Below are 45906 nucleotides of genomic sequence, written 5' to 3'. Positions count from 1 at the left end.
AAAAGACAGCAAATAGCCCTGTCTATTTTTCCATTTACCGCATAATGGACAGGAAAAAGGCAGCAAAAACCCCTGTCTATTTTTCCATTTTCCGCATAATGGACAGGAAAATGCTACAAAAAAGCCCTGTCCATACTTGCATTTACTGCAAAATGGACAGGGTAAGCTGACTGTGATTCGACTAACAAGCATAAACATCCGAAATATCCAATACGCATCGGCTGCAGATTTCGTGAGAGCTTGATACAATAAACAAACAATTCCTTCGGCGAAACCGACTCAAATGGCCTGTTTGCAAACACCTTGAATCTATGATTCAAGGTGTCCTACAATCGCAACTCTTTTTATCGTACCTCCAACACCGCCTCTATCTTCTTCACCAATGATTCTGCTGCCTTTTTGTGAGCCGGATGGCCGGGATGCGATCTCGAGCCGAACTCTCCGGCAAGTGTAGGCGGAAGCTGATGATAATATACCTTGCTGTCGTTTTCCTGCTTGGAATACTCAGCAACTGCCGCTGACAGCAAGTTTGTCATCTGAGTGTTGATTATATCCGAATCCTGAAGCAGCATTCCGTAAGCCCATATTATTATGGCACCCGGGCGCTTCTCTCTGACCTTTTTCAAAAAAGCTTTTGCGCCGTTCTTAAGCGCTGCCACATCCTCCGGCGGAATCTCACCTTTTTCATTCAGAAAATGAACATCGTCAAATCCCATGCTTCTAGCAGCTTCGTGGCTGCTTGCGGAATATGCCCCCGCATCATTCGTACCCAGATTGATGATAACGATATCAGGTTCAAAAAGAGAGAAATCATATTTCTCATAAGTCCCAAGCTCACAAGCTTTTCCGTCCGGAACAAGCCCGCACACCTCATCATAGAATAACGGCATATTTTCTTTCGGATTGCCATCCCAGGACCATACAAAGCCATAACCGCTCTGGCTGAAAACCTCATAGTCAGCCCCCAGTTTTTGAGCAGTGATATATGTATAATTATCGACAGCATCAAAACATGCGCTGTTCCACTCCTGTTCACTTACAGGCCCCATGCAGCCTTCGCCTGATGTTATACTGTCTCCTATAAACTCAATCCTATGCCCGGGTTCATCCACATTTTCAAATGTACCATCGGTAAAAACAGCTTCAATCCGTATCAGGGTATCACCATCCGCCGCCATAGCGGGTGTATCTCGCATGATCTTGATATTTCTGAGCGGAATATCACTTTCGCAAGGTTCCGCATTTCCTTGCCAGATTGTGATCTCATTTATTCCCTTTTCAAGCGGTCTCTTCTGATATCTTACGCCTTCAACAAGGACATCGATCCACGGCTCAAAGGCTGAATAATCTGCGTAACAGCGAAGTTTCACCACAGTGGCACGTACATTCATTTCTATTCCCGAACCATTCCAGAACAGCGTTAAAGGATCAAGACATGCAGTTCTCCTGCCATGAATCTTCAATTTTTCTATTTCTGAAATTTTATACTCTCTAAGCATATTCTCATCCTTAAATATACGTGAAAAGTGCCTCACACTCTCCGCAAATCTCATAATTCCCATCACCGGCGGGGAGAAAGAAGCTGTCGCCCTTTTTAAATCTCACATCCTCGTTGTCATTCTTTATTTCCCCTTCTCCCGAAAGGAACAGAATATGTAAAAACGAGTTCTCGTCAACCGTACCGCTAAGCTTATTCATGATCTTACCGCTTAGATTGACTTTATCAACCGTAAAATATTTGCAATTTCCGATATGCGGTTCAGGTCTCGGGACCTTTTTGGCCGGAAAAAGATTGGTCACTTCAAGCGCTTTTTCTATATGAAGCTTTCGCAGATTCCCGTTTTTATCACGTCTTCCGTAGTCATACACCCTGTAAGTAACATCCGAATTTTCCTGAATTTCTGCAAGAAGAATCCCCTCACCGATTGCATGCAGAGTATCCGCCTCAATAAAAACCACATCCCCCTTGCTTACGGGATAAGCATTAAGAACTTCTGTAAGAGTCTGATTCTCTATGCGCTTTCGAAACTCTTCTTTGGAAATCTCGCGTTTAAAGCCATAATACAAAAACGCATTGTCTTTGGCATCAATTATATACCACATCTCCGTCTTTCCGTACTGCCCTTCTTTTTTCAGAGCGTAATCATCTGACGGATGAACCTGCAATGACAGATCTTTTCTTGCATCAATAAGCTTGATAAGTATCGGAAAGTCCCTGAATTTCTCGCAGTTTTTTCCAAGAACATCCTTACCTTTTTCATTTATATAATCTGTGAGCGTCTTTCCCGCAAACTCACCGTTTTCAATCACAGACTCGCAACCGGGATAACATGACAGCTCCCAGCTTTCCGCGGTCACATCGCCTGCCGGTCTTTTACCGAATTCATCGACAAGACGGTTTCCTCCCCACAGATAGTCTTTGGTCGGAGCCTGTAGTTTCAATACTGCCATATTTGCTCCTTAAATCTCATTTTTTAAAACTTCAAGATTTTTCTTTATAAGCTCGCATCTTTGCTGCACGCAAAGCACGCTTCTGCTGGGATCTTCGGGAGTTCCGAAGATATAATCACCAAGAAGTTCAATACTTGTTTTTGCAACATATACCCTTGTATCGCTGCCTGCATAATAAAGAAGAATATCGCCGTTTTCTTCTACAATCGCGCCGTTTGAGAATACAACGTTTGAAACGTCTCCTACTCTCTCCCATCCAAACGGTCCAAGAAGAAGTCCTCCGGGCTCCGCTATAACTTTTCCGGGATCATATAGATCTGTTGCATAGGCATAAAGGACGTATCTTAGTCCTGCTGCCGTATTTCTTACGCCGTGTGCGATATGAAGCCATCCCTTGTCTGTCTTTATAGGCACAACGCATTCACCGTTCTTGGCTTCCGTGATCTGATGATATCTTCTTCTGCTAAGAATCTTTTCCTCATCTATCACTGCATGTTCAATATCATCACACAGCCCAAAGCCTATACCACCGCCACTTCCGGTATCGATAAAGCTGTCCATTGGACGGGTGTAAAAAGCATATTTTCCGTCAACAAACTCAGGATGAAGAACAACATTTCTCTGCTGAGGCGAGCGTTTTGTAACAAGATTCGGAAGTCGCTCCCACTTTTTAAGATCTTTTGTCCTTACTATTCCTGCTGCCGCAACTGCCGCCGAGAGATCGTTTGTGGAATCATCGTGACTCTCGGAACAGAACACTCCGTATATCCAACCATCCTCATGCTGCGTAAGCCTCATGTCATAGACATTTGTCTCTTCCTTACAAGTGTCATCAAGCAAGATCGGATAATCCCAAAATCTGAAATTATCTATGCCGTTATCACTTTCAGCAACTCCGAAAAAAGACTTTCTGTCATTGCCTTCTATTCTGGCAACAAGATAATACTTCCCGTTAAGCTTAATGGCTCCTGAATTAAGAACTGCATTTATCCCCAGCCTCTCCTGAAAATTCGGATTACTGTTTATATCAAGATCGTATCTCCACGTAAGTGGAATATGCTGTCTTGTAAGAACCGGATATTTATATCTTGTATATACTCCGTTATAAAAATCTGCAGGTTCATTCTTCCGCGACATGAGCTTTTCCTGTCTGTCCTTTTCAATGTAATATCTCTCATGTAACATTTCTTGTTATTACCTCCAAACACATTCTTCCGTTATGATACGGACACTTCCACGGTTCAACTATAGGCTCGTCCTTCGCGGGTACGCCGTTTTTATCGACATACCAGAACCACTCAGATCCGGGTCTCTTATCGATGACAAATTCTTTTATGTAATCCCAAAGAGCCCGTGCCGCCTCAAGATATTCTTTTTTCTCGGGATGTCTTTCGTATGCATCAAGAAATCCATTGATTCCCTCAGCCTGCACCCACCAGACTCTGTCCTCTTTTACAACTGAATTCTGTCCCTCGACGGGAATTGATTTTCCGTCAAAAGCAACTTTATATACTTCACTCGCCATCTCCTCCGTCATTCTGCCGATCTTTGCCGAAAGGTCACCGTCGCCAAGAATATCGGTTGTCCTATTTATCAGCCATGCCGCTTCTATGTCATGTCCGTAGGAATAAAGATCGACCAGGCTGTTATAATCTTTGTCAAAAAAGACTTCCTGTCTGCGAAGCTTTGGATTATATATCTTGGTACTTACTATTTTCAGAATCTCATATAAAGATTTTCTGACTCTGCCATCACCCGATACCCTGTAAAGCTCCGTATATCCCTCCATAACATGCAAAAGAGTATTCATGCTCCTTACCGCGTCGGTACCGTTTTCCGACAGCTTTTCATTTGATACAGGCTTGAACTCTCTGTCGAACGCTTCAAGATATCCGCGCTCATCACGCATTTTCTTTTCTATAAGTTCGTAGAGCGAAATAGCCATCTTCAGTGCTTCCCAATCTCCCGATGCATCAAAATATGCAGACAGTCCGTAGATTGTAAAAGCCTGATTATATGTATGTTTTGTAGTATCAAGAGGCTTTCCGTCATAAGATACCGACCAGAATACCCCGCCATATTCATCATCAATGCAATATTTTTTTAAAAACTCATACGCATGCGTAGCCTCGCTTAAAAGCGTTTTATCTACGAGAACTTTGTATGCGCTTGAAAAAAACCATAATATCCTGCTGTTTAGTATGCAGCCCTTTTCATATTTTTTATCAACGGCAAGATCATAGCCCATATAGCCGTAATATCCGCCGTATTCATCGTCTCTTAAGCCTTTCCAAAAAGGTATGATCCCATTCAGAAGATGCTCCTTTATTTCACTGATCATTACTTATCACCCCTTTACCGCACCGGCTGCAACACCGTTATAAATCTGTTTCTGACAAAGCAAGAATATTATCAGAGCAGGAAGAAGTGACATGATCACGCCGGCACAGATAAGATGATACTGATTACCCATGGGGCCCGTGAATGTGTACAATGATGTGGCCACCGTACAGAGTTTTCTTTTATCCTGAAGATACAGGTTCGCGCAATAATACTCGTTGTAAACACCAACGCCCTTAAGAATCAGATTCGTAACAATCGCAGGTTTTAAGAGCGGAAGCAATATCTTTGCATAAATCTGGAAGTAATTCGCACCGTCCAAAAATGCACTTTCATCAAGCGAAACGGGAAGGTTTTCAAAAAACTGAATGTAGATGTAAATTGACATTACATCCGTTCCCATCATCATGATGATGTAGCCGTACAAAGTATTTACAAGTCCGAGATTTACCATTATTTCATATACCGAAACCTGCATGGCAATTCCCGGAAGAAGTGCCGCAAAAGTAAACAGATTCCTGATAAGCGCATTGCCGGGAAAGCTAAAGCGATTTAGAACATATGCAAGCTGAGAGCCTATCATGGTCGATCCCGCAAGTACAAATAAAAGAATTATTCCCGAGTTAATAAATGCCAGTCCCATATTTGCCTGAGCAAAAGCCTGAACATAATTGTTAAAATTAAAAAAGTTTTCCGGAAGTGTCATAACATTGGTGCTCTGATACTCAACCTCTGTTTTCAGCGAAGTTATGACACAGGATACTATTGGAAGTACCGCCAAAAAAGCACAAAGCGCAACAGAAGCATACTTTATGATTCCCCAAACAATATCACCAATACTCATCTTTTTCTTCGGAACAACACTTGCAATTACTGTATCTGATGACATTATCTACCTCCTCTATGCATCTGCATTCTTGCCTTCTCTTCCCTTTTACGTTGTTTCTTAAACTCTCTGTCATCTATATCCGTTCCCGCATTTCTAAACAGGAACCTAAATATTGCGTCCTGAATAAATTTGGCAATGAAAATGATCACAAGAAGGAATACCGCCATCGCACTGGCAAGTCCGACCTTCTGACTTGTATGAGCAATATCATTCATTACTACAAAGAATGTTCCCGTGCCGTTTGCACCGCTTGTTATAACAAAAGGCGGCTCAAATGCCGAAAGAGATCCTGTAATAGCCAAGATTACATTCAGTGTTACTATTGTCTTTATGCTCGGTAAAATGATGTGCCAGAATGTCTGCCACTTATTTGCGCCATCTATCGACGCTGCTTCATAAAGCGTACTGTCCACCGACATCATTGCCCCAAGAAAAAGAACCATTGTCGAACCCAGGTATCTCCACACCGACGAATATACGAGCGACCAGTTGTTTATCGATTGGTCTTTTAACCAATAGGGAAGATCATTCGGATTGAAACCTATCGCTTGGAGAACCGTGTCCAGAACAAATCCTCTTGTGTAAAAAAACTTGAAAATGAATCCGATAGCTATACCATTTATCAGATAAGGGAAAAAGATAAATCCTTTCCAGAAGTTTTCAGCTTTTACCTTAAAGCAGAATATTGTTGCAAGATATAATGCAAGAAAAACCTGAATAACCGCTCCGGCCATATAATACAGTGACAAAAGCAGCGTTCTCAGAATATCTTCACGCTTAAAAATCTGTATATAGTTTTTGAATCCCACGAATTTCCTAGGTCCAATGTATTTCATGTTATAAAAGCTGAATTGGACCATTTTGCCAAAAGGATAATATGTGAACAAAATCAGTAATCCTACCGGAATAATGAGAAATGTTAATATTACCTGTGCCTGTTTCCACTTTCTTTTGTTCATAGGGTTATCTCACTTTCTTTCTATAAGTTGAGGCGGAATCATACAATTCCGCCCCTCCCCCGCAGCTCATAAAAAAATTTATAAATCAGTTGTCTGTATCAACTCCGTTAAGTTCCTGTGCTTCTGTCCACGCTTTATTCCAACTGTCCATGATCTGGTCAAAAGTCATATCACCGTTGGATGCATGCTCTATGATTGCCTGAACTTTCTTGTCACCACCGCTGTTAATGCTAAGTTCCGAATCGGAATTGAGTGTATCTTTAAGATCTTCTTCTCCCGCAAGTGCCGGTTCATCTGAAACATATTCAACTCCGTCAAATGCCGCATAAAGATCGGGATATTTGTCATCTTCGGCATTGATAGGAATACCGCCTTCGTTGTATGAGTATCCCGACTCATTTGTCATCCACTTTACAAAAAGAAGTGACGCCATACGATTTTCATCGCTTGCATCCTTATTGATTCCGAATGCGTAATCAGGACCTGCTGTAGCATACTGCTTGCCGTTAACCGTGATAGGGAAGCTCATATATCCGATGTCCTCAGGCTTATCTCCTGCTGCCTGCATCTGAGAATATGCCCATGAGCCAAGTACCATAGTTCCGATCTCGCCTCTGTTAAGCATGCCCTTGCTGCCTTCCCAGTCTGTAGTTGAATAGTCATCCTCGATAAGACCTTTTGCAACCGCATCATAAAGGACTTTGTACACATTGTATGCATGTGATCCGTCACCCGGATCGGCGAAAGGATTTGCCGTATGAGCAAGCTTCTGATTCATGTATGTTGCATCACCTGTAGCAGTTCCCGCAATATATGCATCCCATGCTCCCATTGTCCAGCCTGCGGCATAGTTTGTATAAAGAGGGATCGCATCCGTCTTTTCTTTTATCAGAGTTAAGTCATTTATAAATTCCTCCGGTGTCTTGGGTAAAGTTGTGATTCCTGCCTTCTCAAATACTGCCTTGTTATAAAGAACACCCTGAGCATTTCCCGTAGACGGAACCCCGTAACATATTCCGTCATACTGCTTGTCCGTAGCAAAACGGATAGCACTTTTCATCTGATCTACTGTTCCATACGGCATGAAATAATTCGAGAGCTCAGATGCATCGATCGCCGGGATCATCATAATATCGCCCCAGTCACCACCCTGAAGACGAAGAAGCGAATCTTCCGCATAATCTGTAATAGCTTCAAATTCCACTGTAATTTCGGGATAAATCTTATTAAATTCCGCAACATAGTCTTTCCAACTTTTTCCCGAATAATCATCACCAACCATGTCCGTTCTATGTGTCAGAATCTTGATCTTAGTTTTGATATCCTTCCCAGTCTCACCCAGAACAACAGATGTATAGTTGTTATCCGCAGTATCTGCAGTGCCACCGTTACCGGCATTACCGGAATTTCCGGAAGCCTCGGAACCTGCCGTTCCCGGTTCCGTACCTGCACTCGGTGAAGAGCCACATGCGACGAGAGATGCAGCCACAGCTGCAGCAGCCAATAGAGCAATAGTCCTTTTTAAATTCATTTCATTCACCCCTTTTAATTAATTTAAGTAAAACCATGGTTCCAATACATTGTTCTTAAGTTAATTAATATTATATTTGTTCATCACCATTTTTCAATAGCACTTTTACAAAATTCAGTAAAAAAGAGCCGTTTCGTTAATCCTCAACAAAACGACTCCTTAAATATTGTTAATTATTTATAGGCAAACCTTCTTAAATTAACTTAAATTAATTAAAGTAAAAAAAGACCAATCACTCGCGAAATGCCCACGCGCGAACGATTGGCCTTTCCACTATCAGACAGCTCTCACAGAGTCCCCGACGATCAGCTTTCCGCGTATCATCGCGGAGCTGAAAGGCATATCGGGATTACGAAGTCTCTGCGTCAGCAGCTCCATTGCCTTACTTATCATTACACTAAGATCTATTTCATAACTTGAAAGTTCAATGCTCTTGTTCATATCGGGAACATAATTATCAAATCCGATGACAGAAATATCCTTGGGAACTTTGTATCCTTTTTCTTTCAAATGCTCGATAAGCAAAAGCGCAGATACATCACAATTGCAGAAAAATGCTGTCGGCATCTCTTTTGCCGAAGGAAGCGCAAATGTCCCCTCTGCGTCAAGATTACCATATTTATCCCTGTCATTGATCACCAATGGATTATCCCTAAACTCAACATCCAGACCTGCCGATGACAGGAACTTACACATTCCTATATACCGCTCGTCAATACTCGGTGTCACCTTCAAAGTACCGACAAATCCGATCTTCCTGTGTCCTTTATCAAACAGATATCTGGTAATCTCATACCCTCCGAGGATATTATCGGTTATCACCGCATCACCTTCTATCTCCTCATATAAAGAATCCAGCGAAAGCATCGGTATCTTGGCTTTGTTTCTAAGCATACGAAGATATCCGACATTGAAAGCTCCAAGAATTATCAGTCCATCCACACTCTCCTGTGCAATGAGATTGGGAACACTTTCGGACTCTTCCGCCTCTCTGTTTATAACCTCCAAAAGAGTAAGAATTCTTTTATCATTTGACTGCACCGATAATTCTTTATAAATGTGCCAGTAGAATGACCTACTGTGATTCAGATATCTTTCCGCAACTATCACTCCAATTACGGTATTCTTTTTGGGATGATGGTTCTTTTCTTTTCGCACATATCCCATTTTGTCGGCAAGACTTAGTATCTCCTCACGCAGTTCATCACTGACGCCCTTTTTCCCCGCAAGAGCCTTCGACACGGTAACACTGCTTACGCCAAGCTTTTCTGCAATATCAGACAATGTAACATCACTCTGCATTATTATCCCTCAACTCTTTTATCGATGTTCTTTTCACAACGTTGGAATCCACCTCAAATATCGTTCCTGCAAGCGACGGATCCTCTATCTCGTTAATGACCTGCTCCACTGTGAGTCTGGCCATCTTGACAAGATCGACGTTGTAAGTTGTAAGCTTTCCTTCAAGATCGCTGTTAAGCAGGTAATTGTCATAACCGACAATCGATATATCTTCCGGAACACGTTTTCCCTGCTTTTTAAGCGCCTCATATAACAATCCGGCAGAAAAATCACTGCTGCACGCAAATGCTGTGGGCAGTTTCTTGGGTAGCTCTATCATAGGAGTTTCGTCATTTCCGCTCCTGTCCGGCAAAAGCCACTCGCGATTCACCTTAAGGCCGTTCTCACGCATGCACTTTTTATATCCATAGTATCTGTCGATTATATTTCTGGAATAATCAAGTGCTCCGACAAATCCTATCTCTTTATGGCCTGCTTTAACCAGCTCCTTTGTGGCTCTGTACATTCCGTAATAATTTCCCGACAAGACGGAAGTGTAATTACCTGTCTCAATCTGCTGATCCATGAAAACTACCGGCACTTTAACTGCCGCCAGCAGCCTGTTAAGAAACTTTTCTTTTATAGGTCCTATTATTATCACTCCGTCGGCATCCGTTACAGGCGGAAGTATTTCGTCATCGTCGTAATCCTTGACCATACTCAGCGACGTAAAGCATTCATTTTCCGAAACCGCATAAGCGACCTTCTGATACATCTCCCAGTAAAAAGAAGCGCCTATATAAATATATCTGTCTGAAACAATGACGCTGATGGTCTTTCCGATAAGTTCCGGATTTTCAACCTTTTTAGGCGTAGTCTTCCCGTATTTACTGTAATCAAGCCCCATCTTTGCCGCACATTCTTTTATCTTCGTGCGCATTTCGGCGCTCACTCCGGGTCTGCCCGCCAGTGAATTAGATACTGTAACAACAGATACTCCCAGGCTGTCAGCAATATCTTTTAGTTTTACCTTCTGTTTTGGTCTCATCTGTTATCCTCCGGCTCTTATTATGAATTAAATTAACTTAATAATCAATCCATAACAGTTTATACTGCTGTAATTTTAATGAATTGTGCTTCAAAGTCCTTGCTTCCGGGAATCAAAAGTCCCGCATTCATCAACACATCTCCGTCATAAACTTTTCCGTTTACATCATATTTCATATCAGAGTCAAGTCCTTCAAGTCTAAGCAATCTGCTTCTTGAAAATGCCTTTGACAATACCTGCATATATATCATAAAAGCTTCCTTTTTGTCTTCGGAAACTATCATATATGCATCATATTCTTTATTTTCCCTGTATGACGCTATCCTGTAATACTCTCCGTCAAGGATCAGCCTTCTTATGCTTTTGTATCCGGCAATCTGCTTTGGAATCTGCTTTAGTTCATCTTCTGAAAGTTTGGTTACATCAAGCTCGTATCCGAAAGTTCCAAACATAGCCGCCACAGCTCTCGACTCAAAAGAAACTTCTCTTCCCGAAATATCATTGGGGCTTTTTGCAACATGAGATCCTATCGCAGATACCGGATAAAGCATTGCAGTTCCTTCCTGAATCGAAAGACGCTCAACAGGATCCATATCATCCGAGCACCATATCTGAGGACTGTAATACAGCATTCCCGCATCAAACCTGGCTCCACCCGAAGAACAGTTCTCAATCAGAACATATGGAAATTCCTTGGTTATCTTTTCCTGAATCTCATATACGCCAAGGACGTGTCTGTGCCATATCTCCCCCTGCCTGTCGGAAGGAAGATACTCAGAACCGACGTCGGAAAGGGACCTGTTCATATCCCACTTAATATATACAACAGGGACTTCACGCAGTATTTTGGCCATACTTTCATAGATATAATTTCTCACTTCAGGATTGGAATAATCCAAAACCCACTGATCACGTGCTCGCGCAGGTATTCTTCCCACTTGATGTAATATCCAGCCCGGATGTTTTTTATAAAGGTCCGTATCTTCACAGACCATTTCAGGCTCGAACCAAAGTCCGAACTTCATATCTATCTTTTTTAGCTCATCGGTCAGCCCCTTTAGGCCGCCTTCCAGCTTATCTTCATTGACATACCAGTCTCCGAGCCCTCCACTTGGCTGATTTCTGTTATATCCAAACCATCCGTCGTCAAGAACCTGAAGTTCTATTCCGCACTGCCTTGCCGTCTTTGCAATATCAAGAAGCTTGTCCTTATCAAAATCAAAATATGTTGCTTCCCAGTTATTGATAAGTATAGGTCTTTCCTTGCTCACCCAGTCTTGCCTTATCAGATGTTTCCTAAAAAGCTTATGATAATCTCTTGTCATCTCTCCAAGACCGCAGGATGAATAAACGAGAGCCGCCTCCGGAGTTTGAAAAGAGTCTCCCGGTTCAAGCTTCCATGAGAATGTCTCGGGATTTATTCCCATTACCATCCTTATCTGGTCGTGAGCATTTTTCTTTACCTTTGCCATAAAATTGCCGGAGTAAATGAGCTGAGAAGCGTAGACTTCTCCGCTTTTCCGGTCGGTGTTTTTGGAAACGACAGCCATAAAAGGCATGGAATCATGGCCTTCTTCGCCTCTTGTCGACTCCGCTATTACAGCCGCATGATTAAGAGCCGTCCTTTCAATTATGTGCTCTCTCGCCCACGCGCCGCACTGCGTTATAACTTCGCAGTCCCTCATCTCAAAGTCAAGGCAGGAAGACATAGCTCTTTCTATACATAATATTTTCGAGCCTCTGTTCTCGATAAGCGCAGAACGTATTACGGCATCACAATCATCAAACACGGTAAAAGACAAAGATACAACCAGACCGTAAATCTCATCCTCAAGCCTTATCACAAGCGTATCTGCATTGTCTCCAAAGCACGTGGGAAATCCCGCAACCTTTGCTTTCCCTTTTACAATCTCATACCCCTTGTATGACAGGTCACATCCTATCTGTCCCGCATCGCTCTTTACAGAAATGCAGCACTCCCTGAAATCACCGATCCCTCCGCAAGGATACTCAAGCTGTATCGCATCCATGAAGCCAAGCTGCTCCGCAGGCCTGATTGACGGAGGAACAATCTCATCAGGTCTTAGCAGATACGAAAGCTCGCTGCTTCTTATCTTTTTGCCGTAATAGATATGTGAAAGATACTTCCCATCCACTACTCCAAGAACATATGATGTATTTTCCGTATCAAGTTTCCATATTTGCTCACTGTCGTTATATACTATCGCCATCTTTCCTCCAATCTCCTTAACCCGCTGTTGCTCACGCTTTGCTTTAAGATACTATTAATGATAACAGATAAAAGCTGTTTTTATCAGCTTCCGAGGCACTTACTATTTCTATATCCAATATGTGATCTTTTCTTTCGTTTTCGCTCAGCACAGGTTGCAAATAAAGACAATCGCCCCAGTCTTCATCAAAATTTGAATCAAGAACAACAGCTTTTTCCCTGCATTCGTCCAAAACCGCCAGCGCAACGGGAGCAGGTCTGTTTATTGTCTTTCTGTACTGAATGGCAATCGTCCTTGCACCGCTAAGTTCAAAGTGAATTGAATCACCTGCTTTTGTAGCTATCCAGCCATTTTTAAAGAAGTCAAGATGTCCTTCTTTTTCTCTCGCATCGGCTCTAAATCCCGATAATATCGGACTGCTGTTTTCAATGGTATATCTTAAAGAAGCTTCAAAGCGATTTGCTGTTACAGGTTCTTTTTCCTGCTCTTCTTGGCAATCAGATACGTCCATACCGCATATTTCATTTATCCTATCCGTTATCTCTTTTGCCAGAAGTTCGTGTCCGAGATCATTGGGATGTAGTCCATCCGGTGTAATGTCATCTCTTCTATATATCCCTTCAATCATCCTCTTGTATATTGTATCCTTGATACTCACATTGGGAATCCCGTAGTGCTTTCCTATCTCTACATGTATATCCTCCGCAGTTCTGCCATCGTCATAGTACACATTGTTAAGAAGCAGCATTGCAGGCTTTGTATCCGAGTACCATATCCGCCTGATCATTCCCTCGTATGTCTCTTTGAAAAGCTCTGCCTCTTCATCATTCACTGAAAAGTCTACTATCACAAAGTCAGGTCTGTACATAAGCAGATCCTTATAAACTCTGGACACTCCAAAATATGAAGAGGTTCCGCCTATTCCGGCATTCACATAATGAAACTTTGCATTCGGAAACTCTTTTTCAAACCAATCAAAAACTCTATGTGCATAGCACAGCTTAGGCTCAGAAGACAAAGATCCTTGAGTTATCGAACCTCCAAAGAAGCCAAGTACAAGTTCTTCACCCGCTTTGGCTCTATCAATCAGTTTTTTTATCCGCTTTATTCCTTCTACTTCATTCATATCTTTTTAACCTCATATAGTTTAGGGAGATTATCTTTTGTTACAACATTCAGGCTGTTATATACATCTTTCAAAAATTCAAATGTGTTATATTCTTCTGTTCTGCAAAAATCCAGAGACCATGTCATAAAGCTCGCCCATCCTATATGCTCACCGTGGACAGCCTCGGGATCCGGAAGCACACCGACTTCCGCCAGAATCATAGGCTTTTTCATCTCGGTTATTTCTTTAAGCGCATTATACTGCTCGGAATATGCCGTATGAACATGTTTATCGGTATAAAGGTCGACCGATATCACATCTACAACGTCGTCTCCCGGATATAACTCCTTAATATGCGAATTCCACACCCAGATAAGATTGTTAAGATGATGCACGCCCACAAAGCGCTCATACATTATTCTGTACAACTTTTTGACAGGCTCGGCGCCTTTTGCTCCCCACCAGAACCATGTTCCGTCACTTTCATGGAACGGTCTCCACAAAATAGGGATCTCTTTTTCGCAGAACGGCCTCAGTATCCCGGCCATTACGTCAAGATCCGAGATCATCGCATTATATTCAGCAGTGCCCTCGTTTGCAGCTTTTTCAGGGTCAAAAGAAGTATTCTCTGTATAAAATGCCTTAGATCTGCCGTAAAGAGGTGAGAACCAGTGCCATGTGAATGTGATAAGCCCTTGTTCCTCAGCCCATTCCCAGGCTTTCTTAAGCGTTCCGTTGTTATGAACGATTTCATCCATACATTCATCATCTGTGTCGAGATAGTTTATATTCGGTGAATAAGACAAAAGTTCAAAGCCCAAAAGCGCCGGCCTCTTTCCCGTCTTTTCCTCTATCAGCTTAAGCTCTTCCTGCTCCATCGTCTGCGTATGCTGTCCTGTGATCATCTTTTCATATGTGATCTCGGCCAGATATTTAAGCACATTTCTTGCTCCCTGCTGCATATTCGCGTTACTCGGTTCATAAATCTTGTCACTCATACAATTCCTCCGGTAAAAATTCATTTTAGGTCATTCCGTGATAAGTCTATTTTTCACTCAGTGAATATCAGCAACACTTCTGACCGTAAGATTATTGGCATCTCCCCTGATAATACGGACAACTTTTACTCCTGGATTCATGTCAAAAAAGTTGTCAGAGAGTACCAGATCGTCATTCTCATTTCTAATTTCTATATTTTTGGCAAAAGCCTTTGCGCTTATTTCTATCTCATTTTCCGAGAGCATTCTTACTGCGAGCCCCGGATCTTCAAAGCGGAAATATTTCGCCGGCACAAAAAGAGCCGTGCCTTCCGACACCACCTCGCCCTCTTCTATGGCCTTAAAGGACACATAACAGGAATATATGTCGATTCCGGGGAAGCTTTGCTCAGTCACCCACTTTGAAGAAAGCGGAGAAACAGTTATATCGACGGTACCCGAAGTTTCGATTTCAAGTCCTTTTCCATCAATCTCTTTTCCGAAAGCATCTCTGAGTTTCCACTCTGCCGTAAGCTTTCTCTCCGTCATGGTCTCATTGGAGATATTAAGCTTTATCGCAGGTATGAAGCTGCTATTTTCGGAATTTATCTCAATGCCTTCGGATACAGTGCTTGTCTCCTCACAGCTAAGAAGCACGGGCGCAAAAAATCTCCTGGCATAATAGTGCAGTGCCTTCCATCTTCCGTAATAGTCAACAGAAGCCCAGCTTATAACAGGCCAGCAGTCATTTAGCTGCCAATACAGAGTTCCCATGCACCTCCCCCTATTTCTCCTAAAGTGCTCAACACCGTATCTTATCGCTTCTCCCGACAGAAGCTGAGAAGCATATATTAAAATATCAAAATCCGTAGGATACTTGAAAGTTGCCTGCATATACTGCATTATCTTGGAATTGGCAGATTTGTTTCTCTGGTGCTTTTCCATGTTATAGGAAAAAAGATTGTAGTCTTCTTCGCTTGTCATTACCGTTTCCAGTGTCTTTTTTGACGGAAGAGCCTGGAAACCAAACTCCGACAGATATCTGAAGAAGTACTTTCTGTACTCGGTAAAAGGTTTTCCGTCATGCCATACCTGCCAGAAGTGAACATCTCCGCGGTCAAAGTCGTTGGGATCGTCAAAAGATCCTCCCGATGACGGACTTGATGGCCAGTATACCGCATCAGGTGCATATTCTTTTACCCACTTAGGAAAAAGATATTCATACATCTTGATATAATCTGCTTTTTGCTTATGAGTCTTAACCCATACTCCGTTTTTTACAAACATCTCCATTTCATTATTGCCGCAAATAAGAGCAAGGCACGCATGATCCGCAATCCTTTTTAAATTATCTTTAATCTCAAGTCTGATATTTTCTTCAAATTCCTCGGTAAGGTCATAGACGCCGCAGGCAAACATCATATCCTGCCATACCATGATCCCAAGTTCATCGCAGATATCATAGAAAGCATCATCCGGAAAAAAGCCTCCGCCCCATACCCTGATGGAATTGAAGTTGGCCAATTTACAATCTTCAAGTAGTTTCCTTGTTCTTTCGGGCGTCATTCTTGTCAGATAGTTATCTTCCGGTATATAGTCCGCGCCAAAAGCAAATACATCAAAGCCGTTTATGCAATGCGAAAAACTCTCTCCCCACTCATCTTTCTTTTTGGTTATGGTAAGGGTTCTCAGGCCGATTCTTTTTGTCAGAGAATCAAGCTCCGTATTTCCAAGTTTTAATTTTATATCCAGGTTATAAAGATTTTGTTCTCCGAATCCGGACGGCCACCAGAGCAAAGAATCTTCGACCACGATTTCATCGCCTGATCTGTAATCTTTATACGCAAGTTCTTTTCCCTGCGGATCTGTAAGAATCACATCACAGGAAATGCCTTTATCATCACCGTAAACTTCTCTGTCAATAAAAATACGTAGCCCGACTTTACCGCCCGAGTGTCTCTGATGAACCCTGACATTCTCTATACGTGCAGTATTTATTCCAAGAATATATACAGGTCTGAAAAGTCCCGCATCAGGAATTCTCGGCCCCCAATCCCAGCCGAACATGTAATGAGCTTTTCTTATATGGACAAAGCCCTCCATGGCATCTTCCGTTCCGTCGCACTCACTTTTTCCGTATGCATCCTTTATATATTTAAGAGGTGAGTGGATGCAGACCTTTAATTCATTGTCTTTTTCCTTTAATAAATCTGTGATATCAATCCTGTATGTCCTGTGCATGTTGCAGGCACATAGGATTTTGCTTCCGTTTAGATACACCTCCCCAACGGTATCGATTCCTTCGAATACAAGCTCTTTTTTCAAAGATGACATGAGAGCATGACCGGCATCGAACTTAGCTTCGTATTCAAAATCCTCTTCCATCATTTTCAGGGCAAATTTCTCATTGTCTGCCACAAAAGGATTCGGAATTACTCCGTTATTCTGAAGTGTATAGAGAACGCTCCCCGGAACCTCTGTCCTGTACTTACTGCCATCGGATACCCTTTTCAGTATCCAGTTATTTATTGCAAATTTTTCCATCTATTGTCTCCGTATTTACTGCATCTCTCATCTAATCTTATTTAAGTGATGCCAAAAATAATGCGCCTTTTATTCCCTGCTGCCCCATAAGTCCCGCAGGTGTTATATAACTTTCAATATCCTGCATCTCTTTTGTATCAACATATCCGTTCATATAGGAAAGAGTTTTCTCACGGATCATTGGAAAGAGCTTTTCTATATGCATAACACCGCCGCCGAGAATGATCCTCTCAGGGCAGTAGCAACATATATATTGCATCAATGCCTTTCCGATGTAGTCTGCTTCCTGCTCCCAAACGCTCATATCATCGAGCAAAAGCTGCGGCTTCTTGCCATAGTGAGCCTCTATTGCAGGTCCCGATGCCAGTCCTTCAAAACAGTTCTTATGATACGGACAGATTCCTTCAAAACCGTCTCTGCCGCTCACAGGCAAAAGAATATGTCCCGCCTCAGGATGAAGCGCTCCATGGAGGAGATTGCCTTCAGCATAAACTCCAACTCCGATCCCGGTGCCTATTGTTATGTAGATTACGTTATTCAGCCCTTTTCCATTCCCATATTTGACTTCTCCCAAACATGCCGCGTTGACATCGGTATCTATTGTCACAGGGTAATCTGCCTTGCCAAAAGCTTCCATCCAGGAAAAGCCCACCCATTCCAGCTTCGGGCTTTTTCCTATCTTTCCGTAACTTTCCGAGTTCCTATCAAGGCACACAGGGCCGAACGCGCCTATTCCCATGCCTTCAATGTCATACTTTCCAAAAAAATCCATAATCTCAGGGATTGTTTCCCTCGGACTTCTCGTTTTTATCTCTGTAATATCTACAATATTTGACTTGTCGTCCCCAACAGCCAATACCATCTTTGTTCCGCCTGCTTCTATCGCGCCAAACATCTGCATTCCCCTCCGTTATCACTAAAAAGTAAATATGCTACCAAAAACTCCAATCCGGAATTTAATTAAATTAACTTAACTCAATCACAATGCATTTATATTTTACTTAAATATTGCACATATCAATCTATTTTTCAATAGTATTTCCATCTTTTTCTTTATCTTTAAAAAAAACCGCTCTAACAAGCTGTTAAAGGCCTGTCAGAACGGTATCTTTTAAATATTCTATTTTTCAAATCAGTTACTTGGTACTCTCCCTTTCTATGTAAGAAACAGGAAGTATCGTGCGTTTTGGTACAACCTTGCCCTCAGAAGATGAAATGACTAGATCCACTGCCATTTCCGCCATTTCTTTAATGGGCTGGTGTATTGTCGAGATCGGCGGAGTCGTAAGCCTCGAAAGCAGAACATCATCAAAGCCAATAAGTTTTATATCTTCGGGTACTCTTTTGCCCATTTTCCTGCAAACCTGAAGAACCTGCGCCGCGATAAGATCGGAGCTTGCAAAAATTCCGTCTATCTCATTGTCGAGTTTAAGTTCTCCCGTCAAAAGAGCGTGATACTCAAGGTTGTTATACTGATTCATGCTGGTAGAAACCGCCTTATAGACAACACCGCGCTCTTCGCAGACTTTGGCAAAGCCTTTCAAACGGTCATCCGCAGGCATGACGCTTTTTGAAACACCGCTTATGATAAGCAGGTGCTTGCAACCGCTTTTGATAAGCGCCTCGGCTGCGAGCATACCGCCCTGCTCATTGTCACACTCAACTGCTGCCGTTCCGTTCTCAACAAAACGCTCAACGGTAATAAGCGGAATATTGCTGTTGGCAAATTCGAGCCCCTTAACTGTGGAGGAAAAAACTATAACACCGGCAACACGATTACTTGTGCACATATCAAGGTACTCTTTTTCCTTGTGATCTGCGCCCTTGGAATTGGCGAGCAAGATCTTATACCCTTTCTTGCTTGCCGCATTCTCAATGTTACTTATCATCTCGGAAAAATAAGGATGCCTTATGTGCGGCATAATAACGCCAATCGTATTCGTCGATTTCTTGGATAGGGATCTGGCTACTTCGTTGGGCTGATAATTGAGTTCTTCCATTGCAGCATATACCTTGGACCTAGTTTTGTCCGAGATATACCCTCTGTTGTTCAGAACCCTTGATACAGTTGTAACCGTCAGCCCACATCTGGCTGCGACATCCTTTAATGTAGCCATATTCCCTCCGATGCCTCTTCCTACCACGCACTTCTTACGAATGCTCGATAGTAAACTTCTTAGTCTTTAAATTTGCTTTAAGCCGTGCAAAATCGTCGCCGTTTTTCCTAAGAATAACAAGTTCCTCATCGCCGCAATCTTCAAGAATAAACTCTCCGTCAAATGCAGGATGCTCATTTCTGAACTTCATAAGCTTAAGAAGCTCTTTTACGACAGGTCTTTCGACTTCTTTTTCTATCTCGTCAAGCTTGTAATAATGACGATTTATATTTCTTCCGACTTTGGTCTCTTCAAGAAGTTTAAGGTCGTTCTTTCCCGCAAGGAGTCCCACATAATATACCTGCGGAATACCGGGAGCAAAAAACTGAACCGCTCTTGCCAGAAGGTAAGCATCGTCGTCATCGCCAAGTGCCGAGTAATAGCTGCAGTTGACCTGATAAATATCAAGATTGTTATATGCAGCCGTATTGTAAATCTTCTTTACATTGGCTCCGTATTTAAAGATGTCCTCTTTTGTCCTCTCAATCTCATCATCGGGAAGAAGGTCTTTTACATCGACAACACCGATTCCGTCGTGAGTATCAAGCGTTGTGAACTGCTTTCTCGGACAAATGTTAAGCCAATTCTTTAAATACGTAGACTGTCCATAGTATAACGCATTTATTAGTAGCATTGGAAGCGCAAAATCATAAACATAGTAGTCATGACTTTCAATTTTCTGCTGCATCGTGTAGTGCTCGTGTATCTCAGGAAGGAGCTTAACACCGTACGGCTCTACTATTTTCTGGCATCCGTCCATAAGTTCCCAAACTTCCGGCTCTATGAAAAAGCATGAACTTCCTGCTTTTTTTGTCGCATAAGCAAACGCATCAAGTCGAATGATCGAGAGCCCGTGCTTACAGAGATTTACAAGATTATCCTTGATAAACTCTTTTGCCGTATCCGATTTGCAGTTGATATCGATTTGCTGCTCATCAAAGGTGCACCATACTTTCTCAGTGCTTCCGTCAGCGAATACCGCATCCACATAGGGAGCTCTGGGCTTTCTCTTGTAGATAACATCCACTTCTTCTTGTGTAGGCTCTCCGTTCTCCCAAAAATCCTTATAGCGAATGAAAAGATCTCTGTATTTCGAATCATCTTTTTTCTGAAGAAAATCTTTGTAATACTCACTCTGCGCCGAAATGTGATTGATCATGTAATCGGCCATGAGATAATACTGTTCCGACAACTTTTCTATATCGTCCCAGTCTCCAAACGTCTTGTCTACAACGTGGTAATCCATCGGAGCAAATCCTCTGTCTCCCGAAGATGGAAAAAAAGGAAGTATATGTATACCGCCTACTGCATCCTTAAAGTACTTGTCCATTACAAACGCTAGATCTTTGAGATTATTACCCATGCTGTCTGCGTATGTGATCAACATACATTTGTTTTCTAGCTTTTTCATAACATAAAACCTTTCGTATAATTATTTAACAGCTCCTGCTGTGATTCCCTCAACAATGTATCTTTGAAGGAAAAGATATAACAACAATATCGGAAGCATCGCAAGCAAAAGTGCAGCCATGATCAGACCCGTGTCTGTCGAATATGTGCCGTAGAAAACTTTTGTCGCGATAGGAATCGTATACAGCTCTTTTCTTCCAAGTACAAGACTGGGCAAAAGATAATCATTCCAAAATGCCATTGCATCGATAATAGCCACCGTTGCTATAGTTGGCTTAAGTATAGGAAATACGATTCTTGAAAAGATCTGCCATTTATTACATCCGTCTATTGTAGCCGCCTCTTCAAGCGAACACGGAACATTTGTATTAATACTTCCATGGAACATGAATGTAGCCATTGAAAGTGAGAATCCGATGTGCATGAATATCAATGTGATCCTGTGATTCAGGATGCCGAGTATTCCGCCGTAAAGTGAAACAAGCGGGATCATGAGTACCTGAAAAGGAATTACCATTGATGCGATCATAAGAACGAACAATATCTTATTTGCTTTCCAGTTATTTCTTACGATAAGGTAAGCGGTCATGGATGAAAGCGCGATTGTTCCTACAGTTGAGCACACCGTCACTATGAGCGAGTTGACGAATGAATTAAAGAATTTCATTTTTTCAATCGCTTTGGGGAAATTCTCAATCGTAAATCCGTGCTTTCCTACCAGTGCAAGCGGATTGCCCGTAATATCTGATTTTACCTTAAAAACATTTATTATTACCATTATGAAAGGGAAAATAAATACTACAAACATAACCGCAAGGATAGCAATCATAATGGCATGCTTTATTATTTTATTGCGTCTTGCTTTTTCATTTTCCATTATGCCTGTACCTCCCCTTTCTTACCTACGTATACTTGAATTCCACCGATCACCGCGCAGATCACAAACAAGATAAGTGCCTCTGCCTGGCCGGTTCCGTAGTTCTTGTTTACGAAAGCCTGATTGTAAACGTGCATTGCTGCAAGCGCTGAACTTCCATAAGGATCACCGTTAGTCAACGAAAGGTTGACGTCATATACCATGAAACATCTTGTGATCGTAAGGAAAAGACACTGTACAAATGATGCCGTCATAAGTGGAATTGATATATGAATGATAGACTGTCTGCCTGTACAGCCATCAATTTTAGCCGCTTCAATAACATCTTCCGATACGCTCATAAAACCTGCGACATAGATAAGCATCATGTAGCCGGCATACTGCCATACCGAAACAATAATAAGTGCTGCGATTGCTCCGCTCTCCGTAGCAAGGAGTGACTTAGCTCTTCCGTCTGATATATAGCCCATAAGCTCTACCAGCGCTTTATTAAATACAAATTTCCAAACATAACCAAGTACGATACCACCGATAAGATTCGGTACAAAGAATCCGGCTCTGAAAAAATTCTGGCCTTTGATTCCGCTCGTAACCATATATGCAATGATAAATGCAACAGCATTTACAAGTACAACAGCTATTGCCGAATAGATAAACGTACGTCCGAGAGATGTCCAATATCCCCCATCCGAAAATGCATTCGCATAATTTTCCATGCCTACAAAAGGCTTATTTCTGGATACTCCGTTCCAGCTCGTAAATGTAAGATACAGTCCATAAATAAAAGGTATTATCACAACACTGCAAAATATTACCGTTGTTAATCCGGCAAAGATCAAATACTGTTTTAATTTATAGCCCAGTGTATTAGTTTTCATATGCCTCACCTTTCAAAATACCCGTGCACTAAACACTTAAATCTCTTTTCTTTTTTATCAGGGCTTCTTGATGATCGAAGCCCTGATATAATGTCTTTTTACAATCAGATTGATTATTGAGTAAATTATCAGTGCTCAATAGGTGTTGCAGACTTGAAATACTCAGTTACCGCATCAGCAAGTGCTGCTCTGTCCATTGACTCATCAAGGTATTTCTGCATGATCTCCTGTCCTACTACCGTCATATGATCGTCGGGAAGGTAATTGTATGTAGGAATCATATTTCCTGCATCTGCATATGTCTTTACAGAAAGAGAAAATGGATCGAGCTTATCGGCTTTGATATTTTCAAAAGCAGGAACAAGCGCACACTTTTCTGTAAGGAAAGCATTTCCGTCAGCATCGTTTACAAGCCAGTTAAGAAAGTCAAGCGCAGCCTGTCTCTGCTCATCTGAAGTATCTGATGAACTGTCAACAAAGAAATACTTGGTTGCACCGCCGACAATCTTAAAGTTGCTTGTATCTGTAGTATTCTGCGGAACAGGCATCATTCCGAGGTGCTCTGTGTAATCATACTGGTTGATAACCGACCAGTCCCAGTTTCCGCCGAACATAAAAGCAATCTGTCCTTCTGCAAGCATCATGGATGTCTCTTCACGATCTGCGTTAGAAGCAGAACCTTTTGCATAGTTATATTTAATAAGCGTATCAAATGAATCCATTAAGGAATTGAATTTCTCATTATCCGAAAGCTTACCCGATCCATCAAGAAGGCTCTTTACAAATGCATCCGGATCCTGCTGCTCTTCATATACCATAGGGAACCAGTGTGCACCGAGTGACCAATACTCTGAAAGAATTCCTACAGGCTTCTCCATTCCGCCCTGTACAAGCTTATCAAGTAACTTCTGGAAATCTTCAAGCTTAGCAACCGATGTAGGATCGAACGTTTCTCCCGTGATCTTTTCAATCGCATCTGCGTTATAAAGAATACCTCTTGCCTCTACACAGAAAGGAAATCCTACAACTTTTCCGTTAACCGTGATTCCAAGCTTTGTTTTCTTTGCCCAGTCCTCATTTGAAAGATCGTAAGCATACTCATTTGCTACTGCATATATATCTTTCGGATCCACCATTGAAAGTGTATAAGGATCGTGTGATGCATACTTTGTTGCAATCTGTGAAGCAACTGTTGTATCCGTATCGGCATTGTATACTTCAACATGCACACCTGTCTTCTCTTCATACTCTTTTGCCATATCCTCGAACTGTGTCTGAATCTCTGTTTTAGAATTTAAAATTGAGATAGCCGATCCCCCTCCATTGCTGCTATCTGCAACCTGCTCTCCGGCAGTCTGAGCAACAGGCTCTTCCGGATTCTGTGTACTGCATGCAACCATTGATAATGCCAATGCTGCACCAACTACTAATGAAACTATTTTCCTTCTCATCTTAAATAACCCCTCCTTTTAAAGGTCTTTGTTTATTGTAAACAGATATTACCACGTGACGTTTATTTATGTCAATCGGTTGACATACGTTTTTATCAAAAAATTATCCATTTCGTGAATTAATTACGATATATCAATATGGTTTTTGTATATCTTGCACAAGTAATTGTCTTTTACACAAGACTGGCTATGTTATACGTTTGACATATAATTGCGGCAATAAAGAGCTTTTGCCTTAGGTTAACCAAGCCAAAAGCTCTTTTCTTCAAGGATTCCAGATAATCTCATTTACTCTCTGCTGTACAGCATTGTAATCATATCCCGCTTCGGTAAGACGCATCTTCCTTTCTTCGCCGTTGCCCCATTTTCCATTCACTACTTCTCTTGCAATCTCATCAATGGATTTCCTTTCATAGCTTTCCGAGATCAAACGGTCAAGGACTGTGCAATATGCCTTCTCTTCAAGATAGATCCATCCTGTTCCGTTTCTAAGCTTTCCCCATCCGTTCTGTACCTCAACAACCGTAAATACACCTCTGCCTGTCTGTCCTTTGATCGCACCTCCAAAATTCGGATTTGCACGGATGTTCAGATTATCTATAAGAACTTTTACAGAAAAAGGTACGGTCGGATAAGTGCCCGCCGGTCCGGCGTAAGGATATGCCTCTTCTGTGCTTCCCTTTGGAAAGTCCGCAACACCTTTGTCCAAAAGTTCTTTTACCGCTTTTCTGAATCCGTCCATCGTATAGCCGGTTTCAAGCTGATTCCATAAGTGCTCGGGGTCACTGTGGTTGGAAGCTATTCCTCTGATATGTCCCTCATTGTGAGAAACAATCACTCCGTCTCCAAGAGGATCGAGGTTAAATAATTTGCAGAGCATCGCGAACAGTTCGACTGCCGCTTCATATGTTCTTTTTACCGATTTGCGTGCCTCAGGTATGTTTGAGCAGGTAAAAGTCGCTCCACTTGTATAATTAAGGCTTGCAGGCTCACACATCTCAACTCCGATATGTGTATTGTTTGCCGCTCCGCCTGCGTGCCATCCTCTGTGGTTCCAAGGAAGCGTCTGATACACTGTTCCGTCGTTTCCGTCTATGAAGCCATGAACGCATGAGCTGTCATGTGAAGGTGTGTTCCAGCTATTGATAAATGCCATTGCTCGGGGCTGTGCGCATCCGACAGAATGGAGCATAAGGCCTTTCACGGTTATTTTTCTTCCCTCTGTGTAGCAGGGGTTCTGAGTCATTATACTTTCTACAAAATTCATAATTTTTCTCCTTTTCTTTTTGTACTTTGTTTTTTGGTTTCTGTGTTTTATTTTTTGTGTTCTGTTTTCATTGTTGAAGGAAGCGCCAAGCCGGCGCCTTTCCTTATTTCTTCAGTTCCGGAATCCCGGAAATACTCATCAGCAGGGAAAGTATTCCTGCCAATGATGCCGCACTTGCAACCATCACCCAATTAACGTCTCCCAGAAACTCCGAAGTTCCTATCGTGGCAATGGCTGTCTGTGCCACCGTCTTCACAGCTCTTATTCCTGCTGCTTCAAGCCAGTTCTTCATAAGCATTCTCCTTTCCTGTGCGTAGATTTTATAGAACAAAAGTTAATTTGTTTTATCCATACTTATACATTCGGTAAGTCAATGGATAAAAAAATTTACGCACATGGTGCACGTGCCAGTCCTAATAACAGCATATTTGCGTGTTCTGACATTCTCATCTCACCTCCGTTCGTTTTAGCTTGATTTAATCATATATCACGTTTGGAAAGTTGTCAATACATTAATTTACCGTTTGTTTATGCCGTGATTCTGATAAAATAATCAAACACTGCTATTTTACTGCGTTTTACGGATTTTATACTTACCGAAAATTATTTTAATTTGACGTTTTGGATGAATTGAATTATACTTTTGGTAAGTTTCTGAAATTATTCCATATATGAATAAAGAGAATGTATATTAGCCGGTTAAGATGTTTTATCTTAAAAAAGCGGCATTACACTTTCATTTATCCAAGATAATATATCAAATTAGAAATGAGGATATCCTATGAACAACACATTAGGAGGAAGAATAGCTGAATTACTTACTCAGCTTAATATGACTCAGCGCGAACTCGCTGAAAAAGTCGACGTCACCGAAGTCTCAATGTCTCGATATATAAAGGGCGACCGTGTTCCGAAAGGGCCCGTTATAGCCAATATCGCTACTGCCCTTCACACTACTACCGACTATCTGTTAAACGGAAACTCATCAGAAAGCGGAGATTTTGAATCCGAATATTATATGATACATAGACTTATCGCAAAGAATGTATCCAAGATGACATCCAAGCAAAAGCGTGAACTCATCAACGCCCTGCTTGAGTCTGAAGATGAATAAAGGCATTCGATTATATATTCCATTTTGATAGAAAATAGTGTTCAGACATACCCACATGTGATATGTATCTTCCTTTCCGCCATTCTACTTGGTAGATAAGGTACTTACCACATATTAAAATATGTCTTTGCACTTTTTTTACCATCTATCCGATTATTTTCTCACGAAGCGCTATCCCCTCTACAACTCCGTGCAGATATGCTTCCGATGCAAGCTTACCGTCTGCAACGGTTATGGCATCTACTATTTCATTAAACTGCAGTTGCCGGTTCACATCCAGCATTGCTCGAAATGTTATGATCATATCATTTATCTCATCACGTTCCTTCTTGTATTCTTCTGTCTGAACAAATAACTGCATAGAGTCTTCAAACGCATCCTTGATACATTCCTCAATTTCCACTGTTTTCATACCTCCAAAGTCAAAGCCAATGTTGCATAGATTGATGTATGGTAGCGAATCTATGATTATTATATCGAACACGTGTTCACATGTCAATTTATTAATTGTCCTTATCTGCAATCTTGTCCAATCCCCTCAGGATAACAGCAATAGTCATTTTTTACTCAGTATTGTTTCATTCCTCCTGAAGCGTTTATGTTCTCATTAGGTATCACAAATATTTTTTTATCATCGCATCTATCGTATTGTCGCTTAATACATAGTTTCCGGTTTCAAATGTAACAATCAGCCTATCTCCTGGCACTATTCCATTTCTTATATATGTATCTATCTTTCTGACCGCTGTTTCCGCGTATTGAGGATCGTCCATTCGTCCATCATGTTCCCAATACACTTCTTTTCCGGTTCTCCTACTAATAATTGTAAAGTCAGGAAATATGATTCCATATCCTTTTAGCTCAAGCGGACACTCATACTTATATTCTATCCCGCGTTCAAAGAATGTATCCGCTATTATTTTTTCACTCTTCGACCTGACTCTCTCGCCTTTCCTTGTACATATCTCCGGTGAATCCTCAGAAAAACTTTTCCCGTTATATTCTATTTCTTTCCACTCAGATATCCTCTGTTCAAACGGAATCTCATACGCTCTGACTAATTTCTTTCTCGTAGGATTCATGCATGCATATATTTTTTCAATTTCATGATCATCATAATCCGCATTTATTTTTTGTATCTGCTTAAGTCTCAGATCAACAAGTCTTTTTACCTTTTTGTCATATCCTTTCTGCGCAAGAGCTTTGATAAATTCGGCATTTTCCTTTTTTATATAGTTTCCCTGATATATTGATTTCTTGTTTTCATCAGTACAATGCATGTATTGAACAAGCTTCCCCGACGATGAAATCCTAAGTCGCCCCTCCGGTGCCTCATCCAGCTGCTTATCAACTACAGCCTTTATTCTCAGAAGCCGTTCCTCCTCTTTATTTAGTAGCTCTTTTAATCCGTACATTTACTTCTCCTTCTTTTATCTTTGCTTAGCCAAATGACCTGATTATTGTCTATGCACTGCAACTTTTCTGAATAAGCCGATTAACCTCTGCTTTTTACACTCTTTTCACCACATAGGCAGTGAAGATTTTTTTACTCGCAATGCCTAGATTAAGAATGTCCTGAATCTAAGCAGATGAATTTGCGCTTTATTTTTTATCCCTCTCTGACTAGATTTATGAAAAAAGCACATAAGCAGTGCCTCTACCACTTTTTTCTATAGATAACAGCAAAATACCTCTGCTCATAATGAAAGCATTGTAAATATGAGCAGTAATCATCCTCAAAAAGCAAATGCCTATTTCAAAATAGTTGGGAATATAAGCAGTGAAAAGACTCTAAACGTCACTGACTATATTGTGAAAATAGAATTTATAGCAGTTTTTCAGACTAAAAACCGCTTCGAACATTATATACCTAATCCAAAAAAGTGACCACTATTTTTTAGTGATCACTTTTCATAAAAAATACACTCATTACTTAGCCACGACTTGGCTTCGTGGACATCTATCGCAGGGACCTTTGTAATCTTCTCACCACTTTTTCACAAGGAAGTTCTGCTCTCGCGCTAAGCGCGAGCCAGAACAACAGTCTTCTGTAAACTCAATCTGCGCCTTCAGCTTGATTTCGTTAACAGACAGACTGTTTCTATGCTCCTTGTAAACGGGAACATATCTACCGGAATTGCCTTCTTTACTTTGTAGCCGCCTTTTGTGATAAGTTCTAAGTCTCTTGCAAGAGAATCCGGGCTGCAAGAAATATAAACAACCTTCTTGGGCGAAAGATTGATCATTGAATTGATGAATTCAACCGTTGAACCTGAACGCGGCGGATCCATAAATACAACATCCGCTTTATCTCCGGAGTCAGCCATTTGTTGCATGAATTTAGTGGCATCATTTTTGTAGAAAGTAATATTCTTTACTTCATTTATCTTGGCATTTAATATGGCATCTTTTACCGCATCGCCGTTGAGCTCAACGCTTATAACTTCCTTTACATGGGGACTTGCGATAATTCCGATCGTGCCAACACCGCTGTAGCAGTCAAGCGCGATCTCATCTCCCGTAAGCTCTGCCATATCAATCGCGGTCTTGTACAAAAGCTCTGTCTGCACAGGATTCACCTGATAGAAAGACTTGGGACTTATCTTAAATTTCATTCCGCAGCATGTATCATAGATAAATCCGGGGCCGTAAAGAGGCTTCTCTTTATCGCCCAGTATCATGCTTGTCTGCTTGTCATTTACATTAAGGACGATAGTTGTGATCTCGGGATGCTCTTTTCTGAGCGCCTTAACAAAGTTATTCTTTGATGGGAAAATAGGTGATACCGTAACAAGCACAACCATTATCTCCCCGCTGTATCTGCCTATTCTGATAAGAACATGACGAAGAAGCCCAAAACCGTTGTCTTCATCATAGGTCTTGATCTTAAACGATCGGAGCATTCCTCTGATCGAAGCAATGATTGCATCCGCCTTCTCATCTTCAAGAAGACATTTTTCAACCGGTACTACTTCGTGGCTTCCCTCTTTGTATATTCCGGAAATGGGATTTCCTTTTCTGTCATGTGAAAAGACTGCATGAACCTTACATCTGTAGTGTTCAGGCTCCTCCATTCCGATAAACGACTCTACTTTTGTATAGGGTTCAAGAAGTTCTGCAAGACGTGCATGCTTTAAGTTAAGCTGTTTCTTATATGGTGTATCTATCATCTGGCATGCACCGCACTTCTTGAAATACGGGCATCTGCTCTTTTTTACGGCAGCACTCTTGTCATTACCGTTTTCTTTAACTCCCGTTCTCTTCTGAGGATTTCCGGGCACACTTTTTCTCGAAGCCTCACCCTTAAAAGGTTTACGTGCCGTCTTTGCCTTTTCAGTATTCTTTTTATAAACATTCTTTTTCTCAGCCATAAGAATCTCCAAAAAAATTTATTTCCTAATCCAATAAAAAAGCATTTCGCTCGCGAAATGCTAGCGCGCGAGCGGATTGCGTAAGCAATATATTCCTTACCGCGAGCTGCGCATCCCTGCGGAGCTTTTTTTGTTGAATAGGGAATTTCAGAGAAATTTCCTATTCAACAAAAAAATAGAGGAAACAATGTCTCCCCTATTCTGCATGCTCAACTTATCATTCGTCGTCAGAAATTTCTTCAATCTTTAAAGCAGGTAATATCATAGGATTGGGCTGTGACTTAACAGCTTCGCTTCTTCTGCGAATTCGATCCTCAGCATCAAAATCGCCGTAGTCCTTATACTTGATTCCATCAATTCCTTCGGAAATCTCTTTCGCTCTAGCAAGCTCATTTTTATTTATCTTGAATGTACAAACAATCTTGTTTCCTTTTCTGTCGAACAATCTCTGCAAAAAAGACTTGTCCTGCCATTCTATGAAATATGATATTCTATGCGCAAGAAAGCGCTCCTCAAGCATTTTCTTGGAATCAATGCTGTATACCCTGCAAAAAGGTATCTCATTGTTAAAAACCTGATTTGTCTGGATAATAGATGACATAAAAACCTCACAAAAAAATACAATTTATAGGAAACGCCTAACCTCCCAGCATTCCTACGATATTGATTATACCTTAGAGGTTTCATTCTTTCAATTATTCTTTTAACCAAAAACAACTCAATTATCGATTATTTGATATTCACATCGCCCATATCACATGTGACACTGACTAATCCGCCGCTTCCGGATTTATTGTATTTATTCGAAACAGTATTCCCGTCAACCTTACATCTTCCCAATGAAACCTCAAGCTCCAGGCTATATTCCGAAATATCTCTTACAAGGTTCGCCTCAAAATTACCCATAGCAAGCTCGGCATCGATTTCTCTCACATCAACGTTCTTTACGGACACATCGCCCATATCGGCTTCCATGTCGATTTGGTCTACTGTCAAATCCTCAATGTCAATGTCTCCAAGCGCACACTCGATATTCATCTCTTTTGCCGAAACACCTGTAATATTGGCATTTCCAAGAGCGCACGAAAACTCAATCTTATCAACCCCTGCGTCGGCAGGAACCGTTATTGTAAGCACATTGTCAACGCCATGAAGATTTCTTTTATGCGGTTTGAAAAGATTAATGCCGACATCATCTGATGAATTCTGATTTACAACAAGAGTCTTGTTATCTTCTTTAATCTCAGGCAAAAGCTCTTTTAACCCGGAAAAACTTGCTGAAAACTTATCTCCAGAAACAATATTCATATCGATAAGTCCCGCATCTACATCAATGTTTTCGATAATATCATAGTCATAACTGACATTTACAATTTCACCGGTTGTATTCTTGTTTCCAAAAAGTCCATACATATGATAGGCACAGCCAAAGATCACCGCAAAAAATGTGATCGTTCCCAATATCATCAAATATATCTTTTTCATATATTTCTCCCGCTCCATCACCACTTGGTATTAAAAAGAGACTTCATAATACCGTTAAAAACTGCCGCAAGTGGCCATATGATCCATGTAATATGCCAGTCAAAAGAAATGAAACTCCAGATTATATATATGCATGTGACCGTTCTCCAATAAACAGACATCACTTCAGCCGCTTTCTTCTTGTCTGTATAAGGCTCCTTTGTAGCGCGAACAGCTTCGTAATTACCGGCAACCGTTCCCGTTCCGTTAAGAGAAAGAAGCTTTGCATATGCGCTGTCTTTGGCCCCGGATGCGATAATAAGAAGCACTCCGATTCCGACAATAACAAACAGCATCGCAGGACCTACAATAACGTAATAATAATCCTTTGCAGAAAACAATCCTTCGAAAATTATAACGGGAATCACGCTTACAATACAGAACATGATTCCAACTGTAAGCATAATGGCTCTGCTCGTCATATTGTTCTTTTTGGCTGCATATACATACTCTGCCGTAGAATAATCAATACAACAAAGCGTGTTATCAAGAAACTTCCACTGCGACATACGAATATTAGCCCACACGATAAGGCCCACTCCGATGCTCACATCGATGAAAAGGAATGCAGCTCCGATATCATTCAGAATAATAGGGAATATGGGAGAAAAAATAATAAGCATAACCCCAAGGCCGATGAGCATTCTGCTCTGCGCCGCATCATAAATATAATTTCTTGCTTCTTCATTGGTCAAAAGACGTCTCTCAGAGATATCCGTACCTCCGACAACACTCTCGATTCCAAGAGATTCGGCAAGTTCCTCGAGATTTCCAAATTCTGAGATTACAATTCCAACAGCTTCATTCTGTGGCTTTCCTTCAGAAATAAGTTCGGTAAACTTGTCCTCCATCATGCTCAAAAGCTCATTCTTCGCGCGCATAACTTCAGGAGTGTTAGGCAAATTTGCAAACATAGATTCCAAATAATTTCTTATCGTTTCCATTACTTGTCTCCTCTAATAAAGTTCTCCACTACTTCTTTGGTAAGTGCCCATTCAAGACACTTTTCTCGGTAATAATTCTTTCCACTCTCAGTTATCTTGTAATATGTTCTCTTCTTACCATTATCTGCATTCTGACTGTAGGACTCTACATATCCGTTTTTCTCCATTCTGGTAAATGCAGAATACAGCGTAGTTTCCTTGATTATATACTTTTCTTCAGACAACGCTCTTATCTTCTTAGATATTTCATAGCCATAGGATGGTTCTTCCATCAATATAAACAAGATCATCGTGTCATTGTATCCTCTAATGACATCACTACTAATCTCTATCATTTACAACCTCCTTGAGATATTTATCCATACTATGCCTGTCGTAGTAAATATACTACGGCTGCCGCAGTATGTCAATAAGAAACGAACCACTCTGTCCGTTTTTTTATCTTAGTATTTATTTATGAAAGATTTTTTTCTTAAAAGCTTTAAAAAGAAACGTCAAGAGCCCTCCAAGAGTCATTGAAAAAAAGCAATAAACAATCGAAGACCAGAACATCTTGTAATCACCTTTAAAATCAAAAAACTTCTTAAAAAACGGACCGATAACCGGATCCAAAAGATATATTCCAAACGTCAGAGCACCAAGCGCTGAAATAACACCATCTGCACGGTGCCCGCTTTTTAAAACCGATTTTTTTACAAACACAAACACCGATATTACCATGATGAAAACAAATCCGTCAAACGACTCTCCTCCCCCTGATATAAGAAACGCAACGGCCCCGAGAATACCCGCTGCCACAAACAAAGCTGTAAGAAGTATCCTGTTGGAATAAAATGTTTCTTTTTCATCAAAACATCTGTCGAGTCCATAACCAATAAGCGGATAAAAAACGCAATCCACTATGATAATCGCAGGCTGAAATTCATGTGCAATATGCATATTACTGCCCGTTATACTGTTCGCGATCAAAAACAGCATAGGAATAACAGCGCCGATAATAAATCTGACGCCTATCAGATAAAAAACATCTCTCGTGTTCATTCTTACTGCTATGGATCTAAGAAAGGGAAGAATCAAAAGAATCCCCAGATATGCGTACAGATACCAATAAGGCCCTGCACCGTCAACCGTCGCCGACGCAAAATTCCTGATAAATCCGGGAATGTAGAATTCTCCTTTATAACAAAAATGCGAAACGATACTAAATCCCAACAGTATCGCAAACATCTTAAAAATCCTGCCAAATATATCTTTGTAATCCCTGTCTCTGCTAAGAAGCAGGCTTCCCGTTATCATGTAAAAGACAGGAACATTTATCTTTACCGTCATCGCAATAAACAGGCGCACAAACAAAAGAACCGTCAATGCACCCGTATCATATTCATATAACTTTATACACCCTTGCGTGTGATTAAAAACAACCAAAAAACATGCAATCAGTCTAAGCAGATCCAGATGTGCGAATCTGCCGCTCCCCAATGCCTTCTCCTTATGAAGCAAGCACAGTTCCCCCTTCGATTTTCATATTATAATCCCATGTAAAGTCCGGGAATATCCTCTTCACTGATATGGAGTTTGTCGTCGCCGCCTTCGTCCTCGGCAGTCTCCATCTTAACAACGTTAACATAGCCGTCGTTGATCATATCAACCATGTACGGAACGATCTCGGGATCGAACTGACTTCCGGATCCCTTCTGCATCTCTTCTATGATTTCATCCTTACTAAGATGTCTTCTGTACACACGGTTACTTGACATGGCATCGTAAGAATCCGCAACTCCTACTATTCTGGCATAAAGAGGAATCTCACTTCCCTTAAGCCCCTCAGGATATCCCTTTCCGTCAAATCTCTCATGGTGATAAAGAGCTGTCTCTCTGACACCCTTAAGTGACGAAAGCTGCTTAAGCATGTTACCGCCGGCAACCGTATGATTCTGGACAAGCTGTCTTTCCTCATTTGTAAGTTTACCGGGCTTGTTGAGAATTGCATCCGGAACGCTTATCTTACCTGCGTCGTGCAAAAGACCTGCATAATAGACATTCTGTATCTCAGATTCCGTAAGGTGCATTCTCTTTGAAATCTCGGCAGCGTACATCGCCACTCTTCTGGAATGGCCTCTTGTATACGGATCCTTGGCATCGATAAAGCTAATGAATGTATTCATAGACTGAAGAATAATCCTGATATCATTCTTCTGTTTCTTCAAGAAGCTGATTGAATTGTACTTTACAACCATGTAACTTGCGCAGAAAACTATCCACAAAACAAATAGTGCGGAAATGAGCTTATTACCTAATGTACTTCCTGTAGGATCAAGTTTAAATCCTGTGATAACCATACTTGTAGGTGCATAATCCACAGACGCATCTATAGACATTCCAAACTCACAGCTCTCACCTGCTTTAATAGTCATATTGTTATAAAGAGGTGAAAAAATATAGCTATCGCCCTCAGGTGCACCTTCAACATTATGTACATCTATAACTTTTACAGTCGGAAAATATGCCATCTTGAGATTCCAGTTTGTTATATCAGTATCTCCGGAATTAACAATCTCAATCTCATATTGGGTTAATGAACCGTTTTCAGTTTTCTGAACCAATGTCTTGGAAACCTTGGCATAAAGATCATCAGAAAGCTTTGCACCGGTAAGACTAAGTTTACTCGTATACACAGATGAAACGTTATTATGTGTAATAAGTCTTTCTACATAAAAAGCTGTTATCAATATCATTAATACTGATAATAGAGTCAAGAATGTATTGACCGTCTTATCAAATTTCATTATTTGATTCCTCACATCTACTTTGTTTCAAACTTTCGCAAATATATTATACAAAAAACACCGTACATTTAACAATGCACGGTGCTAATGTTATTAAAAAAATTTTATAAAAAATAAATTATCTCTGGATACGTCCCGATCCATCTCCGCCTGCAAGCTTGTTAACTTCATCAACTGTAACAAGGTTGAAGTCGCCTTCGATTGAGTGCTTAAGAGCAGATGCAGCAACTGCGAACTCGATTGTAGCCTGAGGATCGAATCCGTTTACGCAGCTGTAAATAAGTCCGCCGCCGAATGAATCTCCGCCACCTACACGATCAACGATACGAAGTGCATACTTCTTTGAGAAGTAAGCCTGACCGTCTGTGTAAAGCATTGCGCTCCAGTTGTTATCATTTGCAGAAATTGACTCACGAAGTGTGATGGCAACTTTCTTAAATCCAAATCTCTCTGTAAGCTTCTGAGCAACCTCGATGTAGCCCTCTCTGTTAAGCTTACCTGTAGTAACGTCTGTTGAAGAAGCCTTGATTCCGAATACATCATCGGCATCTTCTTCGTTAGCGATACATACATCAACATACTGGCAAAGCTCAGCCATAACCTTGCCTGCCTTTTCCTTGCTCCAGAGCTTTCCTCTGTAGTTAAGGTCGCAAGAAACTGTAAGTCCATGCTCCTTAGCCTTCTTAGCAGCCTCAAGTGTGATCTCTGCAAGAGAATCACTTACAGCGGGAGTAATTCCTGTGAAGTGGAACCACTCAGCACCCTCGAAGATCTCATCCCAGTTGAAGTCAGCGGGAACTGCCTCAGCGATTGCAGAATGTGCACGGTCATAAATGCACTTTGAACCTCTCTGTGAAGCACCCTTCTCGTTGTAGTAGATACCTACTCTGTCGCCGCCTCTAGCGATCTTTGTTGTGTCAACACCGTACTTTCTGAGTGAATTAACGGCAGCCTGACCGATCTCGTGCTTAGGAAGCTTTGTAACATATACAGAATCAAGTCCGTAGTTTGCAAGAGAAACAGATACGTTAGCTTCTCCGCCACCAAATGTAGCTTCAAGGTGATCAACCTGAACAAATCTTAAATAATTATCGGGCTGCAGACGCAGCATAATCTCACCAAATGTAACAACTTTCTTTGACATAGTATTATCCTCTCTCTATCTAACTAAAATTATTTATTTTCATCAAGAAGTTCCGCTCTCGGCAATAAATGCCTCGCCGGAACAAAACTTCGCACTAAACTCGAAAAAACCTCGTTAAGTGATCAGTTTTTTACAAGATGTACAGCGAATCCTCCAAACTCATCAGCAAGATATGCAACCTTAAGATGGTTGTCAGCATCATAGCTAAATGATGACTCATCGAACTTAACGCCCTGCTTGCCAAGATGATAAACAGCTCTGTCCACATTGTTTGTTCCAATCGCAATGTGTCCGTTTGCTCCGCGTCCCTTAGCCTTCATAACCTCAATCACGCTACCGGCAAATACTGAAGAATTGCCAACCTTCTTAGTGAATCCAAAGAGTGAATCAAACTTATCTGCTACTGACTCAGCTGCAGCTGCATCTGACTCATTGATTCCGATATGCTTCATAGTGAATCCGAGCATTGCATTAACAGCATCTCTTGTCATAGCTTCTATCTCATCGAACTTACCTGCTGAGATAAGATCCTTCTTAACCATCCAGCTTCCGCCACAGCAGAATACCTTATTGAATCCAAGGTAATCATTGAGGTTGTTCTTGTTTACACCACCTGTGGGCATGAAGTGCATCTTTGTATAAGGAGCTGCCATAGCCTTAATCTTGGCTATACCGCCATTCTGCTCGGCAGGGAAGAATTTTACGCAATCAAGACCAAGCTCTATAGCCTGCTCTACCTCACCGGGTGTTGCTGTTCCGGGAACTACCGGTACACCGATGCTCTGAATATACTCAACATTTGATCTGTTAAATCCGGGGCTTACGATAAACTTAGCTCCTGCTGCTTTTGCGCGGTCAGCCTGCTCTGCATTGAGAACAGTTCCTGCACCAACGATCATCTCAGGGTATTTTTCAGAAATAATCTTGATCGCATCCTCAGCTGCAGCTGTACGGAATGTAACTTCTGCTGCGGGAAGTCCACCTTTTATAAGTGCCTCCGCAAGAGGAGCCGCGTCTTTTGCGTCATCGATCGCAATTACTGGCACAATACCAATTTTGTAAAGTTCTTCACAAATCTTATCCATTTCTTTCGCCTTTCTCTTTATAAACTAATGGATCTAAACAAAAGATGTTATCAATCCACATCTTGCATCTTACTCGGATCCAGATTGCCGGGATCCTGTCCGATATAAGCCGTAATTCCTCCGTCGATATAGATTACCTGGCCATTAATGAAATCAGATGCAGGCGAAGCGAGGAACACTGCAAGTCCCATAAGATCTTCTGTCTTGCCCCATCTCTGAGCCGGTGTCTTGGAACGAATGAATCTGTCAAAAGGATGCATCGATCCGTCAGGCTGTTTCTCTCTGAGCGGAGCTGTCTGAGGAGTTGCAATATATCCGGGGCCTATGGCATTACACTGGATATTGTACTGGCCGTATTCGGAACAGATATTTCTGGTGAGCATCTTAAGTCCGCCCTTTGCTGCTGCATAAGCAGATACTGTCTCACGTCCGAATTCAGACATCATTGAACAGGCATTTATAATCTTTCCGCTTCCCTTTTTAATCATAGCAGGAAGCACTGCCTTGGAACAGATAAAAGGACCTGTAAGGTCAACATCTATAACCTGATTCCACTGTTCAACGGTCATATCGATCATGGGGATTCTCTTGATGATGCCGGCGTTATTTACAAGAATGTCGATTGTTCCGACATTTTTTTCAACCTGTGCAACGAAATCCTTTACCTGATCTTCCTTCGTAACATCACAAACCGCACCGAATGCATCGATGCCGAATTTTCTATATTCTTCCAATCCCTTGTCAACAAGTTCACGGTTTATATCATTAAATACCACCTTAGCTCCGCTCTGTGCAAAAGCTACGGCATAAGCAAGGCCAAGTCCGTATGAAGCGCCTGTGACCCATGCCACCTTGCCTTCAAGTGAAAAATTCTTCAAAAATTCCTGCATATCTATACCTCCAATTATCTAAGCTCTGCCATATCACAATCATCCATATCGTCGAAATCCTGATTTTCTCCGACCATACCCCAAATGAATGTGTACGCCTGTGTTCCGCATCCCGAATGAATAGACCAACTGGGACTTATTACTGCCTGCTCGTTTCTCATTACAATGTGCCTCGTCTCCCTAGGCTCTCCCATAAAGTGCATAATGAGCGCATCCTCGGGGATGTCAAAGTAAAGATAAACTTCCATTCTCCTATCGTGAGTGTGGCACGGCATCGTGTTCCAAACACTGCCGGGCTTGAGCTCCGTCATACCCATCTCAAGCTGACATGACTCAACCTGACCGGGGAGAATGTATTTGTTGATAACTCTGTGATTAGACTGTTCAAGGCTTCCCAGTTCCTTCTTGTTCTCATCTTTAATAATGACAACATCATCCGAAGGTGTTCCCTCTCTCTTAATGAGGACTGTGGGATAAGTCTTATGTGCAGGCGCGCTGTTGATATAGAATTTGGCAGGCTTGGAAGCCTCTTTACTTGCAAAAGATATATCTCTTGCTCCCATTCCGATATACATGCCCTGTTTGTAATCAACATCATACTTCTTGCCGTCAATGACGATCATACCGGCTCCGCCAATATTGATAACGCCCATTTCCCTTCGCTGCAAAAAATATTCAGCTCTCAGCTCATCTCCTGCCGTAAGATGTAATTCCTCCTTAACAGGAACAGCCGATCCGGTAATAATCCTATCAATCTGACTATATACAAGTTTGATCTCATCCGGCTTAAAAAGGTCATCAATAAGGAATTCTTCCCTAAGCCTTGAAGTATCGTAGTTCTTCTCATCTCTGGGAGAACATGCAGTTCTAAGTTCCATAGCATCTCCATTCCACTGCCGATTGCAGTATCAAAATAATTTTCTGGTTATAGCTATGATACTTGAAAATATTTTCCGTGTCTGCTCGTTTTTATATAAAAAACTTGCAAATCTTGACCTGATGTAAGCACTTTCATGCTTAACTAATTTTATCATATGGCTTTAAGTTTGGTATTGCAAAAGTTGTTGTAAAAAATTGATTTTATGGTATTATATAGGACTGAGTAGGATAGATGATCGCTGCCATGCAAACGAAAGGGCATGGGAGAGGAAAGTCCGGGCTTCACAGGGCAGGATGCCAGATAACGTCTGGCGGAGGCAACTCCCGAGACAGTGCAACAGAAAGAAACCGCCAAGCTCTGCTTGGTAAGGGTGGAAAGGCAGTGTAAGAGACTACCGTGCCGGTGGTAACACCGGTAGCCATGTAAACCTCATCCGAAGCAAGACCGAAAAGAAAGCCATGAGCCGGCCCGGTTCGCTTTCAGGTGGGTCGCTTGAGGCTGTCGGCGACGACAGTCCTAGATAGATGATCATCCACGACATAACCCGGCTTACAGTCCTACTCTTAAAGAGAAAAGAAATAGCAATCTTCTTGGAAGATTGCTATTTTTATTTAAAACTATTTGGTTTTCACACCTTCATCAAACAACCCACCAAGCTGCTCTTCCTCGATGTAATCCGAAGGCAGAACCGAGGAATTCCCCTTAAGTTCATCCATTGTATATGTCTTTTCAAAAAGCACTTTCTTATCGGGACTGTTCCTATCAATCACAACAAAACTTACATCATCCGTATCATTTTTCAAAGAATATCCAATGATTATGCCATAAGTCTCATTTATTCCCATTGTTTTTCCCGTCATATTCTCGCCGGAATAAATCTGTTGCAACTTCTCATTTCCCTGATAGCACTCGGTATAACATGACAGTTCGGCATCTTTTTCCGATGCATTCTTTACCTGCGCAATATGGAACACAGAAAGCTTTTTATCAGCCGAATATTCTTTAACAAGAGTCACTTTCTCCTCGTACTCAAATCTCGCACCACTCTGAATAGCAGCATCATCTTTGACTTCCGCTTCTCCTGCTGCCTTAACAGCACTGTCAGCACTTGCATCACCCTCAATCGCTTCTGCCGCATCCACAGGCTCCTCGCTTGCAGCTGCTTCTTCCGTTACCGTGGGTGCGGGCTTAGGTTTATAGCTGTCTTCACTCATTACGGCGGTACTGCTGCTGTGGCTGGGATCGCCGATAATGCTTTTTACAACAATTCCACTTAGGATAAAAACAAGCGCAGCGGCCACATAAGTCGCCCATCTTCCGCGCAGTGAATCTCCAAAGTTACGGATTTTCTTCTCGTTATCTGCCTCATCTATGGAAATTACCTTTTCGATATCGTTGCTACCGCCGCCGTTACTTCCAATTCCGTTTTCGCTACTGCGGTCTCTTTTTTCTCCGCCAAATACATCCGTTCCGTCAAGCTCGAGCTCGATATTTCGAAGGATTCGGCTTTTCATATCTTCAGTAACGACTATATTCTGCATTAACTCATTGTATTTACTCAAAGTCATATCCCTCCTTCAAAATTTCTTTTAACTTCTCTCGCGCCCGCTTCAGGTCCGACCTGACGGTAGATTCTTTTTTATTCAATATTCCCGCAATATCAGCGGTTTGATACCCCTCCTGATAGTACAGATGAATAACTTCAGCGTACTTCTCAGGAAGGGTTTTTACAGCTTCCCAGACAAAAGACAATTCCTCTTTTTCCTCGGAAACCAGCTCTTCCATCAGCTCATCGGTCTCCCGGACTTTATTGTATTTTACTTTGTTCTTGCTAAGATTTATGGCAACCCGCAGCAGCCATGCCTTCTCATGCTCCTCGTCATTGTACTCAGAGTCGGATTTAAGATACTGTATAAGCGTATCCTGCAAAATATCTTCCGCATCCTCCATATTGTGAAGGTATGAATACGCCGTCCTAAGTATGGCATTACCGTATTTTTCCAAAAGAGTTGCCGCCCTATCCCTGCTTTTTCCCATGCTATCACCCGATATCGAAACCAAGTAAAAGAATTAGCGGTAACATGATAATTATATCATTTACAGCGCTCTCTTAGCCACCATCCTTACAAGCTGAATGAACTCATCCTTGTACTCGTCTTTGTTATTTATCTCTGCATAAGTATCGATAACGTGATCATAGCTTGCATCGCCCTTATAATCGCTGTCAGAAAGAATAAGTGAAAACTCCGCAACGATCTGCGCAAACTTCATGTTATCGGTTGCAGCCTTAACATCCGCATCTGATACGGCGTAGCTTGAAAGCTTTGACTCAGAGCCTTCGGGTTCCTTGTATCTTACGTTTACGGTAGCATACTCATTGCCATAGTCCTTTTTATCGCCTTCCTGATACTTTAAGTCAATCGCTTTCGCACTGTCCGCGGTAGTGATCTCATATAGTGCGATAACGCTGTGACCTGCGCCTACCTCTCCGCCGTCCTTCTTATCATCGTTAAAATCTGCGGCGTCAAGCTGTCTGTTTTCATATCCGATAAGCCTGTAGCTGTTTACCTTTGCGGGGTTAAACTCAACCTGAATCTTTGCATCTTTTGCAACGGTAACCATAGTTGAGCTCATCTCTTCAACAAGAACCTTCTTTGCTTCCATCATTGAATCGATATATGAATAGTTTCCGTTTCCGCAATCAGCTAGTCTCTGCATACTCGCATCCTTAAAGTTGCCTGTACCAAAGCCAAGTACCGACAAAAATACACCTGTATCTTTTTTCTCTTTTATAAAATTCTCAAGTTCATCAGGATCCGATATTCCAACGTTGAGATCACCGTCAGTTGCCATAATAACTCTGTTTACGCCGCCTTCAACAAAGTTATCGGCCGCAATCCGGTAAGCTCTCTCCATTCCGCTCTGTCCGTTGGTGCATCCGTTTGCGCTGAGACTGTTAATGGCTCTCTTTATCTTATCCTTGTTCTTAAGCTCCTCACCCTCAAGGACTACTTTTTCTTCGCCCGAATATGTAACGACAGATACCGTGCCCTCGCCCGTGTAATTGTCGACAAACTCATTCATGCTCTTTTTAAGAAGCGGAAGCTTGTCATCAGAGCGCATGGAACCCGATACATCGATCAGGAAAACAAGATTACTCTTGGGAAGCTTTTCTGTATTTATATCTCCCGTTTTTAACCCCACGAACATCATCTTGTGGTCTTTGTTCCAAGGGCAATCCGAGATCTCTGTTGTTATGCCGAATGCATCGCCGTTCTTCGGTGCATTAAGGTCATATGAAAAATAATTCAAAAACTCCTCGGGTCTTACCGCATCCGCAGGAATGTTGCCTTTTCCGTATCCGTCTTCGATCATTCTTCTTACATTTGCATAAGATGCCGTGTCAACGTCCATCGCAAATGTCGAGAGCGGATTGGTACTAACCAGCGTTGCGCCGTTCTCATCGGGCTTTTCGTATGTCTCATTATTCTCGATCGGATACTCCACAAATCCCGTGTCATCACAAGTTTCGCACATTCCCTCGACGGGCTCCGCCGAATTAAGATCGTATCCGCTTGACTTATCGGAATACGACGGGTTCTCCGCATCTGCCGCAGGTGCACTGTTTGCTCCGCCGCATCCTACAAGTAAGCTTGTTGCAAGCGCCATGCTCACAATTCCATTAATACCTCTTTTAAATGTCTTTTTCATAATTTTCCCTCCGTGCAGCTTTTTTGTTATAATAATTTGGCTGCTTTACTTTATACACAACGAAGGAACGGAAAATGTTGCAAGAAAAATTAAAAAATAAAAAAATTTTTTTTATACCGATCGCGGTTCTTGTAATTATCGTTGCAATCCCGCTTCTCATCCGGATTTTTCACGATGATAACAAGCCGATAAAGCGTTATATGACAAAAGAGATCCCGGTAAAAAACGCAGACATAAATGCCGCATACGACACTGTTCTCCCCTCGTCGGTCCGCATTGAATCGGGCGACTACATGGGAAGCGGTAACATCTGGGAGATCACGGGTAAAAAGATAAAGATACTGACCGCATCACACGTTGCCGACATAGAAAACTGCAACCTCACTTTCTTCGACGGCGTAACATGCGAAGGCACGGTAACTTTCAGAGATGATGTAAAAGACATCGCTCTCATCGAAGTTGATAACTCACTAGTAAAAAACGCAAAGAAAAAAGACTCACCTTCTTATCAAAGCGTGCGTCCTTCCAAGAATCTTCCCGATTGTGAAGAAAAAATATTCATAATAGATACGCTTACAAATTCGGCATCACAGGGAATCGTCGACACTCCCTCGGTATTTAATCCGTTGATCGGTCACGATGTCATCTACTGCATGTGCGAAGTTGAGGAAGGAATGTCCGGAAGCGGATTATTCGACGCCACCGGACACTACCACGGAATTCTCCTACAGAAATCCGACGGTTCGTGCATATGCCTTCCTGTCAGCGATATTGATATTCCATAAAATTAAAGCTCCGCATCTTCGCGGAGCTTCTTTATATAGTCATCACAAGAACTTCAGTGTTCTCTCTATTCCCTCTTCAAGTCCGAAATAAGCTTTCCACCCAAGACTCTCAAGCTTTGTTGCATCAAGAACCGAATTTTTCATCGGATTAAAGCTCTTTTTCTCCTCTTCCGAAGGTATCTCAAACACTACCTTAACGCCACTTTTCTCAGCAAGGCACTCGGCCACGTCTTTTATGGAGACGATCGAGTCTTTGTTTGAGATATTGTATGCTTCGCCGCATTCTCCTTTTACCAAGACACTTAAAAGAGCCGAGGCACAGTCAAGCATGTAGCAGTACGATCTTAGCTGCTCGCCCTTGCTCTTCATAACAATATTTCTTCCCGAAGCCGCATCAAGCGTAAATGCCGCAGACGCCCTGCTGTCGGTCTTAGAAATCGTAGGCCCGTAAATGTACCCGGGTCTTACTATAACGGCATCGACATCATACTCGTCTATGTAGCTTGCACACAGACTCTCAGCCGCTCTCTTCCCCGATGGATAACACGATCTGGAACTTAAGATATCAACATATCCGTACTCATCCTCAGCGATCTCGCCATCCACCGCATAAGAAAAGCGCTCTCTGTTTCCGTAAACTTCACTGGAAGAAACAAATAAAAGCCTGCTACCCTTATTATCGGCCGCCAGATCAAGAAGTGCCTTAAGTCCTATGATATTGGACAAAAGAGTCTCCACAGGCTCTTTCAAAAACCTTCTGTTGTCAGCGTTACTTGCACCGTGAATAATGTAGTCCGCCTTAACATCAAGCTTAGCTACGCTGTTTGCATCATACTTCACAAACTTATAATCGCTGTCATCAAGCGCGCCTTTAAATCTGTCGCTGCATCTTTGCTCACTTCTTCCTGCAATCGTAAGCTCTATGCCTGCGTTCTTTTCCCTGTTTAAAAGAGAAATAATGTCAACCACGGGTGAACAGAGCATCCCTGTTGCGCCCGTGATAAGTATTTTCTTGTTATACAGTTTGTCTATTTCGGGAATGCTGCCGGCTACAAGCCTCACATCATCCCAATATTCCTTACAATATTTCATTATCGTCAAACCTTAAAGCAGCTTCCGCCGACAAACTCTCTGCATATTGAGTTTCTCGGAAGCATTGAGCTGTCTACACTTACAAAGTAATCAAGGAACTTAAGAAGTCTCTTTGCCTCATAGTACTCAGGCTCTCCCTTTTCTATGGAGAAAAGAAGCGGCTCTGCGTAAGGCTTGATTACCGCAAGTTCATATATCTGCGCCGAGTTAAACATTTCGTCCGCTTCCTCCTGGAACGGGAAAATATTCTCCTCTTCACCTGCACGAACAGACGCCCACATGCTGATAGTCTTCTTTGCCGAAGCGCCCCTTGTCCTTGCATCTCTGACAATTCGTCTGAGCAGCCTTCCGTCCGTTGTGGGAATTCTGTTGTGTGAATCGATGCTGAGTGTTGTGAGCGCACTGATATAAATCTTAAACTTGGACTCTGCGGGAAGTGCATAAGACATCTTCTCGTTAAGGCCGTGAATACCCTCGATAACAAGAATGTCGTTCTCTCCAAGTTTAAGGAAATTGCCATTCATTTCTCTTTTACCCGTAATGAAATTAAACTCGGGAAGTTCTATTTCTTCTCCGCGCAAAAGAGCTGACATATCCGCATTAAACTTCTCTATATCCATGGCTCCCAGACACTCAAAGTTGTAGCTTCCGTCCTCGTTAAGCGGCGTAAATTCTCTGTTTACAAAATAATCGTCAAGGCTTATGGGATGCGGATTAAGTCCGTAAGTTCTAAGCTGGATTGAGAGTCTGTTTGCAAAACTCGTCTTTCCGGATGAACTCGGGCCTGCGATCATAACAAACTTTACATCCTTGCGCTCCTGGATTCGCTGCGCAATCTCACCTATTCTTCTCTCCTGAAGAGATTCCTGAATAAGTATCATCTCGTTGATCCTGCCCTCGCAAACACGGTTATTAAGGTCACCGACATTGTCGATTCCCATCATTCTTCCCCAGTCGCTTGCAAGCTTCATGGTATTAAAAAGCTTCTCTCTGGGCTCCGACATGATAAGCTTATCCGGACACATCCGTGAAGGAAGTGTCAGCATAATGCCGTCATCGCGCCTTGATATCTTATAATTCTCAATATATGAAGTGTTGGGGAGCATATAACCATAAAAATAGTCATAGAAATCCTCAAGCTTATATATATTGATCTCTGAACTTCTTCTGTATTTAAGTAAA

The 45906-nt window shown here is 41.8% G+C and carries 41 protein-coding genes and 1 other RNA gene (1 of these 42 cut by a window edge); 3 read left to right on the top strand and 39 right to left on the bottom strand.

The genetic code is table 11. The annotated features are described in order from the left end of the window. Positions 1-344: 344 nt before the first annotated feature. The 21 genes from G628_RS0100465 to G628_RS0100365 form a co-directional block, all read right to left on the bottom strand. Positions 345-1553: an SGNH/GDSL hydrolase family protein gene (locus tag G628_RS0100465; protein ID WP_051198921.1), complete on the bottom strand. Its 1209-nt coding sequence runs from the start codon at positions 1551-1553 to the stop codon at positions 345-347. Beyond that, positions 1510-2451: a type I phosphomannose isomerase catalytic subunit gene (locus tag G628_RS0100460; protein ID WP_027208198.1), complete on the bottom strand. Its 942-nt coding sequence runs from the start codon at positions 2449-2451 to the stop codon at positions 1510-1512. Before G628_RS0100460 ends, G628_RS0100465 begins: the two co-directional genes overlap by 44 nt. A 9-nt stretch (positions 2452-2460) precedes the next feature. Continuing rightward, positions 2461-3636, bottom strand: a complete 1176-nt coding sequence (locus G628_RS0100455) for a glycosidase (protein WP_027208197.1) — start codon at positions 3634-3636, stop codon at positions 2461-2463. Next, positions 3626-4792, bottom strand: a complete 1167-nt coding sequence (locus G628_RS0100450; protein WP_034500476.1) for an AGE family epimerase/isomerase — start codon at positions 4790-4792, stop codon at positions 3626-3628. Before G628_RS0100450 ends, G628_RS0100455 begins: the two co-directional genes overlap by 11 nt. A gap of 6 nt (positions 4793-4798) precedes the next feature. Beyond that, positions 4799-5635 carry a carbohydrate ABC transporter permease gene (locus G628_RS0100445; protein WP_027208195.1) on the bottom strand — a complete coding sequence of 279 codons (837 nt, stop codon included), beginning with the start codon at positions 5633-5635 and terminating at the stop codon, positions 4799-4801. Between the two features lie 44 nt (positions 5636-5679). Further along, complete coding sequence (locus G628_RS15970) at positions 5680-6639, bottom strand: carbohydrate ABC transporter permease (protein WP_051198919.1); 960 nt, start codon at positions 6637-6639, stop codon at positions 5680-5682. 85 nt (positions 6640-6724) lie between these two features. Then, positions 6725-8170, bottom strand: coding sequence for an ABC transporter substrate-binding protein (locus tag G628_RS0100435; RefSeq protein WP_027208194.1), 1446 nt, complete (start codon positions 8168-8170; stop codon positions 6725-6727). A gap of 276 nt (positions 8171-8446) precedes the next feature. Continuing rightward, on the bottom strand, positions 8447-9472 hold the full coding sequence (locus G628_RS0100430) for a LacI family DNA-binding transcriptional regulator (RefSeq protein WP_026655281.1): 1026 nt from the start codon (positions 9470-9472) through the stop codon (positions 8447-8449). Next, positions 9462-10499, bottom strand: a complete 1038-nt coding sequence (locus G628_RS0100425) for a LacI family DNA-binding transcriptional regulator (RefSeq protein ID WP_026655283.1) — start codon at positions 10497-10499, stop codon at positions 9462-9464. The genes G628_RS0100430 and G628_RS0100425 overlap by 11 nt, the downstream gene beginning before the upstream one ends. Before the next feature lie 59 nt (positions 10500-10558). Then, positions 10559-12730: an alpha-galactosidase gene (locus tag G628_RS0100420; protein ID WP_027208193.1), complete on the bottom strand. Its 2172-nt coding sequence runs from the start codon at positions 12728-12730 to the stop codon at positions 10559-10561. A gap of 43 nt (positions 12731-12773) precedes the next feature. Beyond that, positions 12774-13856: an SGNH/GDSL hydrolase family protein gene (locus G628_RS0100415; protein WP_027208192.1), complete on the bottom strand. Its 1083-nt coding sequence runs from the start codon at positions 13854-13856 to the stop codon at positions 12774-12776. After that, complete coding sequence (locus G628_RS0100410; protein WP_027208191.1) at positions 13853-14836, bottom strand: glycosyl hydrolase; 984 nt, start codon at positions 14834-14836, stop codon at positions 13853-13855. Before G628_RS0100410 ends, G628_RS0100415 begins: the two co-directional genes overlap by 4 nt. A 57-nt stretch (positions 14837-14893) precedes the next feature. After that, positions 14894-17359 carry a beta-mannosidase gene (locus G628_RS0100405; RefSeq protein WP_027208190.1) on the bottom strand — a complete coding sequence of 822 codons (2466 nt, stop codon included), beginning with the start codon at positions 17357-17359 and terminating at the stop codon, positions 14894-14896. A 37-nt stretch (positions 17360-17396) separates the two neighbouring features. Further along, positions 17397-18254, bottom strand: a complete 858-nt coding sequence (locus G628_RS0100400; protein WP_196803681.1) for an ROK family protein — start codon at positions 18252-18254, stop codon at positions 17397-17399. Between the two features lie 241 nt (positions 18255-18495). Next, positions 18496-19476 (bottom strand): LacI family DNA-binding transcriptional regulator, encoded by a 981-nt coding sequence (locus G628_RS0100395; protein WP_026655288.1) that lies wholly within the window; start codon positions 19474-19476, stop codon positions 18496-18498. Between the two features lie 34 nt (positions 19477-19510). Beyond that, positions 19511-20926 (bottom strand): sucrose phosphorylase, encoded by a 1416-nt coding sequence (gtfA, locus tag G628_RS0100390; RefSeq protein WP_026655289.1) that lies wholly within the window; start codon positions 20924-20926, stop codon positions 19511-19513. A gap of 21 nt (positions 20927-20947) precedes the next feature. Continuing rightward, positions 20948-21802 carry a carbohydrate ABC transporter permease gene (locus tag G628_RS0100385; RefSeq protein ID WP_027208188.1) on the bottom strand — a complete coding sequence of 285 codons (855 nt, stop codon included), beginning with the start codon at positions 21800-21802 and terminating at the stop codon, positions 20948-20950. Then, positions 21802-22680, bottom strand: coding sequence for a carbohydrate ABC transporter permease (locus G628_RS0100380; protein WP_027208187.1), 879 nt, complete (start codon positions 22678-22680; stop codon positions 21802-21804). The genes G628_RS0100385 and G628_RS0100380 overlap by 1 nt, the downstream gene beginning before the upstream one ends. Positions 22681-22808: 128 nt before the next feature. Next, complete coding sequence (locus G628_RS0100375; protein WP_026655293.1) at positions 22809-24131, bottom strand: ABC transporter substrate-binding protein; 1323 nt, start codon at positions 24129-24131, stop codon at positions 22809-22811. Positions 24132-24396: 265 nt separating this feature from the next. Then, on the bottom strand, positions 24397-25398 hold the full coding sequence (locus G628_RS15965; protein WP_242827143.1) for an N-acetylmuramoyl-L-alanine amidase: 1002 nt from the start codon (positions 25396-25398) through the stop codon (positions 24397-24399). 103 nt (positions 25399-25501) lie between these two features. Further along, positions 25502-25690, bottom strand: a complete 189-nt coding sequence (locus G628_RS0100365; RefSeq protein WP_330365379.1) for a holin — start codon at positions 25688-25690, stop codon at positions 25502-25504. A 489-nt stretch (positions 25691-26179) separates the two neighbouring features. Here G628_RS0100365 and G628_RS0100360 point away from each other — a divergent pair, with 489 nt between their 5' ends. Next, the gene (locus tag G628_RS0100360) at positions 26180-26512 is read left to right on the top strand and encodes a helix-turn-helix domain-containing protein (RefSeq protein ID WP_027208186.1); all 333 of its coding nucleotides are present in this window, start codon (positions 26180-26182) and stop codon (positions 26510-26512) included. Between the two features lie 145 nt (positions 26513-26657). Here the strand turns inward: G628_RS0100360 and G628_RS0100355 are convergent, their stop codons facing one another. From G628_RS0100355 to kduI, 13 genes are all read right to left on the bottom strand, one after another. After that, the gene (locus G628_RS0100355) at positions 26658-26924 is read right to left on the bottom strand and encodes a hypothetical protein (RefSeq protein ID WP_074461064.1); all 267 of its coding nucleotides are present in this window, start codon (positions 26922-26924) and stop codon (positions 26658-26660) included. Between the two features lie 202 nt (positions 26925-27126). Further along, positions 27127-27927: a hypothetical protein gene (locus G628_RS0100350; protein WP_027208184.1), complete on the bottom strand. Its 801-nt coding sequence runs from the start codon at positions 27925-27927 to the stop codon at positions 27127-27129. A 654-nt stretch (positions 27928-28581) separates the two neighbouring features. After that, complete coding sequence (gene rlmD, locus G628_RS0100340) at positions 28582-29883, bottom strand: 23S rRNA (uracil(1939)-C(5))-methyltransferase RlmD (RefSeq protein ID WP_026655300.1); 1302 nt, start codon at positions 29881-29883, stop codon at positions 28582-28584. 217 nt (positions 29884-30100) lie between these two features. Then, positions 30101-30484 carry a hypothetical protein gene (locus G628_RS0100335; RefSeq protein WP_027208183.1) on the bottom strand — a complete coding sequence of 128 codons (384 nt, stop codon included), beginning with the start codon at positions 30482-30484 and terminating at the stop codon, positions 30101-30103. Between the two features lie 128 nt (positions 30485-30612). After that, entirely contained in the window at positions 30613-31368 is a 756-nt protein-coding gene (locus G628_RS0100330; RefSeq protein WP_026655302.1) for a DUF4097 family beta strand repeat-containing protein, read from the bottom strand. A 17-nt stretch (positions 31369-31385) separates the two neighbouring features. Beyond that, complete coding sequence (locus tag G628_RS0100325; protein ID WP_026655303.1) at positions 31386-32351, bottom strand: permease prefix domain 1-containing protein; 966 nt, start codon at positions 32349-32351, stop codon at positions 31386-31388. After that, positions 32351-32686, bottom strand: a complete 336-nt coding sequence (locus G628_RS0100320) for a PadR family transcriptional regulator (protein WP_026655305.1) — start codon at positions 32684-32686, stop codon at positions 32351-32353. Before G628_RS0100320 ends, G628_RS0100325 begins: the two co-directional genes overlap by 1 nt. A gap of 115 nt (positions 32687-32801) precedes the next feature. Continuing rightward, positions 32802-33851, bottom strand: a complete 1050-nt coding sequence (locus G628_RS0100315) for an acyltransferase (protein WP_027208182.1) — start codon at positions 33849-33851, stop codon at positions 32802-32804. 26 nt (positions 33852-33877) lie between these two features. Then, complete coding sequence (locus G628_RS17800) at positions 33878-35137, bottom strand: HD domain-containing phosphohydrolase (RefSeq protein WP_051198918.1); 1260 nt, start codon at positions 35135-35137, stop codon at positions 33878-33880. Between the two features lie 118 nt (positions 35138-35255). After that, complete coding sequence (locus tag G628_RS0100305; protein WP_026655307.1) at positions 35256-36281, bottom strand: sugar kinase; 1026 nt, start codon at positions 36279-36281, stop codon at positions 35256-35258. 122 nt (positions 36282-36403) lie between these two features. Then, positions 36404-37366, bottom strand: coding sequence for a bifunctional 4-hydroxy-2-oxoglutarate aldolase/2-dehydro-3-deoxy-phosphogluconate aldolase (locus G628_RS0100300; RefSeq protein WP_026655308.1), 963 nt, complete (start codon positions 37364-37366; stop codon positions 36404-36406). 50 nt (positions 37367-37416) lie between these two features. Beyond that, positions 37417-38256 carry a gluconate 5-dehydrogenase gene (locus tag G628_RS15955; RefSeq protein WP_196803680.1) on the bottom strand — a complete coding sequence of 280 codons (840 nt, stop codon included), beginning with the start codon at positions 38254-38256 and terminating at the stop codon, positions 37417-37419. Positions 38257-38270: 14 nt separating this feature from the next. Next, positions 38271-39134, bottom strand: a complete 864-nt coding sequence (gene kduI, locus G628_RS0100290) for a 5-dehydro-4-deoxy-D-glucuronate isomerase (protein WP_027208181.1) — start codon at positions 39132-39134, stop codon at positions 38271-38273. Positions 39135-39355: 221 nt separating this feature from the next. Between kduI and rnpB the strand changes: the two genes are divergently transcribed. After that, positions 39356-39704, top strand: an RNA gene (gene rnpB / locus G628_RS17910) — RNase P RNA component class A. Positions 39705-39753: 49 nt separating this feature from the next. On the opposite strand, the gene G628_RS0100280 is transcribed toward rnpB, so the two are convergent. The 3 genes from G628_RS0100280 to G628_RS0100270 are packed head-to-tail and all read right to left on the bottom strand — an operon-like array spanning position 39754 to position 42847. After that, entirely contained in the window at positions 39754-40698 is a 945-nt protein-coding gene (locus G628_RS0100280; RefSeq protein ID WP_155833739.1) for a hypothetical protein, read from the bottom strand. Next, positions 40691-41173, bottom strand: a complete 483-nt coding sequence (locus G628_RS0100275; RefSeq protein ID WP_027208179.1) for an RNA polymerase sigma factor — start codon at positions 41171-41173, stop codon at positions 40691-40693. The genes G628_RS0100280 and G628_RS0100275 overlap by 8 nt, the downstream gene beginning before the upstream one ends. Positions 41174-41233: 60 nt before the next feature. Next, on the bottom strand, positions 41234-42847 hold the full coding sequence (locus G628_RS0100270; RefSeq protein ID WP_027208178.1) for a vWA domain-containing protein: 1614 nt from the start codon (positions 42845-42847) through the stop codon (positions 41234-41236). Positions 42848-43047: 200 nt separating this feature from the next. Between G628_RS0100270 and G628_RS0100265 the strand changes: the two genes are divergently transcribed. After that, positions 43048-43632, top strand: coding sequence for a S1 family peptidase (locus tag G628_RS0100265; protein ID WP_207637980.1), 585 nt, complete (start codon positions 43048-43050; stop codon positions 43630-43632). Between the two features lie 42 nt (positions 43633-43674). Here G628_RS0100265 and G628_RS0100260 read toward each other — a convergent pair whose 3' ends face one another. Together G628_RS0100260 and G628_RS0100255 are read right to left on the bottom strand one after the other, a co-directional pair. After that, complete coding sequence (locus G628_RS0100260) at positions 43675-44724, bottom strand: NAD-dependent epimerase/dehydratase family protein (protein WP_034500474.1); 1050 nt, start codon at positions 44722-44724, stop codon at positions 43675-43677. A gap of 5 nt (positions 44725-44729) precedes the next feature. Beyond that, positions 44730-45906: the 3' portion of a nucleoside kinase gene (locus G628_RS0100255; RefSeq protein ID WP_026655316.1), read on the bottom strand. The gene runs 479 nt beyond the window's last position; 1177 of the gene's 1656 nt are visible here — the last part of the coding sequence; its start codon lies beyond the right edge, outside the window; its stop codon occupies positions 44730-44732.

The organism is Butyrivibrio hungatei NK4A153, from assembly GCF_000424465.1.
In the GTDB taxonomy this organism is placed as follows: Bacteria; Bacillota; Clostridia; order Lachnospirales; family Lachnospiraceae; genus Butyrivibrio; species Butyrivibrio hungatei_A.
This window is presented reverse-complemented; position numbering and strand designations above follow the sequence as displayed.

Bases quoted from the DNA above. Each gene is read 5' to 3' on its own strand.
- G628_RS0100425 (WP_026655283.1), bottom strand. From the start codon at position 10,499: ATGAGACCAAAACAGAAGGTAAAACTAAAAGATATTGCTGACAGCCTG.
- G628_RS0100330 (WP_026655302.1), bottom strand. From the start codon at position 31,368: ATGAAAAAGATATATTTGATGATATTGGGAACGATCACATTTTTTGCG.
- G628_RS0100385 (WP_027208188.1), bottom strand. From the start codon at position 21,802: ATGGAAAATGAAAAAGCAAGACGCAATAAAATAATAAAGCATGCCATT.
- rlmD (WP_026655300.1), bottom strand. From the start codon at position 29,883: ATGGCTGAGAAAAAGAATGTTTATAAAAAGAATACTGAAAAGGCAAAG.
- G628_RS0100395 (WP_026655288.1), bottom strand. From the start codon at position 19,476: ATGGCTACATTAAAGGATGTCGCAGCCAGATGTGGGCTGACGGTTACA.
- G628_RS15970 (WP_051198919.1), bottom strand. From the start codon at position 6,639: ATGAACAAAAGAAAGTGGAAACAGGCACAGGTAATATTAACATTTCTC.
- G628_RS0100420 (WP_027208193.1), bottom strand. From the start codon at position 12,730: ATGGCGATAGTATATAACGACAGTGAGCAAATATGGAAACTTGATACG.
- G628_RS0100415 (WP_027208192.1), bottom strand. From the start codon at position 13,856: ATGAATGAAGTAGAAGGAATAAAGCGGATAAAAAAACTGATTGATAGA.
- G628_RS0100275 (WP_027208179.1), bottom strand. From the start codon at position 41,173: ATGGGAAAAAGCAGGGATAGGGCGGCAACTCTTTTGGAAAAATACGGT.
- G628_RS0100430 (WP_026655281.1), bottom strand. From the start codon at position 9,472: ATGCAGAGTGATGTTACATTGTCTGATATTGCAGAAAAGCTTGGCGTA.
- G628_RS0100305 (WP_026655307.1), bottom strand. From the start codon at position 36,281: ATGTCAAAGAAAGTTGTTACATTTGGTGAGATTATGCTGCGTCTGCAG.
- G628_RS0100360 (WP_027208186.1), top strand. From the start codon at position 26,180: ATGAACAACACATTAGGAGGAAGAATAGCTGAATTACTTACTCAGCTT.
- G628_RS0100325 (WP_026655303.1), bottom strand. From the start codon at position 32,351: ATGGAAACGATAAGAAATTATTTGGAATCTATGTTTGCAAATTTGCCT.
- G628_RS0100405 (WP_027208190.1), bottom strand. From the start codon at position 17,359: ATGGAAAAATTTGCAATAAATAACTGGATACTGAAAAGGGTATCCGAT.
- G628_RS0100465 (WP_051198921.1), bottom strand. From the start codon at position 1,553: ATGAGATTTGCGGAGAGTGTGAGGCACTTTTCACGTATATTTAAGGAT.
- G628_RS17800 (WP_051198918.1), bottom strand. From the start codon at position 35,137: ATGAAATTTGATAAGACGGTCAATACATTCTTGACTCTATTATCAGTA.
- G628_RS0100375 (WP_026655293.1), bottom strand. From the start codon at position 24,131: ATGAGAAGGAAAATAGTTTCATTAGTAGTTGGTGCAGCATTGGCATTA.
- G628_RS0100410 (WP_027208191.1), bottom strand. From the start codon at position 14,836: ATGAGTGACAAGATTTATGAACCGAGTAACGCGAATATGCAGCAGGGA.
- G628_RS15955 (WP_196803680.1), bottom strand. From the start codon at position 38,256: ATGCAGGAATTTTTGAAGAATTTTTCACTTGAAGGCAAGGTGGCATGG.
- G628_RS0100265 (WP_207637980.1), top strand. From the start codon at position 43,048: ATGACAAAAGAGATCCCGGTAAAAAACGCAGACATAAATGCCGCATAC.
- gtfA (WP_026655289.1), bottom strand. From the start codon at position 20,926: ATGAAAAAGCTAGAAAACAAATGTATGTTGATCACATACGCAGACAGC.
- G628_RS0100460 (WP_027208198.1), bottom strand. From the start codon at position 2,451: ATGGCAGTATTGAAACTACAGGCTCCGACCAAAGACTATCTGTGGGGA.
- G628_RS0100380 (WP_027208187.1), bottom strand. From the start codon at position 22,680: ATGAAAACTAATACACTGGGCTATAAATTAAAACAGTATTTGATCTTT.
- G628_RS0100400 (WP_196803681.1), bottom strand. From the start codon at position 18,254: ATGTTTGGCGCGATAGAAGCAGGCGGAACAAAGATGGTATTGGCTGTT.
- G628_RS0100270 (WP_027208178.1), bottom strand. From the start codon at position 42,847: ATGAAAAAGACATTTAAAAGAGGTATTAATGGAATTGTGAGCATGGCG.
- G628_RS0100455 (WP_027208197.1), bottom strand. From the start codon at position 3,636: ATGTTACATGAGAGATATTACATTGAAAAGGACAGACAGGAAAAGCTC.
- G628_RS0100450 (WP_034500476.1), bottom strand. From the start codon at position 4,792: ATGATCAGTGAAATAAAGGAGCATCTTCTGAATGGGATCATACCTTTT.
- G628_RS0100335 (WP_027208183.1), bottom strand. From the start codon at position 30,484: ATGTCATCTATTATCCAGACAAATCAGGTTTTTAACAATGAGATACCT.
- kduI (WP_027208181.1), bottom strand. From the start codon at position 39,134: ATGGAACTTAGAACTGCATGTTCTCCCAGAGATGAGAAGAACTACGAT.
- G628_RS0100445 (WP_027208195.1), bottom strand. From the start codon at position 5,635: ATGAGTATTGGTGATATTGTTTGGGGAATCATAAAGTATGCTTCTGTT.
- G628_RS0100260 (WP_034500474.1), bottom strand. From the start codon at position 44,724: ATGAAATATTGTAAGGAATATTGGGATGATGTGAGGCTTGTAGCCGGC.
- G628_RS0100320 (WP_026655305.1), bottom strand. From the start codon at position 32,686: ATGATAGAGATTAGTAGTGATGTCATTAGAGGATACAATGACACGATG.
- G628_RS0100365 (WP_330365379.1), bottom strand. From the start codon at position 25,690: ATGAAGAACTGGCTTGAAGCAGCAGGAATAAGAGCTGTGAAGACGGTG.
- G628_RS0100300 (WP_026655308.1), bottom strand. From the start codon at position 37,366: ATGGATAAGATTTGTGAAGAACTTTACAAAATTGGTATTGTGCCAGTA.
- G628_RS15965 (WP_242827143.1), bottom strand. From the start codon at position 25,398: ATGAATTTTGTAGAAAGTATAATGACTCAGAACCCCTGCTACACAGAG.
- G628_RS0100355 (WP_074461064.1), bottom strand. From the start codon at position 26,924: ATGAAAACAGTGGAAATTGAGGAATGTATCAAGGATGCGTTTGAAGAC.
- G628_RS0100435 (WP_027208194.1), bottom strand. From the start codon at position 8,170: ATGAATTTAAAAAGGACTATTGCTCTATTGGCTGCTGCAGCTGTGGCT.
- G628_RS0100350 (WP_027208184.1), bottom strand. From the start codon at position 27,927: ATGTACGGATTAAAAGAGCTACTAAATAAAGAGGAGGAACGGCTTCTG.